The organism is Aerococcus sp. 1KP-2016 (assembly GCF_002252085.1).
Taxonomy (GTDB): domain Bacteria; phylum Bacillota; class Bacilli; order Lactobacillales; family Aerococcaceae; genus Aerococcus.
On record NZ_NEEY01000006.1, the window covers coordinates 1 to 57,671 of the forward strand.

Annotated in this window: 51 protein-coding genes, 3 pseudogenes and 1 riboswitch (1 of these 55 running past the window's edge); of the genes and pseudogenes, 20 read left to right on the forward strand and 34 right to left on the reverse strand. The window is 38.1% G+C overall.

Going from position 1 to position 57,671, the window contains the following annotated elements:
- Window positions 1–592 precede the first annotated feature (592 nt).
- Window positions 593–1,780, forward strand: a complete 1,188-nt coding sequence (locus B9P78_RS02175; protein WP_094517939.1) for a M20 family metallopeptidase — start codon at window positions 593–595, stop codon at window positions 1,778–1,780.
- 272 nt (window positions 1,781–2,052) lie between these two features.
- Window positions 2,053–2,649, forward strand: coding sequence for a nitroreductase family protein (locus tag B9P78_RS02180; RefSeq protein ID WP_094517940.1), 597 nt, complete (start codon window positions 2,053–2,055; stop codon window positions 2,647–2,649).
- A gap of 65 nt (window positions 2,650–2,714) precedes the next feature.
- On the opposite strand, the gene B9P78_RS02185 is transcribed toward B9P78_RS02180, so the two are convergent.
- Window positions 2,715–3,542: an AraC family transcriptional regulator gene (locus B9P78_RS02185; RefSeq protein ID WP_094517941.1), complete on the reverse strand. Its 828-nt coding sequence runs from the start codon at window positions 3,540–3,542 to the stop codon at window positions 2,715–2,717.
- A 136-nt stretch (window positions 3,543–3,678) separates the two neighbouring features.
- Here B9P78_RS02185 and B9P78_RS02190 point away from each other — a divergent pair.
- From B9P78_RS02190 to dexB, 7 genes and pseudogenes are all read left to right on the forward strand, one after another.
- Window positions 3,679–5,876 (forward strand): annotated as a pseudogene (locus tag B9P78_RS02190) (alpha-galactosidase).
- A gap of 12 nt (window positions 5,877–5,888) precedes the next feature.
- Window positions 5,889–7,148 (forward strand): extracellular solute-binding protein, encoded by a 1,260-nt coding sequence (locus tag B9P78_RS02195; RefSeq protein ID WP_094517942.1) that lies wholly within the window; start codon window positions 5,889–5,891, stop codon window positions 7,146–7,148.
- Window positions 7,149–7,161: 13 nt separating this feature from the next.
- Complete coding sequence (locus tag B9P78_RS02200; protein WP_094517943.1) at window positions 7,162–8,028, forward strand: carbohydrate ABC transporter permease; 867 nt, start codon at window positions 7,162–7,164, stop codon at window positions 8,026–8,028.
- Between the two features lie 12 nt (window positions 8,029–8,040).
- A complete protein-coding gene (locus B9P78_RS02205) occupies window positions 8,041–8,874 on the forward strand; it encodes a carbohydrate ABC transporter permease (RefSeq protein ID WP_094517944.1) in 834 nt (277 codons plus the stop codon).
- A gap of 27 nt (window positions 8,875–8,901) precedes the next feature.
- Window positions 8,902–10,347, forward strand: coding sequence for a sucrose phosphorylase (gene gtfA / locus B9P78_RS02210; protein WP_094517945.1), 1,446 nt, complete (start codon window positions 8,902–8,904; stop codon window positions 10,345–10,347).
- A gap of 14 nt (window positions 10,348–10,361) precedes the next feature.
- Window positions 10,362–11,495, forward strand: a complete 1,134-nt coding sequence (locus tag B9P78_RS02215) for an ABC transporter ATP-binding protein (protein ID WP_094517946.1) — start codon at window positions 10,362–10,364, stop codon at window positions 11,493–11,495.
- A 124-nt stretch (window positions 11,496–11,619) separates the two neighbouring features.
- Window positions 11,620–13,233 carry a glucan 1,6-alpha-glucosidase DexB gene (gene dexB / locus B9P78_RS02220; RefSeq protein ID WP_094517947.1) on the forward strand — a complete coding sequence of 538 codons (1,614 nt, stop codon included), beginning with the start codon at window positions 11,620–11,622 and terminating at the stop codon, window positions 13,231–13,233.
- Window positions 13,234–13,288: 55 nt separating this feature from the next.
- Here the strand turns inward: dexB and B9P78_RS02225 are convergent, their stop codons facing one another.
- The gene (locus B9P78_RS02225; RefSeq protein WP_094517948.1) at window positions 13,289–14,287 is read right to left on the reverse strand and encodes a LacI family DNA-binding transcriptional regulator; all 999 of its coding nucleotides are present in this window, start codon (window positions 14,285–14,287) and stop codon (window positions 13,289–13,291) included.
- 138 nt (window positions 14,288–14,425) lie between these two features.
- Here B9P78_RS02225 and B9P78_RS02230 point away from each other — a divergent pair, with 138 nt between their 5' ends.
- From B9P78_RS02230 to B9P78_RS02250, 5 genes are all read left to right on the forward strand, one after another.
- Window positions 14,426–15,598 (forward strand): galactokinase, encoded by a 1,173-nt coding sequence (locus tag B9P78_RS02230; RefSeq protein ID WP_094517949.1) that lies wholly within the window; start codon window positions 14,426–14,428, stop codon window positions 15,596–15,598.
- Between the two features lie 4 nt (window positions 15,599–15,602).
- Window positions 15,603–17,084 (forward strand): UDP-glucose--hexose-1-phosphate uridylyltransferase, encoded by a 1,482-nt coding sequence (galT, locus tag B9P78_RS02235; RefSeq protein ID WP_094517950.1) that lies wholly within the window; start codon window positions 15,603–15,605, stop codon window positions 17,082–17,084.
- A gap of 109 nt (window positions 17,085–17,193) precedes the next feature.
- A complete protein-coding gene (locus B9P78_RS02240) occupies window positions 17,194–18,111 on the forward strand; it encodes an alpha/beta hydrolase (protein WP_094517951.1) in 918 nt (305 codons plus the stop codon).
- 80 nt (window positions 18,112–18,191) lie between these two features.
- Window positions 18,192–18,341, forward strand: a riboswitch (Lysine riboswitch).
- A gap of 98 nt (window positions 18,342–18,439) precedes the next feature.
- Window positions 18,440–19,855: a YfcC family protein gene (locus B9P78_RS02245; RefSeq protein ID WP_094517952.1), complete on the forward strand. Its 1,416-nt coding sequence runs from the start codon at window positions 18,440–18,442 to the stop codon at window positions 19,853–19,855.
- A gap of 19 nt (window positions 19,856–19,874) precedes the next feature.
- On the forward strand, window positions 19,875–21,044 hold the full coding sequence (locus B9P78_RS02250; protein WP_094517953.1) for a M20 family metallopeptidase: 1,170 nt from the start codon (window positions 19,875–19,877) through the stop codon (window positions 21,042–21,044).
- A 63-nt stretch (window positions 21,045–21,107) separates the two neighbouring features.
- Here B9P78_RS02250 and B9P78_RS02255 read toward each other — a convergent pair whose 3' ends face one another.
- Window positions 21,108–21,386 carry a chorismate mutase gene (locus tag B9P78_RS02255; protein ID WP_094517954.1) on the reverse strand — a complete coding sequence of 93 codons (279 nt, stop codon included), beginning with the start codon at window positions 21,384–21,386 and terminating at the stop codon, window positions 21,108–21,110.
- A gap of 380 nt (window positions 21,387–21,766) precedes the next feature.
- Between B9P78_RS02255 and B9P78_RS02260 the strand changes: the two genes are divergently transcribed.
- Together B9P78_RS02260 and B9P78_RS09650 are read left to right on the forward strand one after the other, a co-directional pair.
- Window positions 21,767–23,104 carry a D-serine ammonia-lyase gene (locus B9P78_RS02260; RefSeq protein ID WP_094517992.1) on the forward strand — a complete coding sequence of 446 codons (1,338 nt, stop codon included), beginning with the start codon at window positions 21,767–21,769 and terminating at the stop codon, window positions 23,102–23,104.
- A 59-nt stretch (window positions 23,105–23,163) separates the two neighbouring features.
- On the forward strand, window positions 23,164–23,610 hold the full coding sequence (locus B9P78_RS09650) for a hypothetical protein (RefSeq protein ID WP_148138566.1): 447 nt from the start codon (window positions 23,164–23,166) through the stop codon (window positions 23,608–23,610).
- Between the two features lie 55 nt (window positions 23,611–23,665).
- Here the strand turns inward: B9P78_RS09650 and B9P78_RS09985 are convergent, their stop codons facing one another.
- The 10 genes and pseudogenes from B9P78_RS09985 to B9P78_RS02305 form a co-directional block, all read right to left on the reverse strand.
- Window positions 23,666–23,791, reverse strand: a complete 126-nt coding sequence (locus B9P78_RS09985) for a helix-turn-helix domain-containing protein (RefSeq protein WP_369824320.1) — start codon at window positions 23,789–23,791, stop codon at window positions 23,666–23,668.
- Window positions 23,792–23,820: 29 nt separating this feature from the next.
- Window positions 23,821–24,231 (reverse strand): cyclic nucleotide-binding domain-containing protein, encoded by a 411-nt coding sequence (locus B9P78_RS09990; protein ID WP_233487659.1) that lies wholly within the window; start codon window positions 24,229–24,231, stop codon window positions 23,821–23,823.
- Between the two features lie 15 nt (window positions 24,232–24,246).
- A complete protein-coding gene (locus tag B9P78_RS02275; protein WP_148138567.1) occupies window positions 24,247–24,684 on the reverse strand; it encodes an electron transfer flavoprotein subunit alpha/FixB family protein in 438 nt (145 codons plus the stop codon).
- Complete coding sequence (locus tag B9P78_RS02280) at window positions 24,632–25,240, reverse strand: electron transfer flavoprotein subunit alpha/FixB family protein (protein WP_094517957.1); 609 nt, start codon at window positions 25,238–25,240, stop codon at window positions 24,632–24,634. The genes B9P78_RS02275 and B9P78_RS02280 overlap by 53 nt, the downstream gene beginning before the upstream one ends.
- Before the next feature lie 12 nt (window positions 25,241–25,252).
- Complete coding sequence (locus B9P78_RS02285; RefSeq protein WP_094517958.1) at window positions 25,253–26,047, reverse strand: electron transfer flavoprotein subunit beta/FixA family protein; 795 nt, start codon at window positions 26,045–26,047, stop codon at window positions 25,253–25,255.
- On the reverse strand, window positions 26,044–26,598 hold the full coding sequence (locus B9P78_RS09995; protein ID WP_369824321.1) for an acyl-CoA dehydrogenase family protein: 555 nt from the start codon (window positions 26,596–26,598) through the stop codon (window positions 26,044–26,046). The genes B9P78_RS02285 and B9P78_RS09995 overlap by 4 nt, the downstream gene beginning before the upstream one ends.
- A 21-nt stretch (window positions 26,599–26,619) precedes the next feature.
- A pseudogene (locus tag B9P78_RS10000) lies at window positions 26,620–26,787 on the reverse strand (acyl-CoA dehydrogenase); the annotation flags it as partial.
- On the reverse strand, window positions 26,763–27,200 hold the full coding sequence (locus tag B9P78_RS02295; protein ID WP_094517960.1) for an acyl-CoA dehydrogenase family protein: 438 nt from the start codon (window positions 27,198–27,200) through the stop codon (window positions 26,763–26,765). The gene B9P78_RS02295 and the pseudogene B9P78_RS10000, both read right to left, overlap by 25 nt.
- A 225-nt stretch (window positions 27,201–27,425) precedes the next feature.
- Window positions 27,426–28,157, reverse strand: a complete 732-nt coding sequence (locus B9P78_RS02300) for a DUF3307 domain-containing protein (RefSeq protein ID WP_094517961.1) — start codon at window positions 28,155–28,157, stop codon at window positions 27,426–27,428.
- The gene (locus B9P78_RS02305) at window positions 28,141–28,806 is read right to left on the reverse strand and encodes a SatD family protein (RefSeq protein ID WP_059134293.1); all 666 of its coding nucleotides are present in this window, start codon (window positions 28,804–28,806) and stop codon (window positions 28,141–28,143) included. Before B9P78_RS02305 ends, B9P78_RS02300 begins: the two co-directional genes overlap by 17 nt.
- Before the next feature lie 306 nt (window positions 28,807–29,112).
- Here B9P78_RS02305 and B9P78_RS02310 point away from each other — a divergent pair, with 306 nt between their 5' ends.
- The gene (locus B9P78_RS02310; RefSeq protein ID WP_233487660.1) at window positions 29,113–30,351 is read left to right on the forward strand and encodes a dicarboxylate/amino acid:cation symporter; all 1,239 of its coding nucleotides are present in this window, start codon (window positions 29,113–29,115) and stop codon (window positions 30,349–30,351) included.
- Complete coding sequence (locus B9P78_RS02315; protein WP_094517963.1) at window positions 30,348–31,280, forward strand: RimK family alpha-L-glutamate ligase; 933 nt, start codon at window positions 30,348–30,350, stop codon at window positions 31,278–31,280. The genes B9P78_RS02310 and B9P78_RS02315 overlap by 4 nt, the downstream gene beginning before the upstream one ends.
- Window positions 31,281–31,471: 191 nt before the next feature.
- Here the strand turns inward: B9P78_RS02315 and B9P78_RS02320 are convergent, their stop codons facing one another.
- Window positions 31,472–32,536 carry a tyrosine-type recombinase/integrase gene (locus B9P78_RS02320; protein WP_094517964.1) on the reverse strand — a complete coding sequence of 355 codons (1,065 nt, stop codon included), beginning with the start codon at window positions 32,534–32,536 and terminating at the stop codon, window positions 31,472–31,474.
- 285 nt (window positions 32,537–32,821) lie between these two features.
- Between B9P78_RS02320 and B9P78_RS02325 the strand changes: the two genes are divergently transcribed.
- Entirely contained in the window at window positions 32,822–33,370 is a 549-nt protein-coding gene (locus B9P78_RS02325; protein WP_094517965.1) for a GNAT family N-acetyltransferase, read from the forward strand.
- A gap of 62 nt (window positions 33,371–33,432) precedes the next feature.
- On the opposite strand, the gene B9P78_RS02330 is transcribed toward B9P78_RS02325, so the two are convergent.
- The 8 genes from B9P78_RS02330 to parE form a co-directional block, all read right to left on the reverse strand.
- Complete coding sequence (locus tag B9P78_RS02330) at window positions 33,433–34,143, reverse strand: MIP/aquaporin family protein (protein ID WP_094517966.1); 711 nt, start codon at window positions 34,141–34,143, stop codon at window positions 33,433–33,435.
- A 70-nt stretch (window positions 34,144–34,213) separates the two neighbouring features.
- Complete coding sequence (gene glpO / locus B9P78_RS02335) at window positions 34,214–36,049, reverse strand: type 1 glycerol-3-phosphate oxidase (RefSeq protein WP_094517967.1); 1,836 nt, start codon at window positions 36,047–36,049, stop codon at window positions 34,214–34,216.
- A gap of 24 nt (window positions 36,050–36,073) precedes the next feature.
- Window positions 36,074–37,609: a glycerol kinase GlpK gene (glpK, locus tag B9P78_RS02340; protein WP_094517968.1), complete on the reverse strand. Its 1,536-nt coding sequence runs from the start codon at window positions 37,607–37,609 to the stop codon at window positions 36,074–36,076.
- A gap of 323 nt (window positions 37,610–37,932) precedes the next feature.
- A complete protein-coding gene (locus tag B9P78_RS02345) occupies window positions 37,933–38,862 on the reverse strand; it encodes a manganese-dependent inorganic pyrophosphatase (RefSeq protein WP_094517969.1) in 930 nt (309 codons plus the stop codon).
- A 103-nt stretch (window positions 38,863–38,965) separates the two neighbouring features.
- Window positions 38,966–39,817, reverse strand: a complete 852-nt coding sequence (locus tag B9P78_RS02350; protein ID WP_094517970.1) for an aldo/keto reductase — start codon at window positions 39,815–39,817, stop codon at window positions 38,966–38,968.
- A gap of 79 nt (window positions 39,818–39,896) precedes the next feature.
- Window positions 39,897–41,078, reverse strand: coding sequence for an acetyl-CoA C-acetyltransferase (locus B9P78_RS02355; RefSeq protein WP_094517971.1), 1,182 nt, complete (start codon window positions 41,076–41,078; stop codon window positions 39,897–39,899).
- 203 nt (window positions 41,079–41,281) lie between these two features.
- Window positions 41,282–43,744: a DNA topoisomerase IV subunit A gene (parC, locus tag B9P78_RS02360; RefSeq protein WP_094517972.1), complete on the reverse strand. Its 2,463-nt coding sequence runs from the start codon at window positions 43,742–43,744 to the stop codon at window positions 41,282–41,284.
- Window positions 43,744–45,843 (reverse strand): DNA topoisomerase IV subunit B, encoded by a 2,100-nt coding sequence (gene parE, locus B9P78_RS02365; protein WP_369824319.1) that lies wholly within the window; start codon window positions 45,841–45,843, stop codon window positions 43,744–43,746. Before parE ends, parC begins: the two co-directional genes overlap by 1 nt.
- A 272-nt stretch (window positions 45,844–46,115) precedes the next feature.
- On the opposite strand from parE, the gene plsY reads away from it, so the two are divergent.
- Window positions 46,116–46,721, forward strand: coding sequence for a glycerol-3-phosphate 1-O-acyltransferase PlsY (gene plsY / locus B9P78_RS02370; protein ID WP_148138568.1), 606 nt, complete (start codon window positions 46,116–46,118; stop codon window positions 46,719–46,721).
- A 22-nt stretch (window positions 46,722–46,743) separates the two neighbouring features.
- Here plsY and xerC read toward each other — a convergent pair whose 3' ends face one another.
- The 12 genes and pseudogenes from xerC to B9P78_RS02430 form a co-directional block, all read right to left on the reverse strand.
- Entirely contained in the window at window positions 46,744–47,676 is a 933-nt protein-coding gene (gene xerC / locus B9P78_RS02375; protein ID WP_094517974.1) for a tyrosine recombinase XerC, read from the reverse strand.
- A gap of 102 nt (window positions 47,677–47,778) precedes the next feature.
- A pseudogene (gene topA, locus B9P78_RS02380) lies at window positions 47,779–49,856 on the reverse strand (type I DNA topoisomerase).
- A gap of 163 nt (window positions 49,857–50,019) precedes the next feature.
- Window positions 50,020–50,943 (reverse strand): DNA-processing protein DprA, encoded by a 924-nt coding sequence (dprA, locus tag B9P78_RS02385; RefSeq protein WP_094517975.1) that lies wholly within the window; start codon window positions 50,941–50,943, stop codon window positions 50,020–50,022.
- A gap of 57 nt (window positions 50,944–51,000) precedes the next feature.
- The gene (locus B9P78_RS02390) at window positions 51,001–51,813 is read right to left on the reverse strand and encodes a ribonuclease HII (RefSeq protein WP_094517976.1); all 813 of its coding nucleotides are present in this window, start codon (window positions 51,811–51,813) and stop codon (window positions 51,001–51,003) included.
- Window position 51,814: 1 nt separating this feature from the next.
- Window positions 51,815–52,738, reverse strand: a complete 924-nt coding sequence (gene ylqF / locus B9P78_RS02395) for a ribosome biogenesis GTPase YlqF (RefSeq protein ID WP_094517977.1) — start codon at window positions 52,736–52,738, stop codon at window positions 51,815–51,817.
- Between the two features lie 65 nt (window positions 52,739–52,803).
- Window positions 52,804–53,364: a signal peptidase I gene (gene lepB, locus B9P78_RS02400; protein WP_094517978.1), complete on the reverse strand. Its 561-nt coding sequence runs from the start codon at window positions 53,362–53,364 to the stop codon at window positions 52,804–52,806.
- A gap of 125 nt (window positions 53,365–53,489) precedes the next feature.
- Complete coding sequence (locus B9P78_RS02405) at window positions 53,490–55,016, reverse strand: S41 family peptidase (RefSeq protein ID WP_094517979.1); 1,527 nt, start codon at window positions 55,014–55,016, stop codon at window positions 53,490–53,492.
- Between the two features lie 62 nt (window positions 55,017–55,078).
- Entirely contained in the window at window positions 55,079–55,312 is a 234-nt protein-coding gene (locus B9P78_RS02410; protein WP_094517980.1) for a YozE family protein, read from the reverse strand.
- 31 nt (window positions 55,313–55,343) lie between these two features.
- The gene (locus B9P78_RS02415; RefSeq protein ID WP_233487661.1) at window positions 55,344–55,985 is read right to left on the reverse strand and encodes a YpmS family protein; all 642 of its coding nucleotides are present in this window, start codon (window positions 55,983–55,985) and stop codon (window positions 55,344–55,346) included.
- A 5-nt stretch (window positions 55,986–55,990) separates the two neighbouring features.
- On the reverse strand, window positions 55,991–56,494 hold the full coding sequence (locus B9P78_RS02420) for a dihydrofolate reductase (protein ID WP_094517982.1): 504 nt from the start codon (window positions 56,492–56,494) through the stop codon (window positions 55,991–55,993).
- Between the two features lie 50 nt (window positions 56,495–56,544).
- The gene (locus tag B9P78_RS02425) at window positions 56,545–57,492 is read right to left on the reverse strand and encodes a thymidylate synthase (RefSeq protein ID WP_094517983.1); all 948 of its coding nucleotides are present in this window, start codon (window positions 57,490–57,492) and stop codon (window positions 56,545–56,547) included.
- Between the two features lie 40 nt (window positions 57,493–57,532).
- A protein-coding gene (locus B9P78_RS02430) for an ABC-F family ATP-binding cassette domain-containing protein (protein WP_094517984.1) crosses the window boundary here: on the reverse strand, window positions 57,533–57,671 show its 3' portion. The gene runs 1,811 nt beyond the window's last position; only the last 139 of its 1,950 coding nucleotides appear in the window; its start codon lies beyond the right edge, outside the window — the gene reads right to left on this strand; its stop codon occupies window positions 57,533–57,535.

Sequence of the window (57,671 nt, forward strand, 5' to 3'; positions counted from 1 at the left end):
AAGTAGTCCCACTTTCGTTTATTTTTATAAAGATATAGAAAAATACACTCCCACTACTGAACAAAAAAGTTCATAGTTTTGGGCGTGAATTTTTTTGAGAGACCTTTTGTCCCAGCCTCTTTACTTTGAAAAAATCTTTATAAATTTTGATTGAAACATATCATGGGAACAGGTTAAAGGACTGAAAGTGTAGTTCCTTAGCCGTGAAATAGGATGAAATCGAGACCTTAGCTCGATTTCAAATTGAAAGACCCTGGCTTTCAAAGGTCCCACGGCTCACAAGGAACGTACACTGTAAGGACGAAAAATCTATGATTTTAATTTTTTGTCCCAGCCTCTTTTTTTGTATTTAATATCCTACAAGATAAAATGTGGCATTATTTGTGGTTGGAAGTGAATCACTTTACATTTAATCAATATGATAATGAAAACATAAAACAGATTTTTCTTATGCAAGTAATGGAATTTTCTTTCGTTTAAATGAGTTTGGGAAGTTTATTGTAATTATTGCAATTTTAGTCAAAAATTAGACAAAAACTTTAAAATAGGTGTCCAATAAATTGAAAAGAAAAATAAAATGGAGGAAATATTTATGGCATATTTAGATCGTGCAAAAGAAATATTTGACGATGCAGTAAAAGTTCGTCGCCAATTACATGAGAACCCAGAGGTTGGATTTGAATTACCGGAAACGGCGAAATTAGTAAAAGCTAAGTTAGATGAATATGGGGTTGCCTACCAAAATGTTGGTAATACATATGGTATCACGGGTACACTAGGATCTGGCGATAAAGGTAAAACATTGTTACTTCGCGCTGATATGGATGCCTTAGCAATCACTGAAAAATCAAAATCTGCTTGTACTTCAAAAAATGACAATGGTCATTTATGTGGCCATGATATGCATACAACTATTTTATTAATGGTCTTAAAAATGTTAAAAGAAAACGAAGACCAATTGGAAGGTCAAATTAAATTCTTATTCCAACCAGCTGAAGAAACTTTAAACGGCGGACGCGTGATGGTGGAAGAAGGTATTTTAGAAAATCCTAAACCAGATGCAGGTATGGCCCTACATATGTGGCCAAATGGTGACAAAGTGGATGTAGAAATTCATAAACGCGAAGCTTTGGCTTCAGCATTGAATTTCCGTATCACCATTAAAGGTGTAGGTGCACATGGTGCTATGCCAAATAATGGTGTAGACCCCGTATTTGTTGCTAGCCAAATTATTAACGGTGCGAATGGTATTCTAGCTCGTGAATTGCCATCAAATAAAGGTGCATCTTTATCAATGGGCTATATCAATGCACCAGGTGGGGCAATCAACGTTATTCCAGATACAGTCGTACTAGAGGGTACCTCTCGTTCATTATTCCCTGAATCTGCAGAACATGTGGCAAAACGTTTACCTGAAATTGTAGAATATATTGGTAAAGCCTTCCGTGCTGAAACAGAATTTAAAGTAATGGCTAACTGTCCTGCTTTAATTAACACTGAATCTGTTGCTGATCAAGTAATGTCATCAGCTAAAGAAGCGTTAGGTGATAACTATGAGGTTGTAAATGTACCAGCATATCTTGCATCTGAAGATTATGCGCATATTGCAAGTAGATTACCTGAATCTTGTTATTTCTTTGTTGGATGTCCATTACCTGATGCTGATGGACAAGTATACCCAGTTCATCATCCATTAGTACAATTTAATGAAGAAGCCCTAATTGTTGGTTCAGCAACTATGGCTACTGCAGCTCAAAATTGGTTACGTGATAACAAATAATCTGACAATTTAAATAGCGTAAAGACTGGATTTGTAGTCCAGTCTTTTTTGATGTTGAGATTTTGGACAATTTTGTACTAAAAATACAATAAAACTGAGTGAAAATTTGAACAAATGATTGCGATTTAACGCCAAATTTTACTTTAAACGTATAACTATGTGTTTTATCGAACAAAATAATTTACTCTTAAAAAGTAAGTAGGTAAGATAAAAGTAGTTCAAAACTGCAATAAGGTTTTGAAAATTCCAAAACAGAAAGAGGATTTAAATATATGTCAACATTTGCAGAATTATTAGAAAACCGTCGCTCTCAATACGTAATCGGAGCGAATACTGACGTAACAGCTGAGCAAGTTGCTGAAGCTTTGAAAAATGTAGTACCTCACGTACCAACAGCTTTCAACTCTCAATCTAGCCGTTTAGTAGTAGCATCTGGTGAAAATAACGCAAAACTTTGGGACTTGATTAAAGATGTACAATCTAAAGTTTTACCAGAAGAAACATTCAACTACATGGCGCCAATCATGGATGGTGCTCGTAATGCAGTTGGTACTGTATTATTCTTCGAAGACCGTGACGCAGTAGAAAACGGTATTCCTGCTAACGACGAACGTCGTTACGTATACAAAAACCATGCATCTGCAAATGCTCAATTTGCTACTTGGTTAACTTTAACAGATCTAGGTTTAGGCGCAACTTTACAACATTTCAACATTGGCTACGAACAAGGATTTGATCGTGCTATCCGTGAATTGTTAGACTTACCAGAATCTTGGGAATTAGTTGCTGAAATGCCATTTGGTTCTATTGAAGCACCAGCTGCAGAAAAAGAAGTTATTGCTGCTGAAGAACAAGTTATCTTAAAATAATCACATCATATAAGATGTTAACGAAAAGGATCATTTACCTCATGGTAAGTGATCCTTTTTTGTGTTCATTCATTGATTTTACGGAATTGAAGGGGACTAACCTGATAAGTTTTCTTAAATGCCTTACTAAATGCTAAAGGATCAGTAAAACCCACGGAACTAGCAATTTGAGAAATGGTCAAGGAGGAATTGATTAACAGATCACAACTTTTCTTCATTTTGACCATTAATATATAATCTTTTATTGACTGTCCTGTTTCTTCCTTAAATATCTTATAAAGATAACTGCGGTTCAAATTTAATTTTTCAGCTATTGTGGTAACTTGTAGGGGGGTATCATATAGACTATGAATAATCTTCAAAGCTTGCTTCATATACTTCTTGTGGTTGTTATGACTTTCCTGCGCTTCCTGGTTTGGGAATTCTTCAATTAAGAAAGCCAACAATTTATATAATTCACCTATAATTTCTAATTCATTACTTTCAGTAAATTTTTTATCCGCATAGGCAATTAAACGATACATTTGATTCAAAATTTTTGAGTCCTTTTGACTTGTGGCAAAACATTTTGCCATAAGACTAGATTGCAATAAAATGCTTTCCGCTCTCGATCCGGAAAAACCAACCCATATGTAAGACCACGGCTGATCACCATCTGCTTGATAGTAAGTGACGGCATCTTTAGGTAGGATAAAAATATCTCCAGCACCTAATGACGTCACCTTATTATATATGGTGAATTGCCCACTACCTTCAATAATATAATGTAATACAAAGTTATTACGAACGCTTGGACCGAAAGCATAATTCGGGGGACAGGATTCAAACCCATAATGATCAATGTTTAAATCAAAATTATTATTATCAAATTCATTGTATGTATTTAAAGTCATCTTTTATGCCTCCCTAATTAGGCAACATTATACCATGTTTAGGAAACAAAACGCCATTTGTAAAGCGCTTACTTATTGGTAAACTTTTAGTAAATAAATTAGTAAATCAATTCTAATGAATCAAAAGGAGAAGATTATGGCTCATTTCATCACATTTGATACGGAAACACAGGTTTTTCACCTGAGAAATGCAAGTATTTCATATCTGTTAAGCGTTGAAGAAGGTGGCTTATTAAGTCATCTGTATTTCGGATCACGTATTGAAAACTATCATGGACAAAGAAAATACCCACGTATAGACCGTGGTTTTCAGGTAATTTACCAAATAGTATAGATAGAGGCTATTCACCTGATACTTTGCTGAGAGAATATAGTGGCACTGGTGAAGGTGACTACCGTATTCCAGCAATATTAGTGAAACAAGAGAATGGGAGTCAAGCCACTCGATTCATATATAATCGCTACGAAATTATTACAGGCAAACCCAAACTAGAGGGACTTCCGTCATCTTACGTAGACCATGATGATGAGGCTGAAACGTTAGTCATTTGGTTAGTTGATGCCCGTGCTGGTCTTGAATTAGCTTTATCCTATACCATATATGCTGAACGTTCTGTCATAACGCGGTCAGTAAAATTACATAATATTTCCAATCAAACTATTATGATTGATAAAATCGCATCTATGGCACTCGATTTACCTGCGCAAGACTTTGATTTGATTTCCTTACCTGGAGCTCATGTCAATGAACGTCATATTAGCCGACAATCATTGACATATGGCCAAACACGTTTAGCAAGTCGTCGCGGCACCTCAAGTCATCAAATGAATAATACCATGATTTTGGCGCAAAGACATACCGACGAGTTTCATGGTGAAGCCTATGGTTTTGCGCTTGTATATTCAGGAAATCATGCGTTAGAAATTGAACGCGATCAAATTCAACAAACCCGTGTGGTGATTGGTATTAATGAAGAACTTTTTTCTTGGCAACTTGCATCCGGCGAAAGCTTCCAAGCACCTGAAGTCATCATGGTGTATGCCAATAACGGGTTAAATCAAATGAGTCAAACATTCCACGGATTGATTCGTGACCGCGTGGCTCGAGGAAATCATCAACACGCACTTCGCCCAATCTTGGTGAATAATTGGGAAGCAACTTATTTTGATTTTGACGAGGAAAAATTGCGTCCAATCGTAGATGAAGCCAAGCAATTAGGTATTGAAATGTTCGTATTAGATGATGGTTGGTTTGGCCACCGAGATAATGATGATAGTTCACTTGGAGATTGGTTCGTGGATAAACGGAAATTTCCTAAAGGATTACGTCAATTTGCCGATTATGTCCACGGTCAAGATTTAAAATTTGGCTTATGGTTTGAACCAGAAATGATTTCTGGAGATTCTGAATTATTACGTAAATATCCTGACTATCGTTTAGCAGTCCCAGGACGCACACCATACCCGAGTCGTCAACAATTTGTATTAGATATTGGCCGTAAAGAGGTTAGAGATAATGTCATCGCCCAAATTGAAGCCATTTTAGATGAAGGCTACATTGACTATATTAAATGGGATATGAACCGACATATTTCAGATATTTATTCGGCCAATTTACCTGCACATCAACAGGGGGAAGTCTTACATCGATATACTTTAGGTTTGTATGAAATGCTAGAACACTTAACAACAAAATATCCTGATATTTTATGGGAAGGTTGTGCAGGTGGTGGTGGTCGTTTTGATGTTGGTTTCGCATATTATATGCCCCAATCATGGACGAGTGATAATACAGATGCCGTTGCACGGTTAAATATCCAATACGGAACATCCTTATTTTATCCAACTTCCTTGATGACGTCACATGTATCTGCAGTACCCAATCATCAAACAGGGCGAATTACACCGTTTGATACTCGCGGTGACGTAGCAATGAGTGGCGTATTGGGCTATGAGTTAGATTTAACGCAACTAAGTGCGGCAGAAAAAGACTTAGTCAAATCACAAGTCGCCGTTTATAAAGAGATCCGACCACTCGTACAATTCGGTGATTTCACTCGTTTAGAAAGTCCTTTTGAAGGTAACGCAACGGCATGGATGTTTACCAATGAAGACAAATCTGAAATATTAGTTTTTACTTTTGGGGTATTGAATACAGCCCAAGCATCGATTCATCAAGTGAAATTACATGGACTTCAATCAGATAAAATCTATGAAAATGTGGCTAGTAAAGAAGTTTTTACGGGTAGCGAATTGGAGTGGATGGGATGGTATGAAGCGCCTATGACAGAAGATTTTGTTTCGCACCGTTATCATTTTAAAGCAATGAATTAGGAAGAAAGTGGCATGAAAACGCTTAAAAAGCTCCGTTATTTGGGTATTGCCTCTGCCAGTGTGCTTGCGTTAGCTGCATGCGGTAATACTGAAGAAACAAGTACGAATGGCAAAACGGTCATTGAATTTTTTAATCAAAAGAAGGAGATGGAGGGTACTCTAGAAGAAATTATTCAAGATTTTGAAAAATTGCATCCGGATATAGATGTGCAAATGACGAATGTACCGGATGCTGGTACTGTCTTAAAAACAAGAATGCTATCAGGTGACGTTCCTGATGTTATCAACTTATATCCACAAAATATTGACTTCCAAGAATGGGCAAATGCTGGTTTCTTCTATGATATGACTGGTCAAGATTATCTAGATAATTTAAAAAATCAATACGCTGATAAATATGCCATTAACGGCAAGGTATACAATGTGCCGTTAACAGCGAATGTATCAGGCATATATTACAATAAGACAAAATTTGAAGCCTTAGGGTTAAAAGCACCTGAAACATGGGATGAATTTGTCCAACTTGTGGATGACATCAAGGCCGCCGGTGAAACACCATTTGCTATCGCAGGGACAGAAGGTTGGACCTTGAATGGCTACCATCAATTATCTTTAATTACATCAACTGGTAGCGCCGATGCTGCAAATGAATACTTGCGATATTCACAACCAAACAGTATCTCAGCTGATGATGATATCTTAAAAGCTGATGCTGCAAAACTAGATTTACTGGCTGATGAAGGCAATCAACAAGCGAATTGGAAAGGTGCCTCTTATAACGATGCCATTGTTGCATTTACATCTGAAGATGCTTTAATGACGACCAATGGATCATGGGCACTAGCAGCGATGCGACAACAAGAGCCTACTTTTGAAATTTCTACCTTTGCGTTCCCAGGTGAAGAGCCCGGACAAAGTGCTACTGTGGGAGCTGGCGATTTTGCCTTGTCTATCGCTGCAGAGACGGAAAATTTAGAAGCAGCAGAAACTTTTGTTGCCTACATGACAACGCCAGAGCCTATGCAGAAATACTATGACGTGGATGGTTCGCCAGTTGCCGTAATTGGGGTGGAAGAAGATAGTGATTCACCACTAAAAGCCTTAAATGAACTAGCCTTCACTGACAAACATTATGTATGGATGGCGCAACATTGGACGAGTGAAGATGATTTCTTCACCGCAACAGCCAACTACTTAATGACGCAAGATATAGAAGCTTTAGCGGATGAACTGAATGCCTTCTTCAATCCAATGAAAGCAGACCTAGACTAGGGGGAAAGATCACATGAGAAAAACAATTAATAAATATTGGGGTTGGGCCTTTTTAATTGTCCCACTACTACTTCAAGCTATTTTCTTCTATTTCCCCATGTTTCAGGGGGCCTTTTACAGTTTTACCAACTGGACTGGGTTAACATATAACTTTGATTTTGTTGGCCTAAACAACTACATTATCTTGATGTCTGATAGTAAATTTATGAAAGCTATTGGTTTCACCTTGATTTTAACTGTGTCTTTAATCGTCGGTGAAATTGTGATTGGCATTTTAATTGCCCGGTTATTAAATTCAAAAATCAAGGGACGCACATTTTTTAGAGCCTGGTATTTCTTTCCAGCAGTGCTCTCCGGATTGACCGTATCGTTAATTTTTAAACAGGTATTTAACTATGGTTTACCGGCTATTGGTCAAGCATTGAATATTGGCTGGTTACAAGAGTCTCTACTAGGTTCAACTAGTGGCGCCGTATTTGCAGCTATCTTTGTCCTTTTATGGCAAGGTGTGGCTATGCCAATTATCATTTTCTTAGCTGGTTTACAAAGTATTCCCGAAGAAATAATTGAAGCGTCTGCCATTGACGGTGCTAACAGCCAACAAACATTCTTCAGTATCGAATTACCGTACTTGTTACCAAGTATCTCTATGGTATTCATCATGGCTTTAAAAGGTGGCTTAACAGCCTTTGATCCAATTTTTGCCTTAACCGGTGGTGGTCCAAGTAATTCAACAACTTCAATCGGTCTGTTAGTTTACAACTATGCCTTTAAGAGTAATCAATATGGTTATGCCAACGCAATTGCCATCGTCTTATTCTTAATTATCGCTGTTGTCTCTATTATTCAAATTCGTTTGTCACGTCGCTTTGAAATCTAGGAGGAAAACCATATGAAAAATGAAGAACGATTCAATCTAATTTGGAAATACGTCCTCCTAATTGTTGGAGCAATCTTAATCTTGATTCCGCTTTTAGCGACAGTATTTTCATCATTTAAAACAACACAAGACATCATGCAACATTTCTTTGCCTTTCCAAATCCAGCAACACTTGATAATTATGCTCGGTTGGTTGCAGATGGTATAGGGCATTATTTCTGGAATTCCGCGGTTATTACGGTACTGTCTGTAATCCTTGTAACCCTATTTATCCCAGCAGCGGCCTATTCTATCGCCCGAAACATGTCGAAACATAAAGCCTTTGCGATTATGTATTCACTATTGATCTTGGGAATCTTTGTACCATTCCAAGTAATTATGATTCCAATCACTGTCATGATGAGTCGCTTAGGCTTAGCAAATATGTGGGGTTTAATCATCCTGTACCTAACATATGCCATTCCTCAAACCTTATTCCTATACGTGGGCTATATCAAATTGAGTGTACCGGATACTTTAGATGAAGCCGCTATGATTGATGGTGCAGATCGTTTTACGACTTATCGTAAAATAATCTTCCCAATGCTGAAACCAATGCACGCAACGACACTCATCATTAATGCTTTATGGTTCTGGAACGACTTCATGCTACCTTTGCTGATTCTAAACAAAAATGCTGAAATGTGGACATTACCTCTATTCCAGTACAACTATACAGGCCAATACTTCAACGATTACGGTCCAAGTTTTGCATCATATGTGGTCGGTATCATCACGATCACAATCGTTTACCTGATTTTCCAAAAGAATATCATCTCTGGTATGAGCAACGGGGCCATCAAATAATCTACTACTGAGAAGAGGAGCATATACATGACATTTCAAAACAAAACCATGTTGATTACCTATTCTGATAGTTTAGGTAGCAACTTAAAAGAATTGAAGACGAATATCGACCAATATTTTGGTCAAGCCATCGGTGGTGTGCATCTACTGCCATTTTTTCCCTCTACAGGCGATAGAGGTTTTGCTCCGGTTGACTACGGTCAAGTAGATCCAGCATTTGGTAACTGGGATGATATCAAAGCCCTAGGTAACAAATACTATCTAATGTTCGATTTTATGATCAATCACATCTCCCGCCAGTCCACGTATTACAAAGACTTTCAGGAGAAAAAGGACGCTTCTGACTATGCCGATTTATTTCTAAGATGGGAAAAATTCTGGCCAAGTGGACGACCAACACAGGCCGACATCGACTTAATCTATAAAAGAAAAGATAAAGCCCCCATGCAAGCCATCACCTTCGCCGATGGTACTACGGAACATTTATGGAATACTTTTGGGGAAGAGCAAATCGACCTAGATATACGCCATCAAGTCACAATGGACTTCATCAAAGATACGATTGAACAGCTAGTGGCAAACGGTTGCGATTTGATTCGACTTGATGCCTTTGCCTATGCAATTAAAAAACTAGATACCAATGATTTTTTCGTGGAACCAGAAATTTGGGACTTACTAGACCGAGTGCAAGCGGTTGCCCAAGAAGCAGGCGCGGATATTTTACCTGAAATTCATGAACACTATACAATTCCTTTTAAACTTGCTGATCACGGCTACTTTGTTTATGACTTTGCTTTACCAATGGTTACCTTGTATTCACTGTTCTCAGGTAACACAGACCAATTAGCTAAGTGGTTGAAGATGAGCCCCATGAAGCAATTTACCACCTTGGATACCCATGACGGAATAGGGGTTGTCGATGTAAAGGATATTTTAACCGACGAAGAAATTGATTTTACATCCAAAGCCCTTTATAAGGTAGGCGCTAACGTTAAACGTAAGTATTCTTCTGCAGAATATAATAATTTAGACATCTATCAAATCAATACCACCTATTATTCAGCGCTAGGTGACGATGATAAGAAATATTTCATCGCGCGATTGATTCAAGCTTTCGCACCAGGAATTCCACAAGTGTATTATGTGGGTCTACTTGCTGGTAAAAATGATCTAGAACTCTTAGAAAATACCAAAGAGGGGCGTAATATCAATCGCCACTATTACACTAGTGATGAAATTGGACGTGAAATACAGCGTCCATTGGTCCAAAAATTATTGCAATTATTTACCTTCCGTAATGAAAGTGAAGCTTTTGATTTAGCTGGTGGTATCGAGGTTGCTACACCGGATGCACATACGATAATCATTACACGCTATAATGCTGACAAATCAGTAATTGCTGAGGCAAACATAAACTTACTTGATTTACGCTACAGTATCTTTGAAAACGACCGTCCCGTTCATTTTGAATAGAAAGAGAGTATAACATGGTAGAATTAAACCTAAACCATATTTACAAAAAATACCCCGACGCCACTGACTACGCTGTAGAAGATTTTAATTTAGATATTAAAGATAAAGAATTCATTGTATTTGTCGGACCTTCTGGTTGTGGTAAATCCACTACATTACGTATGGTCGCTGGATTAGAGGAAATAAGCCAGGGGGAACTAAAAATTGATGGTGAAGTAGTGAATAACAAATCACCTAAAGATCGTGATATTGCGATGGTATTCCAAAACTATGCTTTATACCCACATATGACGGTTTACGATAACATGGCTTTTGGTTTGAAATTACGTAAATACGACAAAGCTGAAATTGACCGTCGCGTGAATGAAGCAGGAGAAATACTAGGTTTAACTGATTTCTTACAACGTAAACCAGCAGACCTATCAGGTGGGCAACGACAACGTGTAGCTATGGGACGAGCAATTGTCCGTGATGCTAAAGTATTCCTAATGGATGAACCTTTATCAAACCTTGATGCCAAGTTACGTGTTTCCATGCGGACAGAAATTGCCAAAATCACCCGTAAAATTGGGGCAACGACCATTTATGTTACACATGATCAAACCGAAGCAATGACATTAGCAGATCGAATTGTGATTATGAATGCAACGAAAAATTCTGATGGTTCAGGCACAATTGGTCGCATTGAACAAATCGGTACACCACAAGAATTATATAATAAACCCGTAAGTAAATTCGTAGCTGGCTTTATTGGTAGTCCTTCAATGAACTTCTTTACAGTAACAGTAGGGGAGAATCGTATTTCCAATCAAGATGGTTTGGACATTGCTATACCAGAAGGCCAAGCTAAAATCTTACGTGACCGTGGTTACCTGGGTAAAGAAGCCATTTTCGGTATTCGTCCAGAAGATATTTTGGATACTAACATTGCCATGGAAGCCTACCCAGAGGATACCGTGACAGGTGAGGTAGTCGTTTCTGAATTACTTGGTCCTGAAACCATGTTATACCTAAAATTAGGTCAAACTGAATACGTTGCACGTATCTCTGCTCGTGACACATTTGAAGCGGGTGACAAAGTTGCCCTAACCTTTAACATTACGAAGGGACATTTCTTCGACTTGGCAACAGAACAAGCAATTCGTTAATATGCGAAGCATATCTTAGCTGGGGACAAAACTTCCCAGCTATTTTTGATATTATTAATGCAAACGCTTGCACAAACTGGTAGAATGGACTTAACAACATAAAACATCATAAGGAGTGCGTGAAATGGAAAAACATTGGTGGCACAAAGCAACTATCTATCAAATCTATCCTAAATCCTTTGCAGATGCGAATGGCGATGGTATTGGGGATTTAAAGGGCATTACCAGCAAATTAGACTACTTGCAAGAATTGGGCATAACTGCCATCTGGTTATCACCAGTTTATGCTAGCCCTATGGACGATAACGGTTATGATATTGCGAATTATGAAGCGATAGCAGACATGTTTGGTGACATGAATGATATGGATTTGTTACTAGCTGAAGCCAATCAACGTGGTATTCGTATTATCATGGACCTCGTCGTAAACCATACATCAGATGAACATGCCTGGTTCGTGGAAGCCCGCGACAATCCGACAAGCCCAGAACGTGATTATTATATTTGGCGTGACGAACCCAATGACCTAACTTCAATATTTAGTGGCTCAGCATGGGAAAAAGATGAAGCATCTGGTCAATATTACCTGCACTTCTTCAGCAAAAAGCAACCTGATTTAAACTGGGAGAACGCCTCTTTACGTCAAAAAATTTATGATATGATGAACTTTTGGATCGATAAAGGTATCGGTGGGTTCCGTATGGATGTTATCGACATGATTGGTAAAGTTCCTGATCAAGGGATTGTCAATAATGGCCCTAAATTACACGATTACATCAAGGAAATGAACACTGCTTCCTTTGGTAAACATGATTTATTAACTGTAGGTGAGACATGGGGTGCTACGCCGAAAATTGCCCAATTATACTCAAATCCTGACAGTCATGAACTATCTATGGTATTTCAGTTCGAGCATATTGGTCTGCAACATAAGCCGGATGCAGCTAAATGGGATTTTGAAGACGAACTAGATGTACCTGCATTAAAAAAGATTTTTAATAAATGGCAGACAGAATTAGGGCTTGGTCAAGGTTGGAACTCTTTATTCTGGAACAACCATGATTTACCCCGTGTCCTTTCTATTTGGGGCTCAACTGGCCCAAACCGAGTGAAATCAGCCAAGGCATTAGCCATTCTCCTACATCTGATGCGAGGTACACCTTATATTTACCAAGGTGAAGAAATAGGAATGACCAATTATCCTTTTAACAATTTAGATGAAATTGATGATATTGAATCCTTAAACTATGCACGAGAAGCTACGGCAAATGGTCAATCTATGGGGCAAGTCATGGACAGTATCCGCATGATTGGTCGAGACAATGCTAGGACACCTATGCAGTGGGATGAAACGAAACATGCCGGATTCTCAAGTGGAGACACAACCTGGCTACCAGTAAATCCAAATTATCATGAAATTAACGTCAAAAACGCCTTAGCTGATCAGGACAGTATTTTTTATACTTATCAAAAATTGGTTCAATTACGCCAAACTTCAGAATGGTTAATCGATGGCGGTTTTGAGCTATTAGATACTAGCGATAAAGTATTTGCCTACATCCGAAGAACACCAAGTGAAGCATACTTAGTAGTCGTGAATGTATCTGATGTAGCACAAACATTTAGTTTTAATGGTACCTATGAAACAATTATTATCAGCAATCATGTGGTGCCAACCGATTTACAACAAATCACCTTGGATGCTTGGGATGCATTTTGTGTTAAGCTGACAAAATAAAAAATAATATCAAAAAGGGTAACCGCAATCGTTTGTGGTTACCTTTTTTTGATATTTAACCACTAGAATCACGTATTGTTAACCGAGTGGCAAGTCTAGTCATAGTAGGTACTACTTCCGGGTTTATCAATTGACGATTCAGGGTATCCACAGCAATTCGACCCATTTCCTCAGTAAAAACGGTCACACTGGATAGGGCGGGGAAAATCTGTTTCGTCAACGGGGTATCATTAAATGAAATAAGACTCACCCGTTCAGGGACAGCAATACGCGCCTCCTGAAGGGCACGTAAAGCACCAATAGCTAATGTATCATTGGCCACAAAGAAAGCTTGTGGAAGGGCTTCTCCATGTTCAGTGATGGCCTGTTTCATCAAATCATACCCAGCTTGTGCTGAAAAATCACCAATATACGTATATTTTGCATGGTAAACACCTAGTTCAGATGCATAGTTTCGGAAAGTTCTGAACCGTTGATCAATTAACTGTTCCTTACCATCTGTCGTTTTCTCTTCACCGGCAATCATACCTATCGATGTTAACCCATGCTGCATAAAATAATCTAATACTTGAATCACGGCATTATCAAAATCAGTTGTCACACAGGGATGACCAGCATTTAAGGTATCTGAATCCACAAAAACCAATTTGCGATTATAGGACTCTAACCGTTTAATTTGTTGATTAGAAAATTTACCGATGGCAATAATTCCAGCAATATCATCAGCAATTTGAATAATTTGATTATTGAAATAACGGACAATGTCATAGGTTAAATCTTCGGCACGTTTTTCTATCCCAATCCGAATAGCGTAATAATACAAATCATTTAATTCTTCTTGCTCACTATACCATTGGACAACAGCAATTTTTTGTCGCTGTTTTGCTATATTCGTCGTCTTTTGATGTTTGGTATAGCCCAAGTCGTCTGCAATGGCTAGAATACGATGTTTCGTGTCTTCACCAACAGAAAGGGTTTCATCACGGTTCAACACACGTGAAACGGTCGCTTGCGAAACTTTTGCTAATTTTGCGATATCTTTAAGAGTAGCCATATCCTTACTTCCTTTATCATGTATTTTTATCCATTATAACACATTTGTAGCTACATTAGTAAAAGTTTAGTAAATATATCGAATATTTTATCTGAATAATCTATAATAAAATTATCATATAAATCAAGGAGATTGCTTATGGACACGACAACATTAAATCAAGCTTTTACAGACATTTTCAACGAACAAGCTGATGCAACTTTTTTCTCACCAGGACGTATTAACCTAATTGGTGAACATACAGATTACAACGGGGGCCACGTATTCCCAGCAGCTATTTCACTGGGCACTTATGGTGTTGCCCGTAAACGAGATGACCAAATCTGTCGCTTTTATTCAGCAAATTTCAAAGATGATGGCATTATTGAAATTAACCTAAATCAACTGATTCTAACAAAGGAAGACGGTTGGACGAACTATCCTAAAGGGGTCATTAAATTTTTAATAGAAGCAGGTCATCCAATTGATACCGGTTTTGATCTATACGTATATGGGAATATTCCAAATGGTTCCGGTCTTTCATCATCAGCTTCACTTGAATTACTCACAGGGATAGTTGCGGAAGACTTGTATGATTTAACACTAGAAAGACTAGATTTAGTAAAAATTGGTAAAAAAACCGAAAATGATTTTATCGGTGTCAATTCGGGTATTATGGATCAATTTGCCGTCGGGATGGGGGCAGATAAACGTGCGATTTATCTGGATACAAATTCTCTCGACTATGAACTCGTTCCGCTAGATTTAGCTGATAACGTAATTGTAATCATGAATACCAATAAACGCCGTGAATTAGCCGATTCTAAATACAATGAACGCCGGACTGAATGTGAAACAGCACTCGCCGAACTTAACCAAAAGTTGACCATTGATTCACTGGGTGCGATTGATGCCAACACCTTTGATCAATATGCTTATTTAGTTCAAGATAGTAATCGTTTGAAACGTGCACGACATGCTGTTTGGGAAAACCAACGAACGTCACTTGCACGACAAGCATTGCAAACTGGGGATCTATTAGCATTTGGTCGCTTAATGAATGCCTCCCATGTATCATTAGAACACGATTATGAAGTTACCGGAATCGAGCTAGATACCTTGATCCATACAGCATGGGCACAGGAGGGTGTATTAGGCGCGCGTATGACGGGCGCAGGCTTTGGAGGATGTGGCATTGCCATCGTCGCAAAAGACAAGGTGGATGCTTTTAAAGAGCAAGTAGGGCGTGTATATACTGAAACAATCGGCTATCCACCACAATTTTATATCGCAGAAATCTCAAGTGGCGCGCGTGTACTAACAAGGAGATGATGACATGGCAAAACTAATTGATGCCTTTGTTACACAGGTTATCGAAAATAGTGATTATACAATAGACGATCATTTTTATTTACGCAATCGAATCTTAGCATTAACTGGTGAAGCAGGTGCCAATCAAGAAACAACTAGAACCACCCTTATTTCCTTACGTGATGCCTTAGTAGATGTTGCTGTTGACAACGGAAAAGTAGGGGATTTAACAGAAGAGCGAGATACTTTAGGCGCTGCATTAATGGATTTCATCACGCCAGCCCCTAGTGTTTTAAATCAACACTTTTGGGATACCTATCAAATTTCTCCAGAAGAGGCCATCCAGGAATTTTATGCGCTGAGTCAACGTAATGACTATATTAAAGTAGGGGCCATTGCTAAGAACATTGCGTATACAAGTCAAACGGCCTATGGACCAGTGGAAATTACCATTAACCTATCAAAACCTGAAAAAGATCCTAAGGCAATCGCCGCCGCCAAAAAAGCGCAATATTCTAGATATCCTCTTTGCCAGCTATGCATGGAAAATGAAGGATATCAAGGCAGAATCAACCATCCGGCGCGCGCTAACCACAGAATTATTCGTCTTCAATTAGGCGATGAGAAGTGGGGGTTCCAATATTCACCATATGCCTATTTCAATGAGCATAGTATTGTATTAAACACACAGCATGTCCCCATGGTCATTTCAAAACAAACTTTTGAACAATTATTAGACATTGTAGCTATTTTTCCTGGATATTTTGCTGGATCTAATGCCGATTTGCCGATTGTAGGAGGTTCAATTCTAACGCATAATCATTATCAAACGGGACGTCATGATTTCCCTATGGCTAAGGCACCCTTTGAAAGTCAATTCACGTTTGAAGGTTACCCAAACATCCAAGCTGGGATTGTCAAATGGCCCATGTCTGTGATACGTCTACAAGGAAAAGAGCGCGGAGATTTGGTGACCCTGGCCGATAAAATCCGACTGGCTTGGCAAACATATGAAGATCCAAATCTGGATGTAATTGCATATACAGGGGACGAAGCTCATCATACAATTACACCTATCGCCCGCAAAAATGGGGACAAATTCGAACTAGATTTGGTTTTACGTGATAATCATACTTCATCACAATATCCAGATGGCGTTTATCATCCACATCAAGATGTGCAACATATTAAACAGGAAAATATCGGTTTAATTGAAGTAATGGGCTTAGCTATATTACCACCACGCTTAAAAGATGAAATCTCGGCAGTTGCTGACTATCTATTAGATAAAGAAAATAATATTGCAGCTTACCATTTAATATGGGCACAAGATTTAAAGCAAAATTATCACCATACTTTGACTCCAGATACAGTGCATACTATTTTAAAAGATGAAATTGCAAATGTTTTTGTACGCGTCTTAGAAGATGCTGGTGTGTATAAAGATACACCAGCAGGAAAAGATGGCTTTAATCGATTTATTCAATCGGTAGGTATCGTTTCTTAAACTTTTCATGCCCCCGTTTCTTGCTATTTGGAGACGGGGGTTTTCTTTTTCTCTAATGAAAATCAAATGCTATAATGGCATTAATGAAATTTAGAGGAGAGAACGTCTGATGCAAAAAGAAGTAATAAAGCTATATAATGATCGTGATGATGTGACCTTAACTAGCTACGTGATTGATCCAATCCGCACAAGTAATGTGAATATTGAACGACCGGCCGTGATTATCTGTCCCGGTGGTTCATATATGTACTGTTCAGATAGAGAAGCTGAACCAGTGGCATTGGCATTTAATGCTATGGGCTTTCACGCATTTGTCTTGCGATATTCGGTCTATGGGCAAGGGAAAACAACTGCAGAAATCATTGCAGAAGGGCAATTTCCGGTTAAACCTGATGTTATTTTCCCCCATGCGCTACAAGAAACTGCTAAGGCATTTGAAATTTTGCATCAACATGCGACTGAGTGGCGCATTGATACTGATAAGATTGGCCTAGCAGGATTTTCTGCTGGTGGTCACAATACCGGGATGTACAGTAATGTATGGTATGAAGATGTGATTCAAAATGCAACAAATTTGAAGGGCAAAGCCTTGAAACCAGCATTTAATATTTCTGCCTACGCCCTAACTGATATTACCTATTATTATCACCAAAACATTGCCAATCCTGACCCAAATATCAAGGCCTATGCAACAGCTATATCTTTAGCTTGCTTTGGAAAACCACTACCTAGTGAAGCAGAAATTGAACGTTATTCTGTCCCAGCTACTGTGAATGAACATACTGCACCAACTTTTATTTGGGCAACACGTGAAGATGATGTTGTTAACGTACGTGATTCCTTATCACTAGCCTTAGCATTAGAAGAAAATCAAATTCCGTTTGAAATGCATATCTTCCAAGAAGGACCACACGGCCTTTCAGTGGCTAACGAGCTTTCTGCAACCATGCCCAATCAAGTGAATAAAACTGCCGCGCAATGGATACCTTTGGCAGAAACTTGGTTAAAAGAATTGATTTTAAAATAAAACAAAAATTGTAAAATAATGAGAATATCCTTGACATTGAAATTATTGTTCTCTAATATATTAATTAATTTAAAAAATGCAATATAGAAAGAGGTCGCTAACAAAATCATTAGCCTTACAGGTGAAAGGGTTGTTAGCCGAAATAGCCACATGCTGTTGGGGGTGTATTGAACAAGTACATCACTGCCTAGAAGGAATGCCCATTCCTTTGAAGGAGCGCTTTCTATATTTGCGGGCAAAAGTACTTTTGGACTATTCTTTGAATACCAAGGTGAGCTTTTGCTTGCCTTGGTATTTTTTATTTTCATTTTTTAGGAGGAGTGATTATATGTCGTCAAAATTTTCAAAGTTTCAATTTAAAATGCCCAATGCTTTAGTGCTATTATTTACCATAATGATGGTGATGATGGTCTTAACGTGGGTTGTTCCAGCTGGTCAATTTGAAAGAGTTCTTGTAGAAGAAAGGACTGTCTTAGTACCAGGTTCCTTTACATTTATTGAGTCGAATCCGCAAACACCCTTTGAATTGATTTTGGCATTACCGAAGGCATTTATGGATGTTGGTTCAATCGTATTTTTCTTATTTATCACAGGAGGATCCTTCAAGTTAATAACCGAAACCGGTATTTTAGAAGCATTAATGGGGCGATTAGTTAAATTACTCAAAGGTCATGAGGAAATTTTCATTCCCATTCTCGTATTTGTCACCGGATTAGGCGGTGCAACTCTAGGGCTTGCCGAAGAAATTATTCTTTTCATTCCAATTGGTATCGCCTTATCACGTGCTTTAGGGTACGATGCAATGGTCGGTGTGGCAGTATTAATATTGGGTGCAGCAGTTGGTTTTAATGCTGGATTTATGAATCCATTTTCTGTTGGGGTAGCACAAACACTTGCGGAATTACCTCTTTTTTCAGGCGTGGGATTACGTATTGTTCTGTTTATTATATTATGGGCTGTAACATCATTCTATATCATGCGTTATGCGAAGAGAGTTAAAACACGCCCTGAAACGAGTGCTGTTGCTGACTTAGAAGCATCGGATAAGGATGCGGCTGACTATGTTGATTTAAACTATCAAGAATTGCCACCTTTTAATAACCGCCATAAAGGAATCGCAATAGCTTTATTCATCGGTTTTGCTATGATGATTTATGGTGTATTCAAAATTGGTTGGTTTATTGATGAATTAGGGGCAATGTTTTTCACTATGGCGATTGTATCGGCTTTAATTGGAGGTTTATCAACCGGGGAAATCGCTGATACTTTTGTTGCAGGCGCTAAAGAAATGATGTTCTCTGTACTAGCGATTGTATTTGCTCGAGGTATTTTAGTGGTTATGGAAAATGGCATGATTTTGGATACGATTATTTATTATCTTGTTCAAGTTGTGAATATTTTCCCAGCAATATTAGGCTCAGTCGGTATGTATGTTATTCAAATATTGATTAATTTCTTTATTCCTTCTGGATCTGGACAGGCGGCGGCAACCATGCCAATCATGTTACCAATTGCAGACTCTTTAAATATCACACGGCAAACAGCTGTTTTAGCATTCCAACTAGGATCTGGTTTCATGGACGCAATCATTCCTACATCTGGAGTTTTAATGGCTGAGTTATCTCTTGCAAAAATACCTTATAATAAATGGTTTAAATGGTTTGTGCCATTACTTACAATTTATATCGTAATCGGACTAATTTTCCTAATTGCAGCTCACGTCATTGGCTATGGTCCATTTTAAAGAAAGGAAGTATCTATAGATGACACAAATTAAAGAAACCTTACATCAGCATGTTGCGCAACTAGCCCCTGAATTAAAAACGCTAAGTGATTTTATCTACGATCACCCGGAATTAGGACACCAAGAGTATAAGTCATCTGCCGCACATGTGTCACTTCTTGAAAAACACGGATTTACTGTTGAAACACCTTACGTAGGATTTAACACGGCATTTCGGGCAACTTTTGATTCTGGAAAACCTGGACCAACAATCGCTTATTTATCAGAATATGATGCTTTACCTAGTATAGGCCATGGCTGTGGCCATAATATGTTGGGTACAGTAGATACTGGTGCAGGGATAGCTCTTTCAAAAGTCATTAGCGAAACCGGGGGACGCGTGATTGTATTAGGGACACCAGCCGAAGAAACATCTGGTACAAAAGTTGATATGGCGAATGCAGGGGTCTTTGATGACATTGATGTTGCTATGTGCACCCATCCTTCAGATGCCAATACTGTTTCTGGTACATCGATGGCTATTCATCCAATTGCGTTTGAATTCTTTGGCAAGCCAGCACATGCGGCCGAAGCACCAGAAGAAGGTATCAATGCATTGGATGCTATGCTCAACCTATTTAATAATATTAATACGTCACGCCAAGAAATGCGACCATCTGCTCGGGTTCACGGCATTATTACGCATGGTGGTGATGCAGCTAATATTATTCCGGAATACACACGGGCTGAGTTTTATGTGCGGGGTTTAGATACTGAATATATGAATGTTTTATCCGAGAAAATCATCAACTGTGCGAACGCGGCCGCCATAGCAAGTGGTTGTACCCTGAAACATAATGATTTTGAAAACATTTATAAAGACATGGTAACAAATGAACAACTTTCTGCGACTTATAACGCCAACGCAGCGGCAGTAGGTATTGAAATGGTTGCAGAAAAAGAGGGTGGGAACGGTTCTTTAGATATGGGCGATGTAAGCCATGTTGTGCCATCTATTCACGCTTATTATTCTATTACCAATGGGAAACGAGTGATTGGTCATACACCAGAATTTAGAGATGCAACAAAAACACCATTCGCTTATGATATGATGGAAAAAGTTGTTGAATCACTTGCTTGCACTGGGGTTGATGTGCTAACCAATCCTGAATTACTTGATGCCATCCAAGCAGAGTTTAAACAACATTAAATAATAATTAGCACAAAAACGCAACTCCAGCTCATTATGAAAGTTGCCGTTTTTATTTTACGATTATTTTTCTGCTTGTTTGGCCATCCAGGCTTGCTGGTGTCCACGAGATATACGCATGATTTCTGTGTATAAATCCGCTAATTCGTCTTTCAATTCTGTGTTTTCTAAGTAAGATTGCACTTTCTCTATTACCAAAGCTTCGCGGCCAACGTCAAGAATTTCCTTTCCGTTTGCTAACTTAACTCGAGCAACTTCTTCTACCATTTTTGTACGTTGTTCAAATAATTTTACGATTTCACGATCGATTTGGTCAATTTCATTACGTTGTTTTTCTAACATAGCTTTTTATTAACTCCTTAATTAAATATGTGGGACAAAAATGACAGATTAAGACATTAAATTACCCTATATGTACCTTATTAAAGTATAGCCGATAAATACATTCATTACAGTATTGATACAAAAAAATTTGAATATATATTACTTTACTAAATTTTGCATCAATCTGGATATGCTCATAAATTTTTTCAAGAATATGTCTAATTTTATACTGCTAGAGTCGCGAATCATTTTGATGATAAAACAAATATATTTATTCTTAAAAATTAATTACATCAATATAGTGATATTGACTAGCAATCTTTGTTTAGCTATACTTTTTTGGTTGAGATACGTTTCTAAATACACAAAAAAGGTGGATGGATATATCTATGAATAATATGAACGTAAACATAAAACAAGATAATGAAAAGATTCTAGGCGATATTCGTGACCGCAAGCCCGTCTTATGGTTGAACGATCATCACTTACCTTTCAAACAATTGAGAGGGCAGTTGGATGTATCCGTACTAGATATCAAAGATGCCGAAGCGCGACTAAAACGTTTTGCACCTTTTATCAAGGAAGTATTTGAGGATACAAAAATACTTGATGGTTTAATTGAATCCCCAATTTCAGAAATTTCAGACTTTAAATCAACATTAGAAAAAACTTACCAATTTCAATTTCCTGGTAAATTTTTATTAAAGCGTGATGATTTATTACCAATTGCCGGGACGATTAAAGCACGTGGGGCAATTTATGAAGTATTGCACCATGCAGAAGCCTTAGCTTTCGAAGAAGGCCTTTTAAATAGCTACGAGGATGATTATACACAATTTGCCTCAAAAGAATTTCAGGATTTCTTCAAACAATATACTGTGGTTGTAGGGACAACCGGTAACTTGGGTATATCTTCAGGTGTGATGTCCGCTAAAATAGGTTTCAATGTACAAGTACATATGTCTCATGAAGCAAAACAGTGGAAGAAAGACTACTTAAGAAGCCATGGTGTGCAAGTATTTGAACATAAAACCAATTTCACAGAGGCAGTAAATAAAGGGCGTCTATCTGCAGAAACAGATCCATACGCTTATTTTATTGATGACGAACACTCCATTCAATTATTCCTAGGCTACACTACAGCTGGACCACGTCTGAAACAACAATTAATTGATCAAGATATCCTTGTAGATGAGGACCATCCTTTAATGGTTTACTTACCCTGTGGTGTTGGCGGTAGTCCTGGTGGTGTTACATATGGCTTAAAACAAATATATGGTGATAACGTACATTGTTTCTTTGCCCAACCTACACATGTACCTTCAATGTTACTTGGTCAAATTTCTCAAAAATTTGCTGATATTTCAGTTTATGACTTTGGGATTGATGGGCTAACCGTTATGGACGGTCTAGCAGTACCTAGAACCTCACAAATCGTAGCTAAATTAATGTCAGCCATCTTTGATGGTGGTTATACATTGACTGACAAAGAGTCTAATCGCCTATTAACAACACTGAAAGATGTAGAAGATATTTTTGTAGAGCCAGCAGCCACAGCAGGATTAGTTGGTCCACAAAGACTCTTCAATACTGAAGCGGGGCAAAACTATCTGCGTCATAAGAACTTAACAGATAAAGTAGCTAACATGACTCATATTGCATGGGCAACGGGTGGGTCAATGGTACCAGCCGACGAGCAAGTTTTATTTTACGAAAATGGTAAATCCAATCAATAATGTGAATCGATAAGTCGAAATCACAATGGAAAAAAGAGTAATTGAGTGTCAAAACTCACTTGCTCTTTTTTTTATTTTGCCCAATTTTTTACAACAATTGCCACTGCAAGTATGCCTTTAAGTGCCTTATTCATCGCACCATTTGTAAGTTCAATTACGAAAAAATTTGGCACAAAAGAGCTGAATCATTCGCACTAATCGGTGCAGGCTTTATCTATATCCTTGTTTTCGTATTAAGCATTCAAAATCCATTAGTATTTGCCATCTTACTTATCGTTGCTGGTACAGTTATGGGTTACTACTCTATATCAATGTACGCTTACGTAACAGATGTTATTGATGACTTCTACATCAAACGTGGTACAAGTAAAGTAGGTCAAGCGATTGCTGGTTTCTTAGCCGGTGCTTTACTAACACAAATTGGTCATGTTTCAGGTGCTGAACAACAAACTGCTGAAGTAGCGAATAGCATCTACTTGCAAAAAGCATCGAACCTTTCCAACTAAAGTGAAGGTTCGATGCTTATAGACGTTTATGAAGTTGAATTTAACTCAATATTTCTCAACAAAAGACTTCAATCTGATGGTTATGCCGTTCTTTAATCTTACCTTCATCAGCTAATTGATGCAGGGATCGGCTAAGTGTTTCAGATGACATGCCTAAAAAACCTGCTAAAAACCGCTTCATTTCCTCGTGATAGAAGATTTGGTGGCCATTCACCAACTCGGCTTCCTTACAAATGAAATTGAATAACCGGTCTTTTGCGGGTAGTCCAACAGCAGTTGTTTAAATTGTTGGTTTTCAATCAGGTAAATTTCACTTTTTACCATAGCTACGGCATGCGCCTTGCGGATACCTTCAAATAGGGCTAGTTCACCAGTAAATTCCATCGGTGCAATCATCCGGATGATTTGTTCGTTTCCCAACTCTGATAATTTAAAGATCTTTACTTTACCAGTTAATACAAAGAGAAAATAGCGGGCTTCTGTATTGGTTGCGTAGACCACTTCATTCCGTTTGTACAAGCGCTTAGTAAAATAAGGGACAATTTGTTCAAGCGTTTGACAATCAAGCTCTTTGAATAGGTCAAATTGTCTTAGATCATTGATTTTATCCTGGGCTAACATATTTTCACCTCATTGTTATTTACTTTCTATTTGTTTAACTAAAGCTTTGGCAAAAGCAACCGCATCGCCGACATACCCGACATCTGATTCTTTAAAGATAGCGGCTTTCGGGTCCTTATTTACAGAAAATACAAATTTTGCCTGATTCATCCCGACAGTATATTGGATGGCGCCCGCAATCCCGAAATTCAAGAGTAATTGCGGTTGGATAGTGACCCCACTTTGACCAATTTGCTCGTCATGTGTGTACCAGCCGTTCTCTGCTAGGGGACGGGTAGCACCAACTTTTGCGCCAAGTAGGTCGGCTACTTTTTCAGTATGGACTAAATTGTCTTGCATCTTCATCCCGCGGCCAACAGCAACAACCTTATCTACCTCAGTGATTTGATTCGTTTGTGGCTCACCTGGAATTCGTTCCAAGACTTGGTAGGTATAAGGTCGTTCTAAGGGCAATTGTTATGTCTATAATAGCACCTTGACGGGTATTGTCAAAGGGGAGAGTGTTAAAGACATTTGGCCGGACTGTGGCCATTTGTGGACGACGGGTTGGTGTTAGAATTGTACACATCAAGTTGTCCCCGTATGAGGGTTTAATCTGTAGCAACTGCCCCTTATCATCGATAGATAGGTCGAGGCAGTCTGCGGTTAGACCAGTTTGCAGGGCACCTTGTAGTCTTGGCGCTAAAGCTCTCCCTTTAAGAGTGGCTGCGAATAAAATAATATTTGGTTGGTAATCGTCAGCTAATTGCTTGATAGCTGTTTTTGATAATACAGGGTCAAAGTCAGCGAATAAGTCATTTTTCACAACTAACACCTGGTCAGCACCGTGGCCAATAAGACTTGCTGCGTGATTAGTTTGACTTGTTTCTAAGAGGATGGCTGTTACACTATCTTGGCTATTTTGACTCATTTCATGGGCTTTACCCAATAATTCTAGCGTTGAAGGGTGGATGGTTTCTTCTGAAATTTCAGCAACCACCCATATACCTGATGATTTTCCTTGATTCATGGACTTACCTCCTTAGATGATATGTTTGTCTGACAAAATGGCTAACAATGCTTCGGCCGCTTCCGTCGGCGACCCTTCAAGCATGGTCATCTGACGGACTGATTCTTCCGGCACAAAGCTTTCAGTCACAATAGTAGGGGATCCTTTGATACCGATTCTATCGAGGTCACAATGTAGGTCACCCTCGTTCCATACCTTAATCTCTTTTTGCATAGATTGTTTAATCAAAAGAGGCGATTGATACCGCGGTTTATTGATTTCATCACTAACACTCATAACTAAGGGGTAAGAAACACGGATGATTTCTTGGTCCACTTCCAAATGTCTTTTGACATCAATGGTTTGATTAACTGAATCAAGGTCGACTATGCCGGATGCGTTGGTGATTTGTGGTAGATCCAACTCTTCAGCAATTAATGGGCCAACTTGTCCCGTATCCGCATCAATTGCTTTTAAACCTGTCAAAATAAGATCCACGTCCCCAATCTTGCGTACAGCTTGAGCTAGGGTATAAGCAGTTGCTAAGGTATCTGACCCAGCAAAGGCACGTGAAGATAGTAGATAAGCCTCGTCACAACCCATGGCTAGGGCTTCATGCAAGCTCAATTTAAAAGAATCAGGGCCCATGCTGACAACAGATACTGTACCACCAAATTTTTCTTTTAACTGAACAGCAGTCTCAATGGCATGTTCATCAAAGGGGTTAATACGGCCGCGAACACCACTCCGAATAAGGTTATTCGTTTCTGGGTCAATTTTAACGTGGTTACTGATAGGGATTTCTTTTATAAATACGACGATCTTCATAGCATAAATTCCTCTCTAGATTCAAATAAGACTGAATTTGCGATGTCTAATTGGAGTTTTTCATACGCACCTTCAGCATATTGTAAGGCCTTAGCGTCACGCCATAAGTGCTCAACTGGATATTCTTTGGAGTAACCATAAGCCCCAAAAATTTGCATAGCGTGGTTAGCTGCTTTCAAGGCTTGGTCTGAGCCAAATAATTTAGCGGTTGTTGTCTCCATCTTATGGTCAACTTCTTGATCTCTTAACCAGGCAGCTTGGTAGATGATTAGTTTTGTTGCATGTAAGCCCATGGCAATATCAGAGATTCTAAATTTAATCCCATCAAGGTGAGACATCTTACCGCCAAATAGTTCACGCTCTTGAATATAGTTGATAGAAGCTTTCAAGGCGGCATCTTGAATACCAGCCGCTAGTGCACCCATTAAAAACCGGGCTGTATGGTGGGCATTGTGTCCAATTTCCATCCCTTGATCAATAGCACCTAAGCGGTCAATATCCGGAACAATGGCATCTGACAAGTAAATATCGCCGACTGGACATCCGCGCATCCCCACAAACTCTTCAACACGACCGTTTTCAAAACCAGGATTTTGATTATCTAAGATAAAGACAGTCCGGCTATGTTCGGTATCTTTTTCAGGACTGGTAATGGCTAAAATAAGGTACATAGATGCGGCTTTGACACCGTTGGTTAAGAAAGCCTTATTCCCGTTCAATAACCAACCATCTGTAGTCTGAACAGCTGTTGTTTGTTGGGTAGAAGCATCAGACCCACTAGCTGGCTCAGTCTGTCCAAAGGTAAATAACTCCCGATTAGCCTAGGTAACCAACGGGCCTTGATTTCTTCACTACCATAAATGACAAGCTGGTCGATTGCTTTCCAGTGGGCTTCAAGGGTAAAGGCAACACCAGGGTTAACTTTTGCTAGTTCAACAATCACCATAGTCTGGGTTACAAAGTCGTAGCCAGCGCCACCATAAGCCTCAGGGACAGCAATCCCTACAATCCCAACATCCGCCATCTTATCCGTTAGGTCTTGTTGGTAGCCTTCCTTTTCAATCTCTTCGTATCTTGGGGCAATTTCTTTTTCCGCAAACTTTTGAATCATCTTACGGAGTAGTTCTTGTTCATCAGTGAATTTAAAATCCATGTATTTTCACCACTTTCAGTATATTGTGTACTATTTCACCACCCAAGTATACGCTAGTCAGGTTGTCGTCTTCCTTGACAAATATCAAACTTTTGACGAAAAAGATTAAAATTAAAGTGCTTACATAGGTTTGTAGGACCCCAAATATATCTTATAAGTTTAAGTGAAGGGCGTCACAAAAAAATCTTACTTAACAATCGCCTAAATCGCTAAGTAAGATGTCTCTTAAAATATAAAAAAGTATGATACGACGACAAATAGGATGGAAAATAAGGTACCGATTAAATAGTATTCGGCGAATCCTTGGTTCTCCTCAATCAGTTTAAAGCGGGCAATAGACTTCGCAGTATAGATTAAGCCGATGGAAGATAGGGCATTTAATGACAGGAATATAGCTGATAAAATTCTTTCTAAATTCCCAATCATAGCGCCTGCACCAGGAACAGTGACTATTTCAGTTTGGTCAACTTTATCGTCGGTGTAATGTTGATATTGATTGAAAAGCACTTTAAAGGTAACGTTCGCGGGTTTGGTTATTAATACCGTCAGTAAGGTCCATTTCAAGACCAATGTAGGTATGGATACGGAGACGTCACCGGATGCCGGGAAAACAACCTGACTTAAGACGACAATCAATGAAATATGAAGCAATTGATCAATCAGATAAATATAAGGAATCGGTTCTGCCTGGAATATCCACTTTCGTTGCAAGGTCACCTTCAGTAAATCAATGATGATATGTCCTAGCCATACAGCTGAAAATAAGAGAATCATATTCGACTGCCAAGTGAGTAACCATGATATAAACAAAAGTAATCCATGGATAGCTAGGTGTCTTGCAAGAGCGGCGTGACTCTTTCTCTTGGCTTCTGACAGTTTCTCACTTTGAAAATGGTAATCACCTAGAAAGTGGGAAATTAATAATACGAGTGTGATGGCATTATGAATCAGTATCATCGACCTCCTGAATGAAACGTGCCAGCTGTTCTTTTCCAGCTAGATAGATTTTAATATTGGCTGAATTTAGTCGTTTACTTAAAGCTGAGGGTGATAATTCTAATTTTTTAGCAAGTGCTTTTTGATTAAATGATTGCTGGTAAATTCCCGTCGCTAAAAGTCCATTGAAGACATATAGCTGGGTTTTAGTCCAACTTGACCGGATAGTATCCGTCAGCAAGAGCAGGGTATTGATGGTGTCATCTTTTCCCTCTAGACCAAAGAAGGCTTGACGTAAATTACCGCTGTAATCGTGTTGCTTGACTGATTCAATGGCGCTTCTAGCGTGCCAGTATGCAGGGCCATCTGCGCCTATACTGACTTCAGGATCAATCTCTGTGGCTATTGACCCGTAACCAATCCCGAAGCGAATGGGGTGGGGAATGAGTCGTTGGACGTCATCTATCATTTGAAACACTTGGTGATGAGGTTTAATCAACACTTGAAATTCATCACCTAAGGTTATCGTTAATTTTGACGCGATGATGTCACCGTAGTTTTGGTTAATTGTAGCAAAACTTTCTAATAAGTTTTCTTGTAAGTTTTCTCGGTCAGCTGATTTTTTTGAATCAATTAAGTCACCGATAATCGCTATATAGTTTTTAGACATGAGGCACCTCCTTGATATCCATTATAACGGAAATTATATTTAATTGCCAATATTACGGAAACTGAACGATTAAAATATGCGTTATTTAGGAAATTTATAAAAATTGTCTTTATTTCCGCCATACTTCACGATGTATGCACTACATCACATCTGTTCGGTAATTAATGTGTTTTAATTTTAGACCAATAATGACCGATATTCGATTATTTACTATAAAATCCTGAGTGCTATACTACGAGACAAGCTATTAGAGACCTATTGCTAGCAAACTAAAGTAGGTCTTGATAAATGATTGGAGGAATATGTATGTTTAAAAAACCTAATTTATTGGTACAGATACTCATAGTTGCCATTTTAGGTATCGCCGTTGGGTACTTTTTCCCAGGCATCAGTAGTCATTTTGGTATGCTGGGAGATCTCTTTATGAACCTCATCCAAATGCTCGTCGTGCCACTCGTTTTTCCATTAATTGTCTTATCAGTGGTAGAAATCGGTGGTGGGAATCAACTAGGAAAGGTCATCTTTAAGGCGATTGGCTACTTTTTCCTCGTAACCACCTTTTTGATCGGCTTGACCTTGGTATTTGGTAGACTAGTGAATGTTGGTGGTGATGTTGCACTTGGTGAAATCTCTACCGAATCACTTGATGGGATTGCGACTGGGATTAACTTACAAGATTTCATCTTGAGTATTATTCCAAGCAATATCTTTCAAACTTTAGCTGATGGTAGCTTATTGCCAATTATTTTCTTTGCTATTTTCCTCGGTATAGGCCTAATCGCAATTGGTGATGAAGCAAAGCCAGTTATCTCTTTCTTTAATTCTTGGAAAACGGCCATCTTTAAAATGGTTGACTATGCCATACAATTTGCACCAATCGGGGTTTTCGGATTCCTAGCCTATGACGTTGCAATATATGGAATTTCAGGTATTTCTTCTGTATTCAGTTTTCTATTTTGGCTATACATCGCATACCTAACAGCCGCCTTAGTAATCTATCCCATCATTGCTTACTGTTTCGGGGTATCCTATATTTCATTATTTAAATCCATCTCTGACTTGAGCTTTATCGCCTTTATTACAGGCGGTTCAAGCGTTGTATTACCTTCACTTATCGAACGCTTAGAAGAAAATAAAGTCCCAAAAGTGATCTCATCTGGCGTAACGTGCCTAGGCTACACACTAAATCTAGGTGGTGCAGCAATCTATGTATCTTTAGCTATTTCCTTTATAATGAACATATATGATGCTTCATTAACAATTTCTGATTTTGTCGTTTTAGTAGTATTTCTTACTTTTATTACTAAAACAATCGCTACAGTACCATCAGGGGCCATTGTCGTGCTTCTTGCTACTGCAAACCAATTAGGCTTACCATCTGAAGCAGTTGCCTTACTGGTATCCATTGATTTCTTCGCAAATGCAGGTAGAACAGCCTTAAATGTGGTTGGAAATGCTTTAGCAGCGACTATTATTGCCAAAACAGAAGGCGCAAAATTGCCAGTATTCACTAAAATTAAAAAGAAAGAAGGCGCAACAATTTGACCGACAAGAAAGTATATATCATCCACGAAAACGATGATTGGACAAAACATTTAACTAGACGACTAGACCAACTGTCTATTCCTTATGACACTTGGTTTCTAGACACAGGGCTAGTAGACATTCAAGATACACCACCAGCAGGCGTTTTCTATAACCGGATTTCTGCTTCTTCACACACAAGAGACCACCGCTATGCACCTGAATTAACTAGCCAAGTTTTACCATGGTTAGAAAGCCATCAGGCCAGCGTGGTGAATGGTAGTCGCGCAATTGAACTTGAAGTCAGCAAGATTAAGCAGTATTTAGCCTTACAAAAAGCAGGTATCCAAACGCCTAAAACGATTGCTGCAGTTGGTAAAGAAGAAATTATCCAAGCAGCTAAAAAACTCGATACTTTCCCATTTATTATTAAACACAACCGGGCAGGTAAAGGGCTTGGGGTAAACCTATTTGACCGAATTGAAGAGCTAGAAGACTATGTTAATAGTGATTTCTTTGAAGATTCAGTTGATGGGATTAGTTTACTTCAAGCCTACGTTAAGCCAGTAAATGGTAGGGTATACCGGTCAGAATTTATTGGTGGTAAATTCCATTATGTCGTCAGCATCGATTCTTCAGACGGTTTTGAATTGTGCCCAGCAGATAACTGCCAAATTCCAAGTGAAGGGCAGGTCCAATCTACACCGGATAAATTCCAAATCGTTGAGGGGGTATTAAGCAAAGAAGTAATTCATAAGATTGAAAACTTCCTAAAAGTAGAAAATATCCAGGTAGCAGCAGTAGAATTTATTGTAACGGCAGACGGACAAAAATGGGCTTACGACGTTAACACCAATACAAATTATAATGCGGACGCAGAAGAAGTTGCACAAAAATTTGGCATGCTAGCACTAGCTGAATATCTTGGTGACTTATTAGCGAGAGTGTAAACAAATACAGATAGCAAATGAATATACTTTCTATGTCTGCTAATTACCCTTAGCGGACATAGAAGGAGGTAAAAATAGCCCTCTCAATAGGAAAGTATAAAAAAGACTATTATAGCAAGCTTTTAAACCATTATTCAATTATCCAAATATAAAAGCCCCCTCAGTTGACTATTAAAAGAGGGGGCTTTGGTTTATTCTGATTCAGGTTTTTTGCTTAAAACTTCATCCATTTTTAGAATTTTTGACTGGTCAATCAGGTCTTCAATGAGCTGACTAGATGTGTTTAAATCTTCATTTAAATCTTGTGCGTAGATTTCTGTAGTGCGAACACTTGAATGTCTCAACATTTTCTGGGTTTCTCGTAAGTTACCACCGTTAATAAGGCTTAGTGTAGCTGCAGTATGCCTTAAACTATGTGGTGTAATCTTGGATGAATGAATACCCACGGCTTCATAAGCGGCAGAAATAAGCCTAGAAATCGATCTGGTAGACATTCGTCCGCCTTTATTACGATTGCCATGAGAAGCAAATAAAGGCGCTAAGTCACTATTAATCATGTAACCTTGGTTTTCTCTAAAATTCGTATAATCTCTGATAACTTCCTTAGTTTTACGCGGAATAATGACAAATTCATCTTTTTCTCGACGTCCTTTACCTTGTACATAGATAACAGTATTCATACCACGACGTTGGATATCTTCAAAATTCGCACGACTCAGCTCAATTGTACGTAATCCAGTGGTAACAGCAAGTAGTACAATTGCATAATCACGCTTGCCAACAAGTGTATCGTTACCAGCGCTTAAATAAGCTAATAACTTTTCAACATCTTCAATATCTAAGGCATCTTTAGCATGACCATGTGGGACTGGTATATTATTATTCGCACGTTGAACAATATTTTCATATAATTGCTCACGTTCTAACCATTTAAAAAACTGATTGAGCATGTTACGGTAAGATTTAATTGTACGATCCTTATAGCGAAATTGATCCAAAGCGCGTCGTTGTTGATCAGATAACTCATCATAATCAATATCATTGATCATGATATGTGTCTGGCTAGGTTGATTAATTAAGTCGTCGAAATAACGTTCGACATCATGATATGTAGGATTAACGATTGATAACTTCTTGAGATAAGTTAAAAAGGGTCGAATGTTTTTTAAATAAGATTCCTTTGTTTTGGATTGCTTCTGAGCTAAATAAGCAGCGTAACGTTCATAGAAATCATCTGGATTGAATTCTTGGTTCATAATAAAACTCCTTAGATGTAACATATATCATAGAATCCATTATACCAAACATATGTTCCTAAATGTGATAAATATTGTTGGGTAAAGCTACGCTTTAACGTTTGTATATTTTAGTTTACATAACATATATTATTTAAAGCTAAGCCTATATGAAAAAACAGCCTCTATGTCCCTCTTTAATAACCTACCCCTATCAATCGCTAGCAATAATTTGTATTAGTCATCAATTACTTACCGTGGTAAAATAAAATGGTATTACCATATTGATATGTTAGGAAGATTTTAATGACAGAAATAATTACAAACGCACCAACTATTACTGCTGACCAAGTTAACATTCGTGAAGCTGTCTTATCAGATGCTCCTGTATTAACTGATATTTATAACTATTATATTCAAACAACAACTTATTCATTTAGAATTGACCTAACTGATGTCTCTTTAAAGGAAGAACAAATTAAGGAACGTCAAGGCACGAATCCTTTCCTAGTTGCAACATTTAATGATAAAGTCATTGGTTATGCTTATACGAGCGACGCTGGATCTTATGAAGGCTATAATCCTACAAAAGAGATTTCAATCTATCTCGACCCACATGTTAAAGCTCATGGTATTGGCGGTAAGCTATATCATGCCTTAGAGGATGAAATTTTAGCAAATTACCCTGCTATTTATAAAATAATTTCACTTGTTACAGGGACTAATGAAACTTCTTTGAAATTCCACCAAAAACATGGTTTCACTGAATATGGTCGTTGTAAAAACATGGGTTATAAATTTGATCAATGGCTAGATGTAGTCTATTTAGAAAAAAACATCCGCCCCATTCACTAAAATTTGCATAATAAAACGCGCCATCCTTTTTAAAGGCTGACGCGTTTTTCATTATTTTAAAATTATAATGGTAAGACTGTGTTGTATAATAATGCTGCAATTACAGCACCAATGATTGGACCTACAATTGGAATCCAAGCGTATGACCAGTTAGAGTCACCTTTGCCAGAAATTGGTAAGAATGCATGTGCAATACGAGGACCTAAGTCACGAGCTGGGTTGATTGCGTAACCAGTAGGACCACCTAATGATAAACCTACTGCTGCTACAATAGCACCAACTAAGATTGGGTTTAAACCATCAGCTAATTGGTTAGCACCTAATGCCATAACACCAATTACTAATACTGCTGTACCGATGATTTCAGTCACTAAGTTCCAAACAGTGTTTGGTACTTGTGGGCCAGTAGAGAAAGTACCTAAGATAGCACCTTTATCTTCTGTTGCTTCAAATTGTTCGTGGTAAGCTAACCAAACTGTTACGGCACCTAAGATAGCACCTACCATTTGACCAGCGATGTAAGGAACAACTTCGCCCCAAGCGAATGAACCGTTAACTGCAAACGCAATTGTTACGGCAGGGTTTAAATGCGCTGCTGATAAGAAACCAGAAGCGTAAACACCGATTGTAACAGCGAAAGCCCAACCCATAGTGATTACAATCCAACCTGAATTGTGTGAATTTGATTTGTTTAAGTTAACACCTGCGTTAACCCCACAACCTAATAGTACTAATAAGAAAGTACCGATTAATTCTCCGATAAAACCTTGCATTTTTCTTCCTCCTCAAAAAAATTTTAATCTTTATTATACACTGAAATTGTACATATGTCTTTTAAAATGACTATTTTAAATATTGTAATTCTGCTTTTGCAATTTCTTCGTCTAAAGCTTTCGCTTGAGCATCTGCAATGTCAGCATCTAAGTCTAGATAGTCAACAATTACTTGGCGTACGCCATCTTTAACAGCAAGCATTTTATCGTGTTGGAATAACATTAAGGTTGTACGACGGGCAAAGAAGTCTAAAGGTGTATAAACGGCCTCTTCTTCGATTGCATATATTAAGCTAACTGCGATATCAATTGGTAAGTCGTATTTTTCAGCATAATCCTTGGCAACTGGTAAGTAAGCTAGTACACGGTACATATTTGAACCATATAATTTCGCTAATTTTAATGCATCTCCGTAAGCAAGACCACGTGCAGCACCAATATTGGCAAATTGGTCCATTGCAGTATCATAAGCACTTGGATCAAATTGTCCACCAGACACAGGATATGTTGCTGATTGAACAAGCGTGAATGCTTTACCAGTAATAGCTGTTAAGGCAGGGATGACTTGTTCCATTGCCCCTTTAGCCATTTTACGGTAATCCGTTAATTTCCCGCCAGCTAAAGTGAATAAACCACTTGCTGATACAGATAAATCAGATCCACGAGAAACGCTAGATGGGCTAGCATCACCACGTTCTGAAGTATTTGACGAAATACTTTGTAATTTATCTTCTACGGTAGCACGTTCTACTGTTTTATCACCATAACCATCAAATAATGTAACCAATTCATCAAAGGTACGTTCTGACAAGCGACCTGAGTCACCACCATTGTAGTCAGATGCATTATTAGAATCAATTAATGGACGCAATCCTACCCAAGAAGCTTCAATGTCATTAATAGTTAAGCCCGCTTTAGGGAAACGATGGTTCACAACTTTTAACAAGTAGTCAACATCTTCTTGCGTAACAGTTGGATGTTCAAAATCACCTGTATAATCAGTATCTGTTGTCCCAAAGTATGTTTTATTTTCTCTTGGTAATACGAATACCATACGACCATCTTGTTCACCTGTATCAAAATAAATTGGTTGAGAAACGTCTAATTTTGCACGGTCAACAACAAAGTGAACACCTTTTGTTGGGCGCATTTGTGCCGGTTTATCATCTTCACCATCCAATTGACGAATTGTATCTGACCAAGGACCAGTTGTATTGATGACAATATGTGCTTTGACAGTAAAAGTTTCACCAGATAGTTTATCTTCAACTTGAACAGCCACAATTTTGCCATTTTCGTACTCGAAACCTGTTACTTTAGCGTGACTTAATAAGTCAGCACCATCATCGTTGGCTTGTTTAATATTTTCGATAACTAAACGGGCGTCATTATTATTAAAGTCTAAGTATTTCCCACCACCGATTAATCCTTCTTGCATTAAATCAGGTTGACGTTCTAACACTTCTTCTTTACTCAACATTTCATTTGCATATTTAGTATCTTTCACACCAGCTAATGAATCATAGATATCCATCGCAATTTGTAATCGTAATGGATTAAATGTTACTTTTGGTTCATCATACAAGGGCATCAACATTGGATCAGGTTGTGGAATGTGTGGTGCAATGTTATGTACTGTTGCACGTTCTGTCACGGTATCTGATACTACTTCTAAATCAAAGTTTTTCAGGTAACGAATACCACCGTGGACTAATTTTGTTGAACGACTTGATGTTCCTTCTGCAAAATCTTGCATATCTACTAAGGCTGTTTTTAATCCTGAGGCTGCTGCTTGAATAGCCACCCCAGCACCTGTAATACCCCCACCGATAATGAACAAATCGTATTGGTTTTCTTTTAATGCTTCAATTGTTGCTTGTCTACTTTTATAAGATAATTTTGACATATTTTGTCACTCCTCCTGGTCGTACTAATCCTTGTCTTCTGTTTCTTCCTCGTTAAAGTATTGAGAGTAAGCACGTGTTGCACGAACAGCATTTACCCAACCACCGTATAAGCGTTTTTTCTTAGAGTCATTCATTTTTGGTTCAAATGTTTGGGCTGGTTTGTTAAATGATTTTAATTCATCAATGTCTTTCCAGTATCCAACAGCTAAACCAGCGAAGAATGCTGCACCTAATGCAGTAGTTTCAAGGTTTGCAGCACGAGCAATTTCAATACCTGTGATGTCTGATTGGAATTGCATTAAGTATCCATTCATTGCAGCACCACCATCAACTTTTAATAAAGGTACATCAATGCCTGTATCTTTCTTCATTGTATCAGTAATGTCACAAACTTGGTAAGCGATTGATTGTAAGGTAGCTTTGACGAAGTCAGCTTTTGTTGTACCACGTGTAATACCGAACGCTGCACCACGAGCATCTGAATCCCAGTATGGTGCACCCAAACCAGTAAATGCAGGTACTAAGTATACTTCATCCTCATTTTGAGATTGATTTGCTAACGCTTCAGATTCAGCCGCATTTCCAATTAATTCAAGACCATCACGGATCCATTGAATAGCAGAACCAGCAACGAATACCGAACCTTCTAGTGCATATGTTACTTCATCATTCATCACATAGCCTACAGTAGTTAATAAGTTATTTTTAGAGATTTTTAATTCATTACCAGCATTCATAACGATGAATGCACCAGTACCATAAGTAGATTTCACAGTACCTTGTTCTGTTGCTAATTGTCCAAATAACGCCCCTTGTTGGTCACCAACCATACCAGAAATTGGTACTTCATGGCCGTAGAAATGGAAGCCAACTGTATGACCGTATACTTCAGAGTTTGAACGAATTTCAGGTAACATTACTTTTGGAATGTTCAATAGACGTAACATTTCGTCATCCCATTCAAGTGTCGAGATATTCATTAACATGGTACGTGACGCATTTGAATAATCTGTTACGTGCACTTCACCGTTTGTTAGTTTCCATAACAACCATGTATCGATTGTACCAAACAGTAATTCACCCTTTTCAGCTCGTTCTTGTGCACCCTCAACATGATCCAAAATCCAACGAATTTTAGTTGCTGAGAAGTAGGCATCTACCACAAGACCTGTCCGTTGTTGAATTTCGTCTTTCAAGCCTTGCTCAATTATGTTTTGGCTAATTGGCGCTGATTGACGAGATTGCCAAACAATTGCATTATAAATCGGTCTACCCGTTTCTTTATCCCAAACAACTGTTGTTTCACGTTGATTGGTGATCCCAATACCTGCGATTTGATTTGGACGAACGCCACCTTCAATAAAAGCTCCGGCAATTACTGCTTGCACAGAATTCCAAATTTCATTGGCATTATGTTCAACCCAACCTGACTTAGGAAAGATTTGTTCGAATTCTTTTTGACTACTCGCTATTGTCTCTGCCTTATGGTTATATATTACCGCACGGGAACTAGTAGTCCCTTGATCAATTGCCATAATGTATTTTTCTTGTTCACTCATGTAAAATCCTCCTAGAATTTAATCAAATCCAGTGCAACTAAGCGCTTTCATTACAATGCAACTATAACGCAAAGCGTTACATATTCCACAATTATCCTTGCAAAAAACAAAATTGGTTACATTGTATTTCAAAAATTCTTAAGATTAATTAACACAAATCCAATAAAAATACGATTCTTAGGAAGCGGATACAAAAATGACAATGGATAAAGAAGTACATTTTTGTATATACAAGTTGTCAAGACACCTCTTATAACGGCTTTTGAAGCCATTAAAATTAACAAAAAAGGACTGACCGATCGGCCAATCCTCTCAAAAATTTATTAGAATGTTTTTTCTAATGGTGGTACAACTTGTTTTTTACGTGAAACAACACCTGGTAAAGCGATTTGATTATCTGTCACCTTAGCACCAAAAGCTTGTTCAGCGTGTTGGATAAAGTCTTCAGAACCGACAAGTAAACCTTCAGAGTCGCTTGTTAAAATGTTTGTAACTACCAATAAAAATGCTGAATAGTCATTATCAGTTACTAAATCTTGCATAGTTGCTAATACTTCTTCTTTACGTTTTAAGACATCATCCACATCTACAACATTGATTTGACCGATGCGTACTGGTTTGCCACCCATTTCAAAAGATTTTGCATCGCCTTCAGCAATTTCAGTAGCTGATTTTGCATCTACATTCGTACCAGATTTTAATAAATCTAGACCATAAGACGCTACATCTACACCAGCAATCGCTGCTAGTTTTTCACCAACAATTTTATCTTGTTCTGTAGTTGTAGGAGATTTAAATAGCAAAGTATCGGCAATAATTGCTGATAGCATTAAACCAGCAATATTTTTAGGAATTTCAATAGCTTCTTGTTGGAATAATTCAAAAAGAATTGTTTGGGTACAACCATATGGTTTAGTAAGGAAAGACAATGGTGCTGCAGAAGTAAAGTCACCAATTTTATGGTGGTCAACAACTGCATATACTTCTAAGTCTTTCAAATCTGCAACGGATTGTTGTGACTCATTGTGGTCTACTAACGCAACAGTATTTGTTTCAAAACCCGCTGTTTCAATAACACGTAATGGTTCTTGATCAAATGTTTTTAAGGCAAATGCTGTTTCGTCGCCGATTTCGCCTAATGCAACAGCTTCTGCTTCTAAACCTTTTTGATTTAATAAGTATGCGTATGAAATAGCTGATGTAATTGCATCAGTATCTGGATTTTGATGTCCAAAAACTAAAATTTTATCCATGTTTAAGCCCCTTTTATAATTGTTTATATTCATATATTACCATAATTCCCAATAGAAAAAGGAACTTTTCTAAGACTGAGAAAAATTCCTTTTTTCAACAAAACTAAAATTCTTGATAGAATGAAGGATCTTGATTTGCAGCGCGTCCGTCGGGTTTATTTAACGTTTCAAATACTTGTAAATCCTCATCCGTCAAAGTAAAGTCAAACACATCCAAATTTTCAATTTGACGTTCACGTTTGGCAGATTTAGGAATTGGCATTGCACCCATTTGTAATTGCCAACGAAGAATGGCTTGACCAGCCGTCTTACCATATTTTTCACCTAGTGCAATTAGTGCCTCATTATCTAGTACGGATTCAGAAATCTTTTCATTTGCTCGTACGAAAGGTGACCAAGATTGAGTAATAATTCCCTTAGATGCATCATAAGCTCGTTGTTCTTTTTGATGGAAGTATGGATGCATTTCCACTTGGTTTAATACTGGTAATACGCCTGTTTCCTTTTCTATCCGCTCAATGTATTCAGGTAAGAAATTACTTACTCCAAGATGTTTCACATAACCACGTTTTTGGGCTTCAATTAATGCTTCCCATGCTTCAACATAGTGGTCCTCTTTTGGATTTGGCCAATGAATTAAATAAAAATCATAATAATCCAAGTTAGCACGTAATAATGATTCTTGAATGGTGACTAATGCATCATCAAAATGATGATAGCGTCCTGGTAATTTTGATGCAACTTGAATATTTTCACGTGCAATGCCCGAACGGCGAATTGCTTCACCAACGGTTGCTTCGTTCTCGTAGTTATATGCAGTATCCAGGTAACGGTAACCAACTTCTAGTGCTGATTGAATGGAATCGACACCACTAAATCCTTTTAGTTTATAAGTACCAAACCCAATTTGTGGGATTTCAGTACCCTCATGTGCAATATAATTTGGAATTGTCATATGCTTACACTCCTCTTAGATTGTTCATCTTTATCATCATTGTAGCATGATGACACTTATATCCAAATAATATGCTTTATTAGATATTTTGTTTCACAATCATCGATACGCCTTGGCCTCCACCAACACATAACGTAGCAAGCCCATGTACAGCTTTTCTTTTTTGCATTTCATGAATAAGCGTCACTAAAACACGGGCACCAGAGGCACCAATTGGATGTCCTAAAGCAATTGCACCACCATTTACATTTACTTTATCCATATCCAAGTCTAAACTTTCTGATACACATAAAGCTTGTGAAGCAAATGCCTCATTTGCTTCTACCAAGTCTAAATCTTTAGCCGTGATTCCAGCCCTTGCTAATGCTTTTCTAGTAGTCGGAATAGGACCAGTCCCCATAATAGCAGGATCAACCCCTCCCGTTGCGTAAGAAGCGATTGATACCATTTCTTGAATACCTAACGCTTCTGCTTTGGATTTAGACATTAAAATCAGTATGGCCGCACCATCATTAATTCCTGATGAATTTCCAGCCGTAACAGTACCTTCATCTTTAAATACTGGTGCTAATTTGCCCAAACGTTTTGCCGTAATACCAGAACGAGGGCTTTCATCAGTAATGATCATTTGACTCGTATTTTTACTTACAATTTCAATCGGAACGATTTCGTCAACAAAGCGGTTTGCCTCCATGGCTGCAATCGCCTTTTGCTGACTAAAAGCAGCAAATTCATCTTGATCTTTGCGAGAAATACGATACTTTTCAGCAATATTTTCAGCTGTAATCCCCATTGGTTGATTTGAAAAGGCATCTGTTAGGCCATCATATTGCATCGTGTCAATCATCTCACCTGAGCCCATTCTCTGGCCCCAACGTGCAGATTGAATTACATATGGTGCGAGGGTCATATTCTCCGTTCCGCCTGCTACAACCACCTCTGCATCACCTAACATGATTGCTTGTGCAGCCATCATCACAGATCGTAACCCAGATCCGCACACTTGGTTAATGGTTACAGCCGTTGATTCTATAGATAAGCCTGCTTTTAATGCAACTTGACGTGCAACATTTTGTCCTAGACCTGCACTCAAAACATTACCGAGGATGACTTGTTCAACTGTCTGCGGATCTAATTCTATTGAAGCCATTGTTTGTTTTAATACTTGTACACCTAGATCAACGGCTGAAATGTTTTTAAATTGTCCGCCGAATTTCCCAATAGCTGATCTCTTTGCAGCTACTATCACTACTTCTTGCATATACTTCTCCTTCATCGTTTATCGATTCTTTCGTTTCATTCTGCATCGATAAACGCCTATCAATTTACTTCCTTCAAAAGTTTACTATTAATTTTATCTAGTTATGGATACAAAATGATATAATTATGAACTTCTTCTACAATATAACAAAATGCCTACTAAGACAATACAAAAGCTTAGTAGGCATTCAATTTTATAAAAATTTAGTTTTCGCTTTGAAAGTTTTGATAGTCAATAATTGGTGTCACTGTAGTAATTTGCCCATTTTCTTTTTCATCTACCAGCATAGAGCCATTAGAATAACGGTTAGCGATAGGAATATCACCAGCGCGTAAAAGAAGTATCTTACCGTGGCTTGAAATCACTTCAAACATTTGGTTGGTATCTTCTACAGAAAAGGCGGCTACAATACGATGCGGATTTGCTTTCAACTCTTTCAAGGCTACCAATCCACGTTTAGCACGGCCTAAAACATTGATTTCAGCCCATTTCATCCGTTTCATATGACCACGTTGAGTTACCATCATGATTTGTAAATTATCATTTGGTTCAGCAGCATATACGGCACTGATGACATAATCATCTTGTTTCAAGTTAATTGATTTCACACCCTTAGCTCGGGCACCAATAATTGAGATTTCTTCAATTGGATAACGTAAAGTAAAACCAAAGTGTGTGGTTAAAATAACTTGTGCTTTTGTTTGGTCAGTTGATGAATCAACTTTGTATACGCTAATGACTTGATCAGTATCACTCGATAAAGTCATAGCAACCCCAGCTTTGTTTTTATATCCACGGAATTCTTTGAACTCACTTAAACCAGTTTGTTTAATCATCCCTTGAGCAGTTGCTAGCAACAAATTATCTTTGCTATTTTCTGCATAAGGGAAGACCCCGATAATATATTCATCACTAGCAAACGAAATTCTTTGCGAAATGTGTTCACCTAAATCTTTCCACCGGATATCTTGTAGCTCATACACTGGTTGGAAAATGTAGTTCCCCTTACTTGTGATAAAGACAAGCTGTTCCAAAGTCGTATGCTTCGCCATATACAATACATGGTCACCATCGCGGAGCCCTACTTCTTCAACACCTGATGCTTTGAATGATCGAATAGTAGAACGTTTAATATAGCCACCACGTGTAACGACCACGATGGCATCTTCTTCAGAAATCAATAATTGTTTCTTCACAATAACTTCTTCAATTTCATCTTGAATCTCAGTACGACGCTCTGACGCATAGGCTTTCTTAATAGCTTTCAATTCCGTCTTCATACGTGCGTATAATAATTTATCATCATTTAAGATGGCTTGATAAGATGCAATTTCTTCGTTTAACTGTAAACGTTCGTTTTGTAAGGCTGTAACGTCTGTATTCGTTAAACGATATAACTGTAAACTGACAATTGCTTCAGCTTGTGTTTCTGAAAAATCAAATTCCCGAATCAGGTTTTGTTTTGAATCGGATTTATTTTTAGAATTACGAATTACCGCGATCACTTCATCTAGAATAGACATCGCCTTCACTAGTCCATCAACAATGTGTAATCGTCGTTGCGCCTTGTTTAAGTCGAAAGTCGTACGTCGACGAATGATTACATAACGATGCTCAATATATGCTAATAAAGCTTCTTTTAAACCAATTTGCTCTGGACGTTGGTGATTAATTGCTACCATATTGAAGTTGTAATTGATTTGTAAATCTGAATTCTTATAAAAATAATTTAGGATTGCGTCAGAACTTGCCTCTTTTTTCAACTCGATCACAATTTGTAACCCGTTACGGTCAGATTCATCACGCACTTCTTGGATACCATCAATCGAACGATTCAAGCGTAATTCATCCATTCGGCGTACTAGATTCGCTTTATTCACTTCATAAGGAATTTCGGTAATTACAATTTTTTCTTTGCCAGAACGGTCTGTTTCAATATGATGTTTAGAACGAACAACCACCTTGCCACGTCCGCTAGTATATGCTTTTTTAAGTTCATCTTTCCCTTGAATGATGGCCCCTGTTGGGAAATCAGGCCCTGGTACAAAGTCCATCAACTTGCCTACACTGGCATTGGGATGATCAATTAAATAGGCAGTAGCATCGATAATTTCACCTAAATTATGCGGTGGAATTTCCGTAGCATATCCTGCAGAAATACCTGTAGCACCATTTACCAATAAGTTTGGATAGCCTGCAGGCAACACTGTTGGTTCCTCTGCTGTATCATCGAAATTTAGAATCATCTCAACGGTATCCTTATCTAAATCGCGTAATAATTCGTCTGCGATTTTAGATAATCGTGCTTCCGTATAACGCATGGCAGCGGCTGAGTCGCCATCCATAGAACCATTGTTACCATGCATTTCAACTAATACTTCACGGTTCTTCCAATCTTGTGACATCCGGACCATCGCTTCATAAACAGAAGAGTCCCCATGTGGATGGTAATTACCAATAACATTACCAACTGTTTTAGCAGATTTACGGAAATTTGATGTCGATGTATTTCCTTCTTGGAACATGGCAAACAAAATCCGGCGTTGTACTGGTTTTAATCCATCACGGATGTCTGGCAATGCACGGTCTTGGATAATATATTTTGAATATCGTCCAAAACGGTCGCCCATAACCTCTTCCAATGTTAATTTTTGAATATCAACCATTAATAATCACCATCTTCATCAAATAAATTTATTTGGAGTTGATCTAAGTCTTGGTCTTCATCAAGCCCATCCTTAGTGCTACTCACTTTATTCTGCACTTCAATAATTTCAGTTACATCATCATTTAGTGCCGTATCTTTATCCCCTGCATTTTTCAATAACGTATCATCTTCATCCATAGTGAAGGCAACGTTCTCTTCAATCCATTTACGACGAGGTTCCACTTTATTACCCATTAAAACTGATACACGTTTTTCTGCTAATGATAAATCGTCAATCGTTACCCGCACTAATGTACGCGTTTCTGGATCCATTGTTGTTTCCCATAACTGGTCAGCATTCATTTCACCCAAACCTTTGTATCGTTGAAGAATATACCCTTTACCAACTTTTTGTGTAACTGCTTTAAGTTCATCATCAGTCCATGCATATTCTATGACTTCATTTTTACCTTTACCCTTAGACACTTTATATAAAGGGGGCATTGCTAGATAAATTTTTCCAGCTTCAATTAAAGGTCGCATATAGCGATAGAAGAAGGTTAATAATAGTACTTGGATATGTGCACCATCGGTATCGGCATCGGTCATGATAATGACTTTATCATAATTTGAGTCTTCTACCTCAAATTCCGCGCCAACGCCGGCACCAATTGTGTAGATAATCGTATTTAATTCCTCATTCTTAAGCACATCTTGGATGCTAGCTTTTTCGGTATTTAAAACTTTACCTCTTAAAGGCAAAATTGCTTGGAATTTACGGTCACGCCCTTGTTTGGCTGAACCACCGGCAGAATCCCCTTCGACTAGAAATAATTCATTTTTCTTAGCATTACGTCCTTGGGCAGGTGTTAATTTACCAGATAGTAATACTTCTTTACGTTTTCCTTTAGCACCTCGTGTCGCATCACGTGCTTTTCGTGCAGCATCACGTGCTTCCCTTGCTTTTAAGGCTTTACGAACAAGCATCTGCGCGGTTTCTCCATTTTCAATTAAATAGACACCCAAGTTATCAGAAACCATTTTGTCTGTTGCTGAACGAGCTTGTGGCGTACCTAATTTAGATTTGGTTTGACCTTCGAATTGTAGAATTTCTTCTGGAATACGTAGCGATAATACCGCTGTATAACCTTCACGAACATCTGTTCCTTCTAGGTTTTTTTCCTTCGCTTTTAATAATTCCACTTTACGTGCATACTCGTTAAATGACTTAGTTAACCCTGTACGCATACCAGCTTCATGGCTACCCCCATCAGAGGTGCGGACATTATTCACAAAAGATAATACCGTTTCAGAATAGCCGTCATTATATTGGAAGGCTAGTTCAATTTCGATACCATTTTCTTCTCCTTGGAAGTAAACAATATCATGTAAACTATCCTTATCTTCATTCAGATATCCTACAAACGCTTTGATACCATCCTCATAGTGAAAAGTTTCTTCTGTTTCATTCACTTCATCGATAAAATCAATTCGTAAATTTTTCAATAGGAAGGCCGATTCTCTTAAATGCTCACGGACTGTGCTAGCATCGAATTTGATATGACCAAAGATCTCTGCATCCGGATAAAATTGAATTTTGGTACCCGTTATTTTACCTTTATAAGCAACCGTTTTGGGTTTGCCTGGTTTTCCACCATTGGTAAATTCTTGATGATATTCTTTGCCATCTCGGTGAACAGTTGCAATAAATCTGCTAGACAAGGCATTTACAACTGATGAACCTACCCCATGTAGACCCCCTGATGTTTTATAACCTGATCCGCCGAATTTACCTCCTGCATGTAAAACGGTTAGAATAACTTCTACTGTTGGTTTACCACTCGTATGTTTACCAATAGGCATACCACGACCGTTATCAACGACAATGACAGACCCATCTTTAGCTAATGTTACCGTAATATGGTCTGCATAACCGCTTAAAGCTTCATCAATCGAGTTATCAACGATCTCATAAATTAAATGATGCAATCCTCTTGCATCTGTAGATCCAATATACATACCCGGGCGTTTTCTAACTGCTTCTAACCCTTCCAGTACTTGGATGGAACTTTCATCATATACTGATTCATTATTATTGTTATTTGTTGGTTTGGCCAAATCGTCTACCCCACTTTCAATCTTTTTCATAATATATTAAAAACGTTGATTTGCCAAATGCAAAGTGAAACTTATTCATCGTGTTTCATACGCAACCTATCTATTATAGCCCATTTTACGATAAAATGAAGTAACAACCATTTCGCCATTTACTAGTTATGAAAACAAGTAACATTTATTTTCATAATAGAAATCCTCAGCATTTTGCCTTAGAGATTTTAAATCATGGTATAATAGGGGCAATCTATGGATTTATTGAAAGGAATGACATCATGCTCATTGTTACCTTACTTATTTTTGCCTATCTCATCGGATCAATTCCTTTTGGGTTAGTCATTGGTAAATTACTGTATAAAAAAGATATTCGACAATTTGGTTCAGGCAATATCGGTACCACTAATGCCTTTCGTGCCTTTGGCAAAGCAGGCGGAAGCCTTGTTTTTGTCTGTGACATGCTAAAAGGTATGATACCTGTTTTACTAGCCACCGCGCTTGGTATCTCATGGCACCCACTCCTATTTGGTGGAATGGCCATCTTAGGACACTCTTTCCCCATTTTCTTAAAATTTAAAGGTGGGAAAGCTGTTGCAACATCCTTTGGTGTGGTGCTTGCATACCATCAAATTTTTGCATTAATTGCTATCGCATCATTCTTCATTTCCCTATACATCACTAGTATGGTGAGTTTCTCAAGTATTTTTGCTGTAGCATTTGCCTTGATATTGTCACTATGGTACCAAGATTGGGTCCTTACGCTTGTAACATTGTTGGTATTCATCTTAATCGTTGTTCGTCATAAAGATAATATTAAACGCATTCGCCAAGGTACTGAATCAAGGTACCCTTCGGCTTACGTAAGTCTAAAAAAAATAAGATGAAAGAAACCTTCTCAATTGCTACTTAAGCATCTTGAGAAGGTTTTTTATGATCTCTTTTGGCATGGGGATGAAATTGCAAATAATTATCCCTCAGATGCTCTTTAGACATATGCGTATAAATTTGGGTAGTAGATAGACTAGAATGACCTAGTAGCTCCTGTACAGTTCGGATATCAGCACCATTGTTCAAAAGATGCGTAGCAAAAGAATGACGCAACTTATGTGGATGAATAGACAAATTAGTTGCTGATTTCTTAACAATTTGATCTAAAATATACTCAATTCCTTGGCTAGTAAGCTGCTGGCCCCTGTAATTGACAAATACATAGTCATGCTTTTCTGGCGTCTTAGCCATTAAACCAGGTCGACCCTGATCAAAATAATTGACTAAAGCATCGCGACAAAATGAACCCATAGGCACATATCGATCTTTATTCCCCTTACCATGTAATAAGATCATACCCGCATCTAAATCTAGCTGTTGTATGCGTAAATCTCTAACCTCACTCACGCGAGCACCTGTACCATACAAAACCTCTAATAAAGCATTATTTCTAAGGGCAATAGGATCTGTACCCTTTACAGCATCAAAAATAGCTTGCATTTCAGATTCATAGAAGAAATCGGGTAGCTTTAAACCAACCTTTGCTGTTTGTACATAATTAAAAGGATTTTCATCAATTTGTCCGCGATCTAATAGAATATTAAAAGCTGTACGCAAAGACGACAAATAACGCGAAATCGATTTTCTAGACAAACCATCTCTTTGTAATTGACCTAAATATATCCGGATGTCACGATAACTTACTTGATCAAAACTTTCAATTCCAGCTTCCACCATAAACCGTTCAAAGGCATCGAAATCTGATAAGTAGGCCTTAACGGTCTCAACGGAATATTGTTTTTCGTGTTGGAGATAATTTTTAAATACTTGTTTAAAACCTTCTGGTGACATAAAAAAACACCCTCTCTATCAATGGCACTAATGTACCACAATAGAAAGCGTGTTTTCAAATTTTCATTGAAATACCAATTCTGAATCAACTGATAAAAAATCTTATGCTTCGACAACATCACCTTTTTGTACATCTTCAGCATAATCGCCATTAGGACATACAATTTGTTTGCCCCCACGACCTTTTTTCTCTACTAGGTAGTGGTCACAGACTGGACAGTTACGGGCAATTGGTTTGTTCCAATCCGTGAAATCACATTCTGGATAACGTGAACAACCATAGAAAATACGATTTTTCTTAGATTTACGTTCAACAATTTGACCTTCGTGACATTTCGGACAAGTTACGCCAATTTCCTTAACAATAGCTTCGGTATGACGACATTCTGGGAAGTTTGCACATGCATAGAACTTACCAAAACGCCCCATCTTAATAACCATTTCGCCACCATCAACAGGACACTTAAAGCCTGCAGGTTCATCTTTAATTTCAATTTTTTCCATTTCCACTTCAGCTTTTTCGAGTTCTTTGCTGAACGATTTATAGAAATTATCGATTACTTCAACCCATTCTTTTTTGTTCGATTCGATATCATCTAATTCTTGCTCTAACTCAGCAGTAAATGAAGTATCTACAATCTCTGGGAAGTAGTCGGAAATCAATGAATCAACAATTTCACCCAATTCAGTTGGTTCAAAACGTTTAGCTTCCAACTTGACATAGTAACGGCGTAATAACGTTTCTATTGTTGGTGAATAAGTTGATGGACGCCCAACGCCGTCTTCTTCTAATTTTTTAATCAAAGAAGCTTCCGTATAACGTGCTGGTGGTTGTGTGAAATGTTGGTTTGGTTCTAAATCTTTTGATTTCACCGTTTCGCCGTTAATTAGTTCAGGCAAGATATTATCTTTATTATTGGCTTCTGTGTAAACCTTTTGGTAACCTTCAAATTTAATTTTAGAGCCATTCGCACGGAAAGACGCTTGATTTTGTACTAAATCAGCAGAAACCGTGTCATAAATAGCAGGTGCCATTTGGCTAGCCATAAAACGAGACCAAATTAAAGAATATAATCTAAATTGATCTCTTGATAAGTATTGTTCAACTGCTTCTGGCGTACGATCTGCAGAAGATGGTCGGATTGCCTCATGGGCATCTTGAGCACCTTGAGCTTGTTTACTTGCCGCTTGATAGCCTAAATATTCCTTACCAAAGTTTTCTACAATGTAATCTTTTGCCCCAGCTTTTGCTGTATCAGAAATACGTGTTGAGTCAGTACGCATATAGGTAATTAAACCAACAGGTGCACCTGTACCCAATTTAATACCTCATATAGTTGTTGCGCAATCATCATGGTTTTTCTTGTACGGAAATTTAATTTCTTCGCTGCTTCTTGTTGCATTGAGGAAGTTGTAAATGGTTTTTGCGGATTTCGTTTTCTTTCTTTCTCAGTTACATTTTCAACTGTGAAATCTTGGCTAGTAATTTCCGCCATAAAAGCCTTCATATCATCATCATTTTTCAGGTCCAATTTTTTACCTTTAAATTTCGATGCATTTGCCTTAAATGTTTTACGATTTTTAATGAAGGTACCATCTACAGTCCAGTATTCTTCTGGTTTAAAAGCACGGATTTCATTTTCACGCGAAATAATCATATGCAAAGCAACTGATTGTACACGACCTGCTGATAATCCTTTTTTCACTTTCTTCCATAACATAGGCGACAAATTGTAACCAACGAGACGGTCTAAAACACGTCGCGCTTGTTGGGCATCTACAAGATCCATATCTATTGGTCTTGGATGCTTAATTGCGTCCGTTACAGCTTCTTTTGTTACTTCATTATAAGTTACACGAATTGGGTCATTTACGTTTAAACCAAGAATGTGTGCTAAATGGAAAGCAATAGCTTCCCCTTCACGGTCCGGGTCACTCGCAAGAAAGACTTTTTCAGCTTTCTTCGCATCGCGACGCAATTCCTTAATTAAATCACCTTTACCACGGATATTAATATAATCAGGCGCATAATCATTTTCAATGTCGATAGCCATACGCGATTTAGGTAAATCACGTAAATGTCCTTTACTAGCTACAACCTTATAATTTCTACCTAAATATTTATCTATCGTTTTGGCTTTCGTCGGAGATTCTACAATTACTAAATATTTATATGCCAACGATAAGCTCCTTTCTTATTTCCATTTCTAAATCGCTTTACATATTATGCTACCAAAGTGGCATTTGTCAAATATGTAAATGATTGGTTACCGAAGAATATATAACTTATATGGTAAATAAGCAAGTATTTTATTTTTATATAGGAAAATATGTTGCGTTTTCCTAAGTCAGATACATTTTCATCTCAGTTAAAATATCACTAGCATCTAGGACGGGACTCGCCCCATATCGAATTAAGGTATTGGTACCCTTGGATAATGACGATAAAATTGAGCCCGGTACCGCAAACACAGTTCTATTCTCTTGTAAGGCGTAATTCGCCGTGATTAAGGAACCACTTTTATCTGCGGCCTCCACGACTAGTAAAGCATGAGACAATCCTGCGATAAGTAGATTTCGATAAGGGAAATGCCAGCGTTGTACCTTGGCAAAAGTCGGCAAAGGCGATACTACCAATTGCTCCTTAGCGAGGTACGCTTGAATATGCTTATTTTCACTTGGATAAGTTGTGAGCAGTCCTGTACCAATTACGGCTATAGTCCTACCCCTTGTCATGGCCACCTGGTGGGCATAAGTATCAACACCTCGAGCCAAACCCGAAACAATCACAAACTCTTTCGCTACCCTAGGCAAGACATGATCCATAACACCTTTACCATAATTAGTCATGTTTCTAGATCCAACAACAGCTAACGTCGTTTCCTTCATTAAAGCAAGATTCCCTTGGCAATAGAGTACTAAATTAGGCTGATAAGTATTCACCAAATTAAATGGATAGAAATCTGCATTCAAAATCGTGATAAGCTGAATTTGATGTGATTCATACACTCCATCATAATAGGCAATCGAATACTTTTGCCTAAATCTATTCCAGGCAAGACTTTTCTTTGCGTCGCCTACATTCCTCACATAACCATCTAAGTCTTTCACTTCTGTAATCCGGGCATTAATGATACCTGATAATTCTTGATAGGTAAAAATTCCTGCTTCGTGGGCATATACTAGCATTCTTTCTAACTTAACAATTTCTGTTGCTTTTAAGCTGACTATCGTCTTTTGAAACGGATTACTTAGTTCAAATAACATATAAAAAACCACCTCTCTACGTTATATATACGTAGGAAGTGGTCTAATCCCACTTTTTTATAAATGATTTTTTACTGGCGCAAAAGTTTTTCGGTGAATTGGACTTGGTCCTAATTTTTCAAGACCGGCTAAATGTTGTTTCGTACCATAGCCGGCATTGACTTCAAAGCCATATCCAGGATATAAATCAGCATATTCTGCCATTAAACGGTCACGATATTCTTTGGCGTAAATAGAGGCAGCAGCTATCGCGTAAACTTTAGCATCCCCTTTTATAATCGACATTTGAGGTGCTTTCGTATATTGATCCAATTTCACTGCGTCTATTAAAACATAGTCTGGATTAGGGGCTAAGTTTTCAAGTGCTTGAACCATAGCATTTTTTGTTGCGATTAAAATATTTGATGCATCGATTTCTGCCGCACTTTGGATGCCAATTGTATAAGATATCGCATATTTTTCAATATCGGCAACTAAGGCTTTACGTTTGGCATGCGATAATTGTTTCGAATCGTTAAAGTATACGGCTGGCATATCTGCCGGTAGTATCACAGCTCCCGTTACAACTGGTCCTGCCAAAGGGCCACGGCCTACTTCATCAACCCCAGCAATATATTGATAGCCTTGAGCGCGTAATTTTGCTTCTAAGCTGCATAAATCAGCTATTTTAGCCCTTACTGCTGCTGCTTTAGCATTATCCTTGTCGAATTTACTTAAAGCCGTCTGCACCCCCTTACGTTCGTCTAACCGCATTTGAGCAATTACCTGAGCATCCGGATTCTCCTGGGCTAAATAGTTTTTCACTTGGCTGATTTTTAAGGCATGTATTTCTGTTGAACCATTGATTATATCGTTTATTTGTTCTGTCATATTATGCTCTTTCTGTGCTGTCTGAATCTTTTTGATGATCTTTATTAAGCTTGCTTGTTTGCGTGTCGCTTACATAAAGCGATAATTCTTCAATCCGATCTAAGGTCATTCGACCTAATTTACCCTCTCTAAAATCGCGAATAATTCGGTCAGCAGCTCGATCATAATCATCCAGTAAGCCCATATTTTTTGTTAAGGTCATCAATAATTCAGGGTATGGTGGCGTTACTGCTTCTTTAGCAATAGGATAATTCTTCGCAATTGCATCCGGATAATAATGTAACATCAATTCTAAACCGAATAGTGCGACATCATCTTTAAAATAATGTGTATCTTTAATACCACCTGTTAGGGCTAATTTGTCCCCTACTTCTTGATCATCAAATTTTGGCCATAATATACCTGGTGTATCCAACAACTCAAAATCTTTATCAATTTTAATCCATTGTTGCCCTTTAGTAACACCTGGCTTATTACCCACCTGTGCTTTCTTTTGCTTGGTAAATTGATTGATAAAAGTGGATTTCCCAACATTCGGAATACCAATCACCATAATGCGAATCGACTTATGTAATAAGCCTTTCTTTTGCCATTTATCTTGAATATCTTGCGTAAAGTCTTTTAACGCTTGGCGGAAAAGTTTCATATCCGATAATTTTTTACTATCAATCGCAATTGCTTGGGTGTTGTCATTACTCAAAGCTTCAACCCATCCCTTAGTTTGGAATGGATCTGCCAGATCTTTTTTATTCAAGACAATCATGTGTCGCTTATTTTTGATAATCTCATCCAACATGGGGTTTTTACTAGCCATGGGAATACGTGCATCTCGGATTTCTAACACAATATCGACTGCATTTAATTGATTTTGTACTTCTTTTTTTGCCTTAGCCATATGGCCAGGATACCATTGTATATGTGCCATTTTTGACTCCTTTCATTGAAAAAAGTTGGCGGTTTAGAGCCAACTTTTTATTTTACATTTTTAACTTATTGAACACTACCAATTTTATCTAAAGGCCAATATCTAAAATGGGTGGTACCTTCAACAGAATCGGCATCGATAAAACCAAAGTATCGTGAATCATGTGATACTTCACGGTTATCACCAAGGACGAAATATGAACCCTCAGGTACAGTTGTTTGACCAGTGATATCTTTGAGTGTGAAATCGTCAGTAAAGGTTGTATCTTCTGGGAACCGTGCAAAATAATCTGCTTTGATGGTATCTAAATAGGGTTCATCAATCGCTTCACCATTGATATAAAGGATGTCATCCTTATACTCCACCGTATCTCCTGGTACCCCTATAATACGTTTGACATATTCATCACCGGACCCATCTGGCGCTGGAAATACAACAATATCCGACTGATCAATTGGATCCCTCAAATTTAAAATAAATCGTTCACCATCAAGCATGGTATCTTTCATAGAATCGCCATCTACCTTAAATGGATAGAATAAATAGGTACGTACTACCCAAAAAATCACTAGGGCAATAACGACCGATATGACGATTGAGAATACTTCTTCAAAAAACTTTTTCATATGGTCAATCCTTTACATTGGGCCAAGTGCCCTTAATTTCTGTATAGTCCGTAGATAATCCTATCATAATCTAGGTCTATAGCCTAGATTGAATCATTCATCTTATTTTATCCTTAAAAGTTCGATTATTCCAGAATTTCTACAGCTTTATCCAATTGTGTATCATTTTCAGCAATTAATGCCTGCATTTCAACCATCATAGCTGTGGCAGTTTCTGCATCAACGACACCCGTTTGGCTAAGATCATTTTGAGCTTGTAATGCAGTAACTGCTTCTGATGTATCAGATTCAAAGACTGTGTCAGCCTCTGATGTTTGGTAACCGAGCGCTACTAAAACAGATTCGATATTTTTGATAGCATCAGAAGAATCGCCTTCTTTATAGGTTTGACTCGTGTCAATTAAAGTAAGAGAGGCATAATCTGGTAGATCAACCGGCACATCGGGTGTAACACCTTTTTCATGAATCCATGTACCACTTGGCGTTAACCATTTAGCAATGGTAATTTTTAATTCTGCATCAGCATCTAAATCAAAAATACTTTGAACAGTACCTTTACCAAAGGTTTGGCTACCAACCACTTGAACGCCAGCAGATTCTTGGAGCGCAGCAGCTAATATCTCAGAAGCTGAGGCAGAACCTTGGTCCGCTAATAAGACAACATCTTCTGTAACTTGGAAATCCCCATAATCGGCATCTGAGGCTTTGTACACTACAGGATCGCTATCCTTTTCTTCAACTTGCATAATTACATCGCCATCTTCTAAGAACATATTAGCAATTTGCAAGGCTGAGGTTAATAGTCCTCCTGGATTACCACGGACATCTAAGACAAATTTTTCAGCGCCTTGACTACGCAAATCGTCAACTGCTGACACTAATTCGTCGTATGTTGGCGTTGAAAAGCTCGTAATTTGAATGTAGCCAACAGTCGGATTATCTTCAATTAGATTATAATAGACTGTTTGAATAGGTACTGTATCACGCGTTACTGTCACATCAAATGTATCCTGCCCACGTTGAATGGTTAGGATTACATCAGTACCCGCTTCTCCGCGAATTAATTCAACTGCTTCTTGCGCTGTATAGCCTTGAATCGATTCGCCATCAACCGCAGTAATAATATCGTTAGCTAATAAGCCAGCCTTTTCAGCTGGTGAACCTTTAATTGGGCTTACTATTTGAATATAATTTTCAGCTTCAATAATTTCAGCACCTACACCTTCAAATGAACCATCGATTGTTTCATCCAATTGTTGTGCAGATTGATCAGTTAGGTATTGTGAATACGGATCCTCTAATACCTCTGCCATGCCTGTGATTGCACCGTCAACCAAAGTTTCACGGTCAACATCCCCCACATAATCACCCATAATCGTTGAAAAGGCAGCTTGTATTTTTTGGATTTCCTCAGTGGATAATTTCGTGTTTGAACCGGTAATCAAACTCTGACCAGGTAAGCTACCTGTCGTCACATAGGTGGTCCCAGTTAAGGTAATTGCAAATACAAGGATAATAGATAATAAATATACCCACCATGAAACACCACGTTTTTTAGGTTCAGCTTGTCCTTTGGGTTGATTTGGTTCATTTTCATCAAGCTTTGTTTGCTTAATTGTTTGCTTGTCTGTTGCATTTTGGTCTTCTTGCATCGTCTTCACTACTTTCTTCAAATACTTTTGACAGTCCAACAAATATTACCCAATATTTGCACTTAGCTTAAATACTTATCACTATAAGATTGCCAAATATCATCAAAAGTGGCTACAAAATCCGAATAGCGTTGGTTTAATTCAATATAATTACTGAGTGTTGCAAAATCGGTCGCAGCTTTCGGAAAATCCCCATCTAAAAAGACCAGCTCAGCAAACTGCGCTTGCTGGTCATACTCTAATAAATCGGCATTTCTATATATCTGAACGTAATGGTAAAAAGATTGCGTAATCATCACTCTACTTCCCGTTATAGTTTGCAGGCTACTACTGTGTAGCTTGATTGGCCTCGATTTGCTCCTCTAGATAAGAAATTGGCACATCCAAATAAATTTCAATCTTGTCGTTTGTCAAGTCAATCTCCTTGGCCCGAATTCGAAAATCCATATCCGCAGAAATTTCATCTAAACGTATCAACATTTGTTGCTTATTCGCAAGGACCTGAAGCGGCAAATCAGTAGGTATGGTCAATTGGAACAAGGTTAACACGGTTTCAGTTGGTAAATCAATATCGGCTAATTGAATGCTTGTGATATCAATTAAAATATTGCCATCCGCCGTTACACTTGGTAGACCCTCCATTGTATATGGTACTTGCGTACCCAAAAAGTCAATTTGCCCGGAAAAAGTCACTTGTTTATCAACAGTTAATTGATATGGGACGGCATTTCCACCAATCACGGCATCAACAAGTCGATTAAAAGACATCGTTGTCAAATTAGCCTCAGCAACAATTGTTTCATCACTTTGACTAGTTGTCGTGCTACTCTCATCGACCGTTGACGGAAGATTGGTACTTGCAATTTGTAAATAGACATATAAAGCTATGATTGGCACTATAATAAACGCCAATAAGGCAAGAAAGGCCCATTTCCATGGATTACTTTTTGTCTTATTCGGTAAATTCAAAGAAATTACACCTCATCATTTCTGCGATAAAATACGAATTTATGTGGATAGATATTTTTATCGTCCACTTCCCCTTCAATTACTTCGTAAGCTTCAAAGTCATTTAAATCAGGATCAAAATGGACATCACCTTCAAATTCATTGTAGATGGTTGTCACGCGTAATTCCTGGATAAATGGCCAGAATAGACGATATATAGAGTAGCCACCCATAATGATTACGTCCTCTGTTTCAGCTAAGCGCAAGATATCTTCAATATTGTCAGTTAATTCAACATTTGTTTGGTCATATTCTGATTGGAAAGGATGCGTTTGACGCGTTATTACAATATTACGTCGGTTAGCCAACGGTTTGTAATTTAAACCCGCATAGGTTTTACGCCCCATTACAACTGTCTTGCCTAAGGTTTGCTCCTTGAAAAATTTTAAGTCATTTGGTAAATGCCAGGGTAATACGCCCTCTTTACCGATTAAGTGATTTAAATCTTGAGCCCAAATTGCAATTAACATATTTCTTTCCTCCTTAGCTTATAATCCTGTAGGGAAAATGCTTGTATCTATTATACTGCTACTGGTGCCTTAATAGCATCATAAGGGTGATAATTTTTTACTTTTATATCATCTTTTTCAAGATCAAAGATGGATTTACCTTCGCCACCAATCCATAAAGTTGGTAGTGCACGAGGTTCGCGTGTTAATTGTTCACGCACTTGGTCGAAATGATTGTTATAAATATGAGCGTCACCGAAAGTATGGATAAATTCTCCAACTTCTAAGCCTACTTCTCGTGCTAATAAGTGTGTCAATAATGCATATGAAGCAATATTAAACGGCACACCAAGGAAAGCATCTCCCGAACGTTGGTATAATTGACAAGATAATTTACCATCTTGAACATAAAACTGGCTCATTGTGTGGCAAGGTGGTAAAGCCATATTGGGTACATCCTCTGGATTCCATGCAGATAACATGATGCGTCTAGAATCAAGTGTATTGCGCAATTGGTTTAAAATGTTTGCTATCTGGTCAATTGATCCACCATCACGAGTCTCCCAATTGCGCCATTGTTTACCATAAACATCCCCTAATTCACCAAATTCAGCTGCAAATGCATCATCTGCCAAAATGCGGTTACAAAAAGCTTGTTTTTCAGCTAAATAAATCGCTTTGAACTCGTCATCTTCATTCGCACGTAGACCAAAGTCAGTCATGTCTGGGCCCTGGTATTCATCACTTTCAACCCAGCGCTTAAAAGCCCACTCATCCCAGATATGGTTGTTATTTTGTAATAGATAGCGAATATTTGTATCGCCTTTTAAAAACCATAGTAATTCACTTTTAATTAAGGAAAACGGGACTTTTTTTGTCGTTAGTAAGGGAAACCCTTCGTTTAAATCAAAACGCATTTGATAACCAAACACGGATCTTGTACCTACACCTGTTCGGTCACTTTTATCTTGCCCATTTTCTAAAATATGGTTCAACATATCTAAATATTGTTTAGCCAATATGTCACCCTCCTAATATTGTTATATTTAATAGCTAGTTTTACCCTTCAAATGAAGATAGGTATTCCCAATAGGTCATTTTTTCCAGCAAATCATTTTCTTTGCTATCTTTTTGCTCTTGCAATTCATTCAGTTTGCCGTAATCATTTCCATTATCGTACATTGCTTGATCTAAAGCT

Coding starts and splice junctions, on each gene's coding strand:
- B9P78_RS09995 (WP_369824321.1), bottom strand. CDS start 26,598: ATGCGCGGATGTCCAGTCGGCGATATTTACTTGTCAGATGCCATTGTT.
- B9P78_RS02230 (WP_094517949.1), top strand. CDS start 14,426: ATGGACACGACAACATTAAATCAAGCTTTTACAGACATTTTCAACGAA.
- B9P78_RS02310 (WP_233487660.1), top strand. CDS start 29,113: ATGTTTAAAAAACCTAATTTATTGGTACAGATACTCATAGTTGCCATT.
- B9P78_RS09985 (WP_369824320.1), bottom strand. CDS start 23,791: ATGAAGCGGTTTTTAGCAGGTTTTTTAGGCATGTCATCTGAAACACTT.
- B9P78_RS02325 (WP_094517965.1), top strand. CDS start 32,822: ATGACAGAAATAATTACAAACGCACCAACTATTACTGCTGACCAAGTT.
- parC (WP_094517972.1), bottom strand. CDS start 43,744: ATGGTTGATATTCAAAAATTAACATTGGAAGAGGTTATGGGCGACCGT.
- B9P78_RS02350 (WP_094517970.1), bottom strand. CDS start 39,817: ATGACAATTCCAAATTATATTGCACATGAGGGTACTGAAATCCCACAA.
- B9P78_RS02205 (WP_094517944.1), top strand. CDS start 8,041: ATGAAAAATGAAGAACGATTCAATCTAATTTGGAAATACGTCCTCCTA.
- B9P78_RS02240 (WP_094517951.1), top strand. CDS start 17,194: ATGCAAAAAGAAGTAATAAAGCTATATAATGATCGTGATGATGTGACC.
- B9P78_RS02330 (WP_094517966.1), bottom strand. CDS start 34,143: ATGCAAGGTTTTATCGGAGAATTAATCGGTACTTTCTTATTAGTACTA.
- B9P78_RS02175 (WP_094517939.1), top strand. CDS start 593: ATGGCATATTTAGATCGTGCAAAAGAAATATTTGACGATGCAGTAAAA.
- B9P78_RS02245 (WP_094517952.1), top strand. CDS start 18,440: ATGTCGTCAAAATTTTCAAAGTTTCAATTTAAAATGCCCAATGCTTTA.
- B9P78_RS02355 (WP_094517971.1), bottom strand. CDS start 41,078: ATGCAAGAAGTAGTGATAGTAGCTGCAAAGAGATCAGCTATTGGGAAA.
- B9P78_RS02405 (WP_094517979.1), bottom strand. CDS start 55,016: ATGCAAGAAGACCAAAATGCAACAGACAAGCAAACAATTAAGCAAACA.
- dexB (WP_094517947.1), top strand. CDS start 11,620: ATGGAAAAACATTGGTGGCACAAAGCAACTATCTATCAAATCTATCCT.
- B9P78_RS02255 (WP_094517954.1), bottom strand. CDS start 21,386: ATGTTAGAAAAACAACGTAATGAAATTGACCAAATCGATCGTGAAATC.
- B9P78_RS02200 (WP_094517943.1), top strand. CDS start 7,162: ATGAGAAAAACAATTAATAAATATTGGGGTTGGGCCTTTTTAATTGTC.
- B9P78_RS02180 (WP_094517940.1), top strand. CDS start 2,053: ATGTCAACATTTGCAGAATTATTAGAAAACCGTCGCTCTCAATACGTA.
- B9P78_RS02410 (WP_094517980.1), bottom strand. CDS start 55,312: ATGATTACGCAATCTTTTTACCATTACGTTCAGATATATAGAAATGCC.
- plsY (WP_148138568.1), top strand. CDS start 46,116: ATGCTCATTGTTACCTTACTTATTTTTGCCTATCTCATCGGATCAATT.
- B9P78_RS02285 (WP_094517958.1), bottom strand. CDS start 26,047: ATGAAGATCGTCGTATTTATAAAAGAAATCCCTATCAGTAACCACGTT.
- ylqF (WP_094517977.1), bottom strand. CDS start 52,738: ATGGCACATATACAATGGTATCCTGGCCATATGGCTAAGGCAAAAAAA.
- B9P78_RS02215 (WP_094517946.1), top strand. CDS start 10,362: ATGGTAGAATTAAACCTAAACCATATTTACAAAAAATACCCCGACGCC.
- B9P78_RS02420 (WP_094517982.1), bottom strand. CDS start 56,494: ATGTTAATTGCAATTTGGGCTCAAGATTTAAATCACTTAATCGGTAAA.
- dprA (WP_094517975.1), bottom strand. CDS start 50,943: ATGTTATTTGAACTAAGTAATCCGTTTCAAAAGACGATAGTCAGCTTA.
- B9P78_RS02390 (WP_094517976.1), bottom strand. CDS start 51,813: ATGACAGAACAAATAAACGATATAATCAATGGTTCAACAGAAATACAT.
- B9P78_RS02345 (WP_094517969.1), bottom strand. CDS start 38,862: ATGGATAAAATTTTAGTTTTTGGACATCAAAATCCAGATACTGATGCA.
- B9P78_RS09990 (WP_233487659.1), bottom strand. CDS start 24,231: ATGTTAGCCCAGGATAAAATCAATGATCTAAGACAATTTGACCTATTC.
- glpK (WP_094517968.1), bottom strand. CDS start 37,609: ATGAGTGAACAAGAAAAATACATTATGGCAATTGATCAAGGGACTACT.
- B9P78_RS02225 (WP_094517948.1), bottom strand. CDS start 14,287: ATGGCTACTCTTAAAGATATCGCAAAATTAGCAAAAGTTTCGCAAGCG.
- lepB (WP_094517978.1), bottom strand. CDS start 53,364: ATGAAAAAGTTTTTTGAAGAAGTATTCTCAATCGTCATATCGGTCGTT.
- B9P78_RS02305 (WP_059134293.1), bottom strand. CDS start 28,806: ATGTCTAAAAACTATATAGCGATTATCGGTGACTTAATTGATTCAAAA.
- B9P78_RS02250 (WP_094517953.1), top strand. CDS start 19,875: ATGACACAAATTAAAGAAACCTTACATCAGCATGTTGCGCAACTAGCC.
- gtfA (WP_094517945.1), top strand. CDS start 8,902: ATGACATTTCAAAACAAAACCATGTTGATTACCTATTCTGATAGTTTA.
- galT (WP_094517950.1), top strand. CDS start 15,603: ATGGCAAAACTAATTGATGCCTTTGTTACACAGGTTATCGAAAATAGT.
- B9P78_RS02320 (WP_094517964.1), bottom strand. CDS start 32,536: ATGAACCAAGAATTCAATCCAGATGATTTCTATGAACGTTACGCTGCT.
- B9P78_RS02280 (WP_094517957.1), bottom strand. CDS start 25,240: ATGAATCAAGGAAAATCATCAGGTATATGGGTGGTTGCTGAAATTTCA.
- B9P78_RS02295 (WP_094517960.1), bottom strand. CDS start 27,200: ATGGATTTTAAATTCACTGATGAACAAGAACTACTCCGTAAGATGATT.
- B9P78_RS02185 (WP_094517941.1), bottom strand. CDS start 3,542: ATGACTTTAAATACATACAATGAATTTGATAATAATAATTTTGATTTA.
- xerC (WP_094517974.1), bottom strand. CDS start 47,676: ATGTCACCAGAAGGTTTTAAACAAGTATTTAAAAATTATCTCCAACAC.
- B9P78_RS02300 (WP_094517961.1), bottom strand. CDS start 28,157: ATGATACTGATTCATAATGCCATCACACTCGTATTATTAATTTCCCAC.
- B9P78_RS02195 (WP_094517942.1), top strand. CDS start 5,889: ATGAAAACGCTTAAAAAGCTCCGTTATTTGGGTATTGCCTCTGCCAGT.
- glpO (WP_094517967.1), bottom strand. CDS start 36,049: ATGTCAAAATTATCTTATAAAAGTAGACAAGCAACAATTGAAGCATTA.
- B9P78_RS02260 (WP_094517992.1), top strand. CDS start 21,767: ATGAACGTAAACATAAAACAAGATAATGAAAAGATTCTAGGCGATATT.